The 57671-nt window shown below is 41.3% G+C and carries 41 protein-coding genes and 2 pseudogenes (1 of these 43 running past the window's edge); 19 read left to right on the top strand and 24 right to left on the bottom strand.

Annotated elements, in window-relative coordinates:
* Positions 1-85 precede the first annotated feature (85 nt).
* Both RMY64_RS15875 and RMY64_RS15880 read left to right on the top strand, forming a co-directional pair.
* A complete protein-coding gene (locus RMY64_RS15875) occupies positions 86-325 on the top strand; it encodes a hypothetical protein (RefSeq protein ID WP_322700574.1) in 240 nt (79 codons plus the stop codon).
* Positions 326-638: 313 nt separating this feature from the next.
* A complete protein-coding gene (locus tag RMY64_RS15880) occupies positions 639-1559 on the top strand; it encodes an STM4504/CBY_0614 family protein (RefSeq protein ID WP_322700575.1) in 921 nt (306 codons plus the stop codon).
* A gap of 14 nt (positions 1560-1573) precedes the next feature.
* Here RMY64_RS15880 and RMY64_RS15885 read toward each other — a convergent pair whose 3' ends face one another.
* A complete protein-coding gene (locus RMY64_RS15885; RefSeq protein WP_322700576.1) occupies positions 1574-2251 on the bottom strand; it encodes a Uma2 family endonuclease in 678 nt (225 codons plus the stop codon).
* Positions 2252-2429: 178 nt separating this feature from the next.
* On the opposite strand from RMY64_RS15885, the gene RMY64_RS15890 reads away from it, so the two are divergent.
* Positions 2430-4826, top strand: coding sequence for an NB-ARC domain-containing protein (locus RMY64_RS15890; protein WP_322700577.1), 2397 nt, complete (start codon positions 2430-2432; stop codon positions 4824-4826).
* Positions 4827-5030: 204 nt separating this feature from the next.
* Here the strand turns inward: RMY64_RS15890 and RMY64_RS15895 are convergent, their stop codons facing one another.
* On the bottom strand, positions 5031-5639 hold the full coding sequence (locus RMY64_RS15895) for an ankyrin repeat domain-containing protein (protein ID WP_322674080.1): 609 nt from the start codon (positions 5637-5639) through the stop codon (positions 5031-5033).
* Positions 5640-5648: 9 nt separating this feature from the next.
* Positions 5649-7547 (bottom strand): eCIS core domain-containing protein, encoded by a 1899-nt coding sequence (locus tag RMY64_RS15900; protein WP_322700578.1) that lies wholly within the window; start codon positions 7545-7547, stop codon positions 5649-5651.
* Between the two features lie 200 nt (positions 7548-7747).
* On the opposite strand from RMY64_RS15900, the gene RMY64_RS15905 reads away from it, so the two are divergent.
* On the top strand, positions 7748-8458 hold the full coding sequence (locus tag RMY64_RS15905) for a Uma2 family endonuclease (RefSeq protein ID WP_322674078.1): 711 nt from the start codon (positions 7748-7750) through the stop codon (positions 8456-8458).
* Positions 8459-8578: 120 nt separating this feature from the next.
* On the opposite strand, the gene RMY64_RS15910 is transcribed toward RMY64_RS15905, so the two are convergent.
* The 3 genes from RMY64_RS15910 to RMY64_RS15920 form a co-directional block, all read right to left on the bottom strand.
* Complete coding sequence (locus RMY64_RS15910) at positions 8579-10558, bottom strand: ATP-binding protein (RefSeq protein WP_322700579.1); 1980 nt, start codon at positions 10556-10558, stop codon at positions 8579-8581.
* Positions 10555-11829, bottom strand: coding sequence for a DUF4255 domain-containing protein (locus RMY64_RS15915; protein ID WP_322700580.1), 1275 nt, complete (start codon positions 11827-11829; stop codon positions 10555-10557). The genes RMY64_RS15910 and RMY64_RS15915 overlap by 4 nt, the downstream gene beginning before the upstream one ends.
* A gap of 269 nt (positions 11830-12098) precedes the next feature.
* Complete coding sequence (locus RMY64_RS15920; RefSeq protein ID WP_322700581.1) at positions 12099-12530, bottom strand: EamA family transporter; 432 nt, start codon at positions 12528-12530, stop codon at positions 12099-12101.
* A gap of 403 nt (positions 12531-12933) precedes the next feature.
* On the opposite strand from RMY64_RS15920, the gene RMY64_RS15925 reads away from it, so the two are divergent.
* A complete protein-coding gene (locus RMY64_RS15925; RefSeq protein WP_322700582.1) occupies positions 12934-14844 on the top strand; it encodes a serine/threonine protein kinase in 1911 nt (636 codons plus the stop codon).
* 461 nt (positions 14845-15305) lie between these two features.
* Here the strand turns inward: RMY64_RS15925 and RMY64_RS15930 are convergent, their stop codons facing one another.
* A complete protein-coding gene (locus RMY64_RS15930; protein WP_322700583.1) occupies positions 15306-16904 on the bottom strand; it encodes a peptide ligase PGM1-related protein in 1599 nt (532 codons plus the stop codon).
* A 561-nt stretch (positions 16905-17465) separates the two neighbouring features.
* On the opposite strand from RMY64_RS15930, the gene RMY64_RS15935 reads away from it, so the two are divergent.
* Both RMY64_RS15935 and RMY64_RS15940 read left to right on the top strand, forming a co-directional pair.
* Positions 17466-18347, top strand: a complete 882-nt coding sequence (locus tag RMY64_RS15935) for an SDR family oxidoreductase (RefSeq protein ID WP_322700584.1) — start codon at positions 17466-17468, stop codon at positions 18345-18347.
* Positions 18348-18547: 200 nt separating this feature from the next.
* Positions 18548-18805 (top strand): hypothetical protein, encoded by a 258-nt coding sequence (locus RMY64_RS15940; protein ID WP_094352695.1) that lies wholly within the window; start codon positions 18548-18550, stop codon positions 18803-18805.
* Positions 18806-18914: 109 nt separating this feature from the next.
* Here RMY64_RS15940 and mgtE read toward each other — a convergent pair whose 3' ends face one another.
* A complete protein-coding gene (gene mgtE, locus RMY64_RS15945; protein WP_322700585.1) occupies positions 18915-20315 on the bottom strand; it encodes a magnesium transporter in 1401 nt (466 codons plus the stop codon).
* A 1048-nt stretch (positions 20316-21363) separates the two neighbouring features.
* On the opposite strand from mgtE, the gene RMY64_RS15950 reads away from it, so the two are divergent.
* A complete protein-coding gene (locus RMY64_RS15950; RefSeq protein ID WP_322700586.1) occupies positions 21364-24399 on the top strand; it encodes a PA14 domain-containing protein in 3036 nt (1011 codons plus the stop codon).
* A 211-nt stretch (positions 24400-24610) separates the two neighbouring features.
* Here the strand turns inward: RMY64_RS15950 and RMY64_RS15955 are convergent, their stop codons facing one another.
* From RMY64_RS15955 to RMY64_RS15980, 6 genes are all read right to left on the bottom strand, one after another.
* On the bottom strand, positions 24611-26161 hold the full coding sequence (locus RMY64_RS15955; RefSeq protein ID WP_322700587.1) for a mercuric reductase: 1551 nt from the start codon (positions 26159-26161) through the stop codon (positions 24611-24613).
* A gap of 322 nt (positions 26162-26483) precedes the next feature.
* Positions 26484-26930 carry a YybH family protein gene (locus tag RMY64_RS15960; protein ID WP_322700588.1) on the bottom strand — a complete coding sequence of 149 codons (447 nt, stop codon included), beginning with the start codon at positions 26928-26930 and terminating at the stop codon, positions 26484-26486.
* Positions 26931-27024: 94 nt separating this feature from the next.
* Entirely contained in the window at positions 27025-27891 is an 867-nt protein-coding gene (locus RMY64_RS15965) for a TVP38/TMEM64 family protein (RefSeq protein ID WP_322700589.1), read from the bottom strand.
* On the bottom strand, positions 27860-28615 hold the full coding sequence (locus RMY64_RS15970; RefSeq protein WP_322700590.1) for a TVP38/TMEM64 family protein: 756 nt from the start codon (positions 28613-28615) through the stop codon (positions 27860-27862). The genes RMY64_RS15965 and RMY64_RS15970 overlap by 32 nt, the downstream gene beginning before the upstream one ends.
* Before the next feature lie 363 nt (positions 28616-28978).
* Positions 28979-29689, bottom strand: coding sequence for a TIGR04283 family arsenosugar biosynthesis glycosyltransferase (locus RMY64_RS15975; protein ID WP_322700591.1), 711 nt, complete (start codon positions 29687-29689; stop codon positions 28979-28981).
* Complete coding sequence (locus RMY64_RS15980; protein WP_322674064.1) at positions 29686-30081, bottom strand: CU044_2847 family protein; 396 nt, start codon at positions 30079-30081, stop codon at positions 29686-29688. The genes RMY64_RS15975 and RMY64_RS15980 overlap by 4 nt, the downstream gene beginning before the upstream one ends.
* Before the next feature lie 135 nt (positions 30082-30216).
* Here RMY64_RS15980 and RMY64_RS15985 point away from each other — a divergent pair, with 135 nt between their 5' ends.
* Positions 30217-33189, top strand: a complete 2973-nt coding sequence (locus tag RMY64_RS15985) for a pentapeptide repeat-containing protein (protein ID WP_322700592.1) — start codon at positions 30217-30219, stop codon at positions 33187-33189.
* 447 nt (positions 33190-33636) lie between these two features.
* Positions 33637-33975, top strand: a complete 339-nt coding sequence (locus RMY64_RS15990; protein ID WP_322674062.1) for a hypothetical protein — start codon at positions 33637-33639, stop codon at positions 33973-33975.
* A gap of 230 nt (positions 33976-34205) precedes the next feature.
* Here the strand turns inward: RMY64_RS15990 and RMY64_RS15995 are convergent, their stop codons facing one another.
* Complete coding sequence (locus RMY64_RS15995; RefSeq protein WP_322674061.1) at positions 34206-35195, bottom strand: DUF6745 domain-containing protein; 990 nt, start codon at positions 35193-35195, stop codon at positions 34206-34208.
* Positions 35196-35271: 76 nt separating this feature from the next.
* Here RMY64_RS15995 and RMY64_RS16000 point away from each other — a divergent pair.
* Positions 35272-35523, top strand: a pseudogene (locus tag RMY64_RS16000) (Uma2 family endonuclease); the annotation flags it as partial.
* 330 nt (positions 35524-35853) lie between these two features.
* Here the strand turns inward: RMY64_RS16000 and RMY64_RS16005 are convergent.
* The 4 genes from RMY64_RS16005 to RMY64_RS16020 form a co-directional block, all read right to left on the bottom strand.
* Positions 35854-37350: an aldehyde dehydrogenase family protein gene (locus RMY64_RS16005; protein ID WP_322700593.1), complete on the bottom strand. Its 1497-nt coding sequence runs from the start codon at positions 37348-37350 to the stop codon at positions 35854-35856.
* Positions 37351-37711: 361 nt separating this feature from the next.
* Positions 37712-38593, bottom strand: coding sequence for a pentapeptide repeat-containing protein (locus RMY64_RS16010; RefSeq protein ID WP_322700594.1), 882 nt, complete (start codon positions 38591-38593; stop codon positions 37712-37714).
* A gap of 405 nt (positions 38594-38998) precedes the next feature.
* Positions 38999-39721: a cyclase family protein gene (locus RMY64_RS16015; protein WP_322700595.1), complete on the bottom strand. Its 723-nt coding sequence runs from the start codon at positions 39719-39721 to the stop codon at positions 38999-39001.
* A 372-nt stretch (positions 39722-40093) separates the two neighbouring features.
* A complete protein-coding gene (locus RMY64_RS16020) occupies positions 40094-42865 on the bottom strand; it encodes a PAS domain S-box protein (protein WP_416212150.1) in 2772 nt (923 codons plus the stop codon).
* 438 nt (positions 42866-43303) lie between these two features.
* Here RMY64_RS16020 and RMY64_RS16025 point away from each other — a divergent pair.
* The 6 genes and pseudogenes from RMY64_RS16025 to RMY64_RS16050 all read left to right on the top strand — a co-directional run.
* Positions 43304-43505, top strand: a pseudogene (locus RMY64_RS16025) (IS4 family transposase); the annotation flags it as partial.
* Between the two features lie 460 nt (positions 43506-43965).
* A complete protein-coding gene (locus RMY64_RS16030) occupies positions 43966-44883 on the top strand; it encodes an exosortase-dependent surface protein XDP2 (protein ID WP_322674057.1) in 918 nt (305 codons plus the stop codon).
* 712 nt (positions 44884-45595) lie between these two features.
* Positions 45596-48142 carry a proteasome protein gene (locus tag RMY64_RS16035; protein ID WP_322700597.1) on the top strand — a complete coding sequence of 849 codons (2547 nt, stop codon included), beginning with the start codon at positions 45596-45598 and terminating at the stop codon, positions 48140-48142.
* A 31-nt stretch (positions 48143-48173) separates the two neighbouring features.
* Complete coding sequence (locus tag RMY64_RS16040) at positions 48174-48971, top strand: Rpn family recombination-promoting nuclease/putative transposase (protein ID WP_322700598.1); 798 nt, start codon at positions 48174-48176, stop codon at positions 48969-48971.
* A 321-nt stretch (positions 48972-49292) separates the two neighbouring features.
* A complete protein-coding gene (locus RMY64_RS16045) occupies positions 49293-52268 on the top strand; it encodes a molecular chaperone (protein ID WP_322674054.1) in 2976 nt (991 codons plus the stop codon).
* A gap of 139 nt (positions 52269-52407) precedes the next feature.
* A complete protein-coding gene (locus tag RMY64_RS16050; protein WP_322674053.1) occupies positions 52408-53499 on the top strand; it encodes a hypothetical protein in 1092 nt (363 codons plus the stop codon).
* Between the two features lie 102 nt (positions 53500-53601).
* On the opposite strand, the gene RMY64_RS16055 is transcribed toward RMY64_RS16050, so the two are convergent.
* Entirely contained in the window at positions 53602-53781 is a 180-nt protein-coding gene (locus tag RMY64_RS16055) for a high light inducible protein (protein ID WP_190893926.1), read from the bottom strand.
* A gap of 244 nt (positions 53782-54025) precedes the next feature.
* Here RMY64_RS16055 and RMY64_RS16060 point away from each other — a divergent pair, with 244 nt between their 5' ends.
* Both RMY64_RS16060 and RMY64_RS16065 read left to right on the top strand, forming a co-directional pair.
* Positions 54026-54307: a hypothetical protein gene (locus RMY64_RS16060; protein WP_322674052.1), complete on the top strand. Its 282-nt coding sequence runs from the start codon at positions 54026-54028 to the stop codon at positions 54305-54307.
* A 64-nt stretch (positions 54308-54371) separates the two neighbouring features.
* Positions 54372-55217 (top strand): DNA adenine methylase, encoded by an 846-nt coding sequence (locus tag RMY64_RS16065; RefSeq protein WP_322674051.1) that lies wholly within the window; start codon positions 54372-54374, stop codon positions 55215-55217.
* Here the strand turns inward: RMY64_RS16065 and RMY64_RS16070 are convergent.
* The 4 genes from RMY64_RS16070 to RMY64_RS16085 all read right to left on the bottom strand — a co-directional run.
* Positions 55178-56038: an NAD-dependent dehydratase gene (locus RMY64_RS16070; protein ID WP_322700599.1), complete on the bottom strand. Its 861-nt coding sequence runs from the start codon at positions 56036-56038 to the stop codon at positions 55178-55180. The genes RMY64_RS16065 and RMY64_RS16070 overlap by 40 nt on opposite strands.
* Entirely contained in the window at positions 56035-56202 is a 168-nt protein-coding gene (locus RMY64_RS16075; protein ID WP_322700600.1) for a hypothetical protein, read from the bottom strand. The genes RMY64_RS16070 and RMY64_RS16075 overlap by 4 nt, the downstream gene beginning before the upstream one ends.
* 48 nt (positions 56203-56250) lie before the next feature.
* A complete protein-coding gene (gene clpP, locus RMY64_RS16080) occupies positions 56251-56859 on the bottom strand; it encodes an ATP-dependent Clp endopeptidase proteolytic subunit ClpP (RefSeq protein ID WP_322700601.1) in 609 nt (202 codons plus the stop codon).
* 369 nt (positions 56860-57228) lie between these two features.
* On the bottom strand, positions 57229-57671 hold the 3' portion of the coding sequence (locus tag RMY64_RS16085; protein ID WP_322674048.1) for an SRPBCC domain-containing protein. 127 nt of this gene lie beyond the right edge of the window; the window shows 443 of its 570 coding nt (coding positions 128-570); the start codon falls outside the window, past its right edge; the stop codon is at positions 57229-57231.

A 57671-nucleotide genomic window follows, 5' to 3' on the forward strand; every position in this document is an offset into this window, starting at 1 on the left:
TCCTTGTTTTCCCTGAATTCACTTCTTGGCAACCTTGTCAATGCGTAAGTCCTAGGTAGATAAAAGTTGAGTAACAATATAAATCATGAACGCTTATAAAACATATATCACTATTGCAGATCCAAAGGAGTTAGTATTATCTGATTTACCATTTAAAGCAGGACAGAGAGTTGAGGTGATTATTTTGACAGAGGATAATCAAAAGGTTACTTTAGCAGAAGAATTAAAAAAATTATTCCAAGAAATACAAGCAATACACGCAAATAATTCCTTCACTGATGAAGAAATAGCGGCAGAAATTGAAGCTTATAGACGGGGAGAATGAAAGTTATTAAGGTTAGTTTGTGATGTGAGAGAATAACACACCGTACAAAACTTTGTCCAATAGCTTAAGCGATCGCGCTTCCTTTTGTCAGTCGGCTGAAGTCGGCAGTTTTATGTGATAGGGTTGCGAAAGTCGGGGAAAAAGTTGGTTTCTCAATGTATTTATTTTTACTTAAATAAATTTACTTGCTGCACTGTTCTATGGTGTAACTCTATCTATAAGGGATGTTTACACGTATCTAAATAAGTAGAATTCCACTACATGCAGTATAGTTAAAGCTAGTATATATGTATTGTGTATAGGTTTATCAAATATGAAGGTCTACGATATATACTCAAAACGTCAAAAAAGACTTATGGGAGAATTTCCTGATGTTTACCGATATGACTATATCTCTAAAGAGCTTCGCGTACAGATTATTCATATTATTAACGATGCTATAGGCGAACATAGGAATCTGCAAACCATAGAAAGCTTTCAGAAGATTCATGATATTTTATGCCGTGAACATGGCAAATTATCATTGAATGAAATGTCTATCAATAATTACATACAACAAGATGTATTTGATTTTATGTTGAAAAATAAAGTCATAGAAGAGATACTTGATATTGTAGAGTTAAGCTTTGAATTGATTGATAGAGAATACAGTGACGATAGTTTACGATGTATAACTAAATCAAAAATTACTCCTGATGAAGCAATTAAAGAATTGAACTATAGATTTAGAGAACACGGGGTAGGCTATCAGTATGAGTCAGGTGAAATTATTAGAGTGGACTCTCAAATAATCCATGCTGAAGCTGTAAAGCCAGTTTTAGAATTACTAAGTGATAAGCGATTTCAGGGAGCAAATGAAGAATTTTTGAAAGCACACGAACATTATAGACATGGGCGCTATAAAGAATGTCTTGTTGATTGTCTAAAAGCTTTCGAGAGTACTATGAAAACTATTTGTGATATTCAAGGCTGGATTTATCAACCTGGAGATACGGCGAAAAATCTTATTAATGTTTGCTTGCAGAACAATCTGATTCCTTCTTACTTGCAGACTCAATTTACCTCACTCAAATCAAATCTCGAAAGTGGAGTTCCTACTATGAGAAATAAAAATGCAGGTCATGGTCAAGGTTCTCAGCCACTTACTGTCCCACAACACTTTGCTGCTTACCAGCTTCATATTACGGCAAGTACAATTCTATTTTTGCTAGAAGCGGAGAAGGCGCGGCCTTAAAGCTAATGCTTGCATTATTCCGGCAAATCTCCAAATTGCTGACGATAACGCTCAAGTTGTTTTTGCGCTAATTCAAGCTGTTCTTCTGAAGTTTGATAACGATTTCCTTGTTGGTCATACCAATACAAAACCTGACGCTGGATATTACCAGATACGTATTGCCCTCTACCAATTCCTAAACCAATTTCTGGCATCCAAAAGGGTTCACCAATTTGCAATTGATAGCTACCATCTACTAAACGATAAACTTCAAAAGGTTGGTGACGGTCTCTTTGCCAATACTCTGGATTATAAATAATGTAGTACAGTACCCCTAACTTGGCATAAATGTCTAATTTTTTGTCGTATTCTCCACCCGGAGTTAAAGAGACAATTTCTAAAGCCAGGATAGGCACAATGTTGTTTTCTTCCCAGACAACATAGCTTTTACGAGATTTATCTGACTTGCGGCGTTCTACACCTAAGCTCAAAAATCCGTCTGGTACAATCGGCACAAGTGGACTAACCCCTGTGGTATGGTAAACGCCCATATCCACGCTGAAAAACCAGTCATTACGGTTTGCCCAAATATATTGCAGCAAGAAGAGAAGCAAGTTGGGAATAAAGTTCTGATCTTCGTTATCCACAGGGGTATCGTCTGAACAAGGAAGTTCAGCACTGCTAGGCAATTGACGGGGGTCTGATTTCACCATAAGTAATGATGGTGCTGAGATGACCTAATGACCTTTATTTTATTAGATGAGAAAGCTTTATTCTGAAAAGTCGGGAAAAAAGTCGGGTTTACAGAATCTTATCCAAAAACTCCAGCAACATAACTGTAAAGTAATTTATAGTTGTCCTTAAAATCTGAACTATCCTTGTCGTTACCCAATGGACGCTGAAGCAGCATTAGCATGGTTAGACGCCATAATTCCTCCTCAGACTGGGGAACGGTTGAGCGATTTGCAAAAAGTGATTCTTGTGCAAGTTTGGTTGGGTAGAAAATACTTGGATATCGCTCATGCTTACGGTTGTACGGAAGGACACGCTAAGGATGCTGGTTCTCAGTTATGGAAGCTGCTTTCTAAAGTACTGCGAGAAAAGATAACCAAAAGTAATTGTCGCGCTACTTTAGAGCGAGTTCTGAGAAAAACTACTGCTATATCATCAAGTCTGATCGATTACTCGCGATCGCCCCAACCTACCCCAAAATTAGAGGATACCAATTTTATTGGACGAACAGAAGCGATCGCTCACTTAAATACTTTGGTAAATCAAGGCTCGAAAGTGATTGTGATCCAAGGTGAAGGCGGTTTAGGCAAAACTACTCTAGCGCAGCAATATCTCCATCAGGGGTTTGATTTGGTTTTGGAACTACTGATGGCGAAGGAAACGCAAAACATCACCCCCGCCGAACGAGTTGTAGAGGAATGGCTTAAACAAGATTTTGACGAAGAACCTGGGGTAGAATTTGGGGTAACTTTGGCGCGACTCAAACGCCAACTCCACAATCGACGCATTGGGGTGTTAATTGATAATCTCGAACCTGCATTAGATCGACATGGTGCGTTGATTGCTTCTCACCGCAACTATGTAGAACTATTGCGAGTGTTGGCTGATGCCAGGGTGCAATCTGTTACCTTGATTACTAGTCGCGATCGCCTTTGTGAACCTGGGTTAAATGTCAATCATTATCGGCTTCCTGGTTTGGATGAAAGCGCATGGCAACAGTTTTTTAGCAACCGTGGGTTAACTATTAACTCGCCTACCTTGCAAATCATGCATCGCACTTATGGCGGTAATGCTAAAGCAATGGGAATTCTCTGCGGTTCGATTCAGGAAGATTTTGACGGTGACATGGTTCTTTATTGGCAAGAAAATCATGCCGATCCGTTAGCCGCAACCGACTTAAAAAATTTAGCCGTTAGTCAAATCAATCGTTTGCAAGCTCTCGATCCCCAAGCATATCGCCTCCTTTGCCGTTTAGGATGTTATCGTTACCAAGATATACCCAGCATTTCATCACAAGGATTGTTTTGTTTACTGTGGGATGTTCCAGCCGATCAACATCGCCAAATCATCGCCTCCTTGAGAAATCGGTCTTTGGTGGAGTGTGAAAAAGGCGAATATTGGTTACATCCGGTGATTCAAAAAGAAGCGATCGCACGTTTACGCCTCACCGATGAATGGCAAATTGCCAACCACAAAGCCGCAGAATTTTGGACAATTAGTGTTAAACAAATTGAAACCTTTAAAGATGCTTTGCAAGCTCTAGAAGCATATTATCACTACATAGAAATTCATGAATTTGAGTTGGCGGGTAAGGTCATTTTAAAAAGCCGAAATAATCAATGGCAGCAGTTTTTACCTCTTGGTAGCACATTGTATCGGATGGGTTTAATTCAACCGATACTTGCGGCAATTGAGCGAGTTGTTAACAATCTAGAAGATGACCAAAATCTCAGCGAACTTTATAATATATTAGGCGATTTATATTGGATAACAGGTAAAATTAGTCAAGCGATCGCTTGTCAAGAAAAGACTATTACACTCGCAACCCAAGCACTCAAATCACTTGTACCTCAGCCAGAGAATAAACATACAGTTTACTATCTGAGAATGCTAGAGGTAGATTCTTTATTAAGTATTGGTCTTTATCAAATAGATTTGTGGGAACTAGAGGCAGCCGCAAAGTTATTTCAAAAAGTAATTTATTTAGCTCAAAATACCGAGCATCATCGCTGGGCAGAGAAAGCTTCAGTCTGTTTAGCTTTGGTGTATTCTTATTTAGGTTTGCGCGATTCTTCATATCAATTAGCAGATGTAGCTTATCAAAATATTACGAAGGAAAAACTAGTAGAACAAACTGGGAGATTTGTCTATTTCATGCAAATTTTGGGTCAAACATACGTCAATTTAGGTGAATTTTCTCAGGCAAATCAGATATTCCAGCAAGCTTTGACTTTTGCTGAAAAAAGTCATTATATGCAGGTAAAAGCAAAAACACTCAATGGTTTAGCAGAAATCCATCGACAAAAAACAGATTTTGCATTAGCTCTTGTTAAGCATACAGAAGCAATCGAACTTTTGGATAAAATAGGCGCTAAATGCGATCTGGCTGAAGCTTATTTTCAATTGGGTTTAACTAATCAAAAGATGTTGAAGCCTGATGAAAGTCAAATAAATTTCGATCGAGCGATTCAGCTATTTACTGAAATCAAAGCACCAAAACAAGTTGAAAAAGTTTCCAACTTGCGGTTTCAAATTTTTGCCACAGTAATTGAGTGACATAGTACAACACCAATTTATTCATGGCGAGTGTAGGAATCCTCAAATTGAGTTTTGAGTCTTTGAGCTATAACTGCCAAAATAATTAATGTTATAGAAGTAGACACTACTGCTATTTTTTTTCCAAAATTTACAGCAGATTGCAAGTTAATAAAGTACAAAAATACCCTCCATTTCTAGTGGTTGGGCTTCGTGCGATCGCAGTCAGCGCATTAGCAGTGCCTCTGCTGCAACCCACACAGCATCGTCTTTTGCTTCGTTCCGTGGCGGCAACCGTCGATATGCAGTAAACTTATCAGCATCATAAACTTCTGGATCTGCTCCTGCTTGTAAGAGAAGTTCAATCATTTTTAAATCAAGCCGTTTTGCGGCTTGCCCAAGTGCTGTCATTCCACTGCTACCGCCAGCATCATTGAGCGTTTTGGTTGCTCCACAACGAAGTAACATTGCTGCTGTGTTGTAGTCCCCTTGTTCAACGCACCAGCGTAATGGTGAGTCACCCTCGCTACCAACAACGTTTGGATCTGCACCAGCAGCCAGCAACAAGCGAACAGCTTCTATTTGCCCACGGAAAAGTGCCATCAGCAGTGGTGTAGAATCATGGTCAGCATCCCAAGTATCAACAGATGCATCATGCCGAAGTAACAGAACTAAAGATTCGATCTCACCACCATCTTCAAGTTGCTCAATTGCTTCATGTAGGGGTGTCCATCGTGGAAATTCTGGGCGAAGACTGTTTGGATCGGCTCCGTGTGACAGTAATTCTGCGATGCAGTCTAAATTCTGATTTTCGATCGCTTGAAAGAGATCCATTAACATAATTCAAAGATTTGCCATTGGATGACCTGGTGCACAGTTGACCTTTTCAAGATTCAAGCAATGTTGAAGTCCACTTTTAAGTTGTTCAATAACATCCTTATGCGCTTGATCGGGTTGACCACCAAAACACTTATCTTGGATATTTTCTCTGAGACGCATACATTCCTGCACTGCCTGAATGCGTTGACGAATCTCTGAGCAGGGTCGCCGCGCTAGCTTCTTTGGACTTACTTTGCTGGGGCTACAACTTTCACCCCCAATCTTATCGCAAAAAGCGTGCATCTCTTGTTGCAATGTATCAAGTACCGAATCCTCACACGTCTGGTTTGGATAACGTCGAGGTATAGGCACTGGTACTGGCAAAGGTTGTGGAACTGGTTTAGCTTCCGGTTCTGGAGTTGCTGGGATATCAGTATCAGAAGAGATAGCAATACCAACGCCAATAATAACTACAGCAGCAACAGCAATACCTAATCCGATCGCCCAACCGGGAGGGCCTGTTGCTACTTCGACGGGTGCAGCTTCGGCATCTGCTACAAGTAACCCAGTTCCCAAAGCAATGAGTTCTTCTCCTCCTGCAAAGCGATTAATTTTCTCCTCTGGAGAACGTTGACTGACTGCAACTGATTTGCCAGAAGTTACTGCTTTTGCAACTTGGTCTGCTTCGATTTCTGTGGCATTCTGCTGTGAACTAATTGTTAGAGATTTGGTGGCAATACCGACTGGCGCACGCTGTATACTGGCAGTCGAACTTGACTCCAAAGACGACCCAGAAGCTGTTTGGACTTGATTTGATGCCTTTGTCTGGGCTGTTTGCATAGCAGATGGGGTAAACGCTGCAAGAACCCGCAGTTTCAAAGTTTCGTCATCACTGGAAGCAGCTGCTCGTAGTTGCTGTAAACCATGAGACAAAGTATCCAAATGCTGCTGACCTTCTTTTTGCAAAGGCTGATTGTCGGTAGACTCAGTACTTGCCTGCGACTCTATTTGTTTGTCCGAATGAGTATGCAGTTTTTCTAAACGGGCAATCAAATCTAAAAGTTTTGCGGTGCTGTTGGAGAATTGTGATGTATCACCATTGGAAGAAGTATCAGGTAAGATTTTCTCATCTTCTTTTCTTCTAACTTGCTCATCTTCTTCCTGGCAGGTAGTGCATTTTCTTTCTATAGCTCCTGATTGCTGCACTATATGGGTCAATTCATGGGCAGTCAACTCATTATTACCTGGATACTTCCCGGCTCCAAAGTAAACATCACTACCATGTGTAAACGCCTGTGCGCCCAACTCTTGGTTCATCTGGACTGCTTCATCACCAGTATGCACCCGCACCTGGCTAAAATCATAACCAAAGCGGGGTTCCATAAAGGAGCGCACGTCATCTGGTAAAGTAGTACCGCCTCCTTTACTACTATTCAACCGACTTTCAATATTATCCCCAGCCTGCAAGCTGCCATCGGTATAACGTTGTAGCGATCGCTTGGTTTGCAGTTCTTCTTGTTCCTGCTCACAGACCCCACATTTTCGCTGCAAGGAATCTTGGATAGGCTGTAGGTTAGGAACCATTCGCATCACTTGATTGGCCACCCAATCTGCTTGTTGTTCATACTGATCGTGCGGTTCTCCAACTGTGAGTTTTGCCTGGAGACGATGCAAGGATATGCGACTAATGTCGTGAGTCTGGGGCTTTTCTTTGATGACTTCTGGTTCCAATAATTGCTCTTGGGCAGATTGGACTTCTTGAAAGTCTGGTGCTACCTCAGTTACTGTTTGGGGCGGGAGAGTATTGATTTGTGAGCCAAAGCCGCGTATTGGATTCGCCAGTGTGGGAATACCTGGGGAGGCAAGTGATGGATTTGTAAAAGTTGATGCGGCTGATTTGTTGCGCCCAATTCGCTCGCTCATCTCACATCCTCAAGCAGATTTTTGAATCAAATTATACAATTTGTTTCGTGGCGATCGCTATCGACTTAAGTAGAAATTATTCTGTGCTAGCAGTGACTCTGTGTGAGTGAGATTTATAATTCTACAAAGCTGGGGCGATCGCTTTTGCAGGTGAATGAATTGGGTTAAGTTAGATTTATCTTGTCAAACGAGAAATAATTATGTCTTCTGCTCAAGATTTAGGAATAATTTTAGAAGACACACCAGAAGATGTTATATTTCCTCCTGGTGATTTATACAGTGATGAACCACCTTTGGAAACAGAACTTCACTTGCGGCAAATACTGCTGTTGATTCAGTGTTTGGAATGGTTGTGGCAAGAGCGTCAAGATTTCTACGCTTGCGGTAATATGACGATTTATTACAGTCCGCGTCAACGCAAGTCTGAGCAATTTAGAGGCCCCGATTTCTTTGTAGTTTTAAATACCCAACGCAAAACACGCAAAAGCTGGGTAGTTTGGGAAGAAGATGGCAAATACCCAAATGTGATTGTAGAGATTCTTTCTGACAAAACAGCTGCTACTGATAGAGGGTTGAAAAAGGAAATCTATCAGGATATTTGGCGGACTCCTGATTATTTTTGGTTTGACCCGGTAAGTTTAGAATTTAAAGGATTTCATTTACTAGATGGTCGTTATCAAGAACTGCAAGCAAATGAAGCTGGTTGGTTATGGAGTCAGCAATTGCAGTTATATTTGGGAGTTTATCAATCGAAGTTGCGCTTTTTCACTCCCGATGGACAACTAACCCCCACGCCAGAAGAAGTAGCACATCAAGAACAGCAACAGCGTCAGCAAGCCGAGCAGCAACTTGCTCAAATGGAGTCCATGCTTGCTCGCTATCGGGAAAGATTTGGTGAATTACCAGAGTAATATCATTTTAGATTTTGGATTTTAGATTTTAGATTTGGAATTGCTTTCGTGCGTCTGGCTTGGTGTGAATCCATCTGTCGCAATCATTTTTCAAATTGGTATAAGGTCAAAATTGCAAAATTACATCCAGCCGCCAACTTCCGCATCAGTCAAGGGTTTCTCTAACTTACTATATTCTGTTTGAGCCGCCCGCAATACGTGTTTCATCTGCACTGGTTCCCCAGCATCGGCAGCGAGGAAAGCGGCATTTAAAGCTATGTTACGGATATTACCCCCAGCAACATTGAGTCGTGCTAGTTGCAGAGCATCTAAATCTGCGGTTGGGGTTTCGGCTGGAAAGACACGCCGCCAAATTTCGGCTCTTTGTGTTGTATCAGGGAAGGGGAACTGCACCACAAAGCGAATCCGCCGCAGAAAGGCTGTATCAATTGCACTCTTCAAGTTAGTAGTCAATACTGCTAAACCTGGGTAGCTTTCCATCCGTTGCAATAGATAGCTAACTTCTATATTGGCATAGCGATCGCGCGCATCTTTAACTTCACTGCGTTTACCAAATAAAGCGTCGGCTTCATCAAATAACAAAATCACTCCACCTTGTTCTGCGGCATCAAATACCCGACGCAAATTCTTCTCTGTCTCGCCAATATATTTGCTGACTACCGATGATAGATCAATCCGATAGAGGTCGAGGCGTAATTTATGGGCCAGTACTTCTGCTCCCAAAGTTTTCCCAGTGCCGCTACTACCTGCAAATAAAGCGCTGATTCCCAATCCCCTAGCACTCTTGCCTCCAAAACCCCAATTGTTATATACAGTACTACGTTGCCGTACATGAGCCGCGATTTCGCGGAGAACTTGTTTCTGCGCCTCTGGCAATACTAAATCATCCCAATCACCAGATGGCTCAATCCGTTGGGCGAGTTCATCTAAGCGCGGACGTGCTTGCACGCGGCAGGCATCCCATAAAATGCTGGTGATATCGGTTTCTGGTGTTTGTGCTAATTGTCCTGCGGCTTCTGCACAAGCAGCGCGAATGGTTGCAGCACTGAGATTAAACTGATCCACTAAGGTTTTGACTTGCCCATTCATTTGCGATGCACTCGCCCCTAGTGCATCTTGCCAAACTGCACTTTGTTCTTTGCTAGTTGGTTGATGTACGTCAAAATTAACTATTAGGCGTTGTGATAAGCCGATGCGTTCTCGACTCGTAACTATTAAAAAGCCGTTTATGCGTTCGATGAAACGAGCGATCGCATTCAGCCGCACTATATCATTAGTATCCAGTTCGTTGCAGTCTATCAGTAAGGCACTCTTACTTAAAATCGTCTCGCGAGTCCACAGGCGAATGAGATTATCCAACTCGCCAGGTGCTAAAGGAATGACTTGTGCAGGCATTACCCACAAACTTAAACCCTGAAGCTGACAAACTGTGGCGGCAATGGCACGTTTACTGGCAGTTTCAGTACCAGATAACTGGACAATTGGCAAGCTATTAACCTTGTAAGCTTGCGACCAAACTGCTGCGATTCGCTCTGCTAAATCTTGGTGCGAGGGTACTAAATCGCTAACCTCTGGTAATGGCTCAATGATACCAGCTAGCCGTTCGTCAAGATATTGAATACCCGTGAGATAATGTAAAATCCGCTCGTCAATTCTTAAGGGACTGAGAGTTAGGGCATGACCATCACCAATTTGAATTAACCGCCAATAACGTAAGGGAGCATTTGGAGCGATCGCATCCCAGTGGACATCGGGTAAAGCTGCCAAAGCTAAACCCAAAGTTGGGTAAGCTCGTTGTGAATCGCCGTGAACTATGGCACACAATTTGGCAAAATCTCCATTTAATTCCATACCTGCACACAACAGCAACAAATTACGTTCAAAGGATGAGAGGCGAAACATTTTGCAGACTCTCTCCAATGCCGATGGTGCAGGCATAGCAGCAGCAGCTTCCTGTAACGCTTGCTGTAAATGCTCTTGGTGGTTCTCTTCATCTTTTGCCGTGTGATTTTCCAAAATACCACGCACTACAGCTAGAGCTGCTGATAGGTAGCGGTAGTTTGCCTCATCCCAATTGTGATTAATTGTCGTAGCATTCATAAAATTGTCACCTGTGGCGAATCATATTCCCCTAACTGATTTTTGTGAAGTGGACTTTCGGCGCCATCTACCTGCACGCGGACAATATAAGTTCCGGGTTTGATATTTTTGACCGGAATCGCGATCGCATCAGTGTCTTGGGTAGGTGGTGCAGCCAAAAAAGAGTAAGCTACCGGATTCTCACCTGATATCTCATTGAGTAGCAAAACTACTCGCTGTTCTTTACCTACTTTGGGCTGGAATTTAACGGTAATTTCTGCTGCGCGTAAATTCTCACCGCTATTTTCTACTTGAGTAACGAATGCTGTAATTGTTGGATGTAAAACAAAAGCCGCCACGTTTGATTCAACTAGATGATTCGTTTGCTCTGCATTGCCCATTGTTAAATGTACAACTTGGACACCCTGTATACTGGCGTATAAATCTGGCGGGACTAATAAGCTGATTTGCGTTTCTTTGACTTCTTGAGGTACTAGTAATGTTTCCGTATTACTAAAACGAACTCGTGTGATTTCACCGCGTAACCGTTTACCACGAATTACTAATTTTGTACCTGCAACAATCATTTGTTCGGTTTTTGTTGGAGCTATAACTTGCTCTATATTCGGTTGAGACAAGGGCATCATGTAGAAATCTTCTTCTTTGTCAGATTTACTACTTTCAATCAATACCATTGATGCTAAATAGGTAGCTGAAGGTCGATAGTGTGTTTGTAAAGCAGACCATAACTTAGAAGTTTCTTCCATGTTAAAAAACTCTGGAGTCAGTTTGATCTGCCCAATTTGTTCTGCTAAATTGGATACAGACACACTTGCTACAGCTTGCGAAAAAGCACTTGAGGTATTGGTTGTAGATGCATTTATCAAAGTATTTTCAATAATATCAGATGCGATCGCTGGTGTTTTGTGTAATAAATGCATTGCATAGCCGAGTAAAAGCTCTGCCTGAAAATCTTTAGCTCCGTAGGCTGTGAGTAAGTAGTGGAGATCGAGAGCTAGTGGTGGAATTGGAGAGCGTGGGTTTCCATTAATCCGTGAGTGCCTGCTGCGAAATTCTTGAGATACCCAATCGACATTGCGGTTCTGCGTCACTTGATAGAGAAAAAGGTTGATTTGGGCACGCTCGTCAGCTTCAACTGAAATTCGATCGGGCGGTAGGGCAGTTACAATCACATCACCAACACTAGCAGCGATCGGATCGCTGACTAAACCATTTTCCAGCAAGACTTTTAGTACTGCTGTCACTGCGGCTATAGATAGCACATTACTCATCCTGATTCCTCATGGCAATAGCACATATTAATCATGTACGCCAGAGTACATTAATAGAATAATCTATTTTGCAAAACTTTAAGTCCTGTTGTTGCCAAGACTATCAGCACGAACGCTTCAACTTAAACCTTTATGGGACAGTAGTTTTACTTTTTTCACTTCATCGATAATCTGTGATGTGAAAAAAGTATTTGTCAAAAAGCTAGGGTTTTGCCGGATAAAGAAAACCTAATTCTTAATTTGGGAGCGAGTAGAGCTTAATTAAGATTTTAAATGATTAAAACTAAAGTGCCGATGACTACTAACCCAGTTCCTAAAACGATCTTCCAGCTTAATGTTTCTCCCAAAAAAATGACTGAAAATAATAAAACTAATACCAAGCTTGATTTATCAATTGGTGCAACAAGGGAAGCTTTTCCTGCTTGTAAGGCTTGGAAGTAAAAAATCCATGATAACCCTGTAGATACTCCAGATAATAATAAGAAAATCATGGTTTTTTGGGGTATAGCTAAGATATTAACTACGTTTCCCTGAAAAAATACAATCCCCCAAGCAACTACCAAAATGACCACAGTTCGGATTGCTGTTGCTAAATTAGCATTCACATTTTCTATCCCAATTTTGGCAAAGATAGTTGTCAATGCTGCAAAGGCAGCTGACAATAATGCATATATCCACCATGTTGTGGTGTTGCTTTCCATCTTAGCCTCCTGATTTGCTAGTCAAAATTAGCAGTGTAATTTAATCAGAGTGTTAAATTCAATTACTTGTCTGTAAAGTTTGACTTGCTAAGTTCGTAGTTTGCGCTCTACGGTTTTACTCTTTTAGTCACTCAGTACTACTGAAGCAGACGATTCTCGGCAACTCGCGCTAACTTAATATCAGGAACAAATTTCAACTGCTATTAGGTCTAAAGTTTAAACATTTTATCAAATTTATCATATTACTTTAACTTACTAATATGTTAAGCTGAGTATAATTAGATAACTACTAGTAGTATATATTACTAATATTCATCTAAGTTATGAAGCAATCATATTTGTAATACTAGTATTATCTCTGAATAAAGTTAACACTTAAAGTAACTAGGATGGGTTGCCCCAGATGAAATCCCCACCTTCTTCAAATTCTTGGAATGGTCGCTTCGTCGGTGATAACCAGCGATACCGTTTAGACAGACGGTTGGGCGGGGGTGGCATGGGAGAAGTCTTCCTAGCAACAGACACCCGTGTTGGTCAGCAGGTAGCGTTGAAGTTGCTCAAAGATACGCTAGTGGCATCACTCGAAATGAGAAAGCGTTTTGAGCGGGAGGTGGCAGTTTGTGCTGCTTTGCAAAGCGACCACATTGTGAAGATTAGTGATTGTGGTGTAACCCCAGAAGGTTTTCCATTTTATGTCATGGAATATTTACGGGGACAAACGCTCAGGCAATTACTGCTGCGCGAAAAGCGGCTGTCTGTTGAGCGGACGGTGAAGATTATGGCGCAAGTTTGTAAGGGTTTACAGCTTGCTCATCAAGGAGTGACTCTCCAACGGGATGGCGGCAAAACCACTGAACATATTCAGGTAGTTCATCGCGACCTGAAACCAGATAATATATTTTTGATGCCCACAGATTTGGGAGAGTGGGTGAAGGTTTTGGATTTTGGTGTTGCCAAAATTCGTAGTGAATCTTCAGAAAATTCCAATATTACAAATATAACTAGTACATTTATCGGTACATTTCGTTACGCACCTCCCGAACAAATCCAAAGTGATCGCAACCTGGATGCTAGAGGTGATATTTACAGCTTAGGGATTATCCTTTATGAAATGCTGAGTGCAGCCGACCCCTTTGGAATCAGCATTAAGGGTAGTCATGTGAGTGAGGCTTCTTGGGTATTAGCTCATGCTTATGAGCCAGCAAAACCACTGCGCGAGCAACCAGGGTGTGAGCATTTACCCGAACAATTAGAAGCGGTGGTGATGAAATGTCTCCAAAAAAACCCAGCCAACCGATTTGCAACAGTAGAAGAACTAAATCAAGCTTTACAAGCTGCTGCCAAATTTGCCACCGAATCCAGCGTACCCGGAGAACTTACTGGGCGATCGCAACCTTCTTCAAATCTTGGCTCAAACCACGAAACGGTTCCCAGACAATCAAACGACGATACTGTTATTCGTCCTCCATCTGCTTACAAGCAAGGCTCAAATCACGAAACGGTTCCGAGACAATCAAACGACGATACTGTTATTCGTCCTCCATCTGGTTTCAATCAAGGTTCAAACCACGAAACAGTTCCCAGACAATCAAACGACGATACTGTTATTCGTCCTCCATCTGCTTACAAGCAAGGCTCAAATCACGAAACCGTTCCCAGACTATTTGACCCGATTAAACAAAACCAATCTGATCCAATCGTTCCTCCCATTCAGGCGGGACACAACCAAGGCTCAAATCACGAAACCGTTCCCAGACCATTTAACCCAGTTGAGCAAAATCAACAGAATCCTGTGAATAATCCGAACACCAGCAAACCTGATGTGACGTTATATCAACCACGACCAGGATCTAATCGAGGTGGTCAACAAGTACCAGCAGATAAGACGTTGTTTCAACCACGACCAGGATCTAATCAAGGTGGTCAACAAGTACCACCAGACAAAACGTTGTTTCAACCACGACCAGGATCTAATCAAAATAGACCGCCAGTTCCACCAGATAAGACGTTGTTTCAGCCGCGACCAGGATCGAATCAAAGTAGACCGCCAGTGCAACCAGATGTGACGTTGTATCAGCCACGACCTGCGTCTAATCAAAGCAGAACACAAACACGAACGGATGATACTATTTACCAACCAAGGCTAAGTGAGCAGCTAACTACGAGAATTACTCCCAATTTCTTGCGAATCGTAGGCGTGGTGTTGGCTATTGGGCTAACTTTAGCCGTAGTAACCTATATATATACCCAATTGCAATCTGGTAAACAGCCAAGCAACCAGCAAAATTTACCTAACAGCGATCGGCCCATTTAGAACTAATCGGCGGGGCACAACATATGCCCCTACCCGTGTACTTCATTTACCTGAAATACGCTGTATATATAACTGGCAGACATAATATCATTGGGGCACAAGGCTTGCTGTGCCACGATCGTGGTTACAAACGACATTCCTTAACTAAGCTGTTACGCAAAAATAAAAGCACATCAACTGGTGTTCGCGCAGCGTCTCCTTCAGGAGAGGTTGTCCTTTGTCAATTGTCCTTTGTCCTTAGTAAACACAAATGATATCATGTCCGCCAAATTACCCATAATAAAAGAACCCCACCCCCAACCCCTCCCGAAGAGCGGGGAGGGGAGACAAAGCACAGCTTTGGCGGGGTGGGGTTCTTCGGGTTTAATAAGCAATCAAGCGGACATGATATGACAAATGACTAATGACAAATGACTAATGACGGTCTACACGGAGTTTGTGCAATATGTAGGCGCGTTAGCTTATAATTCATCCCAAACTACAGGAAAGGAATAATCTGAAAATGCCGAGAAATCACGATTTTCGTTGCGGGTTTCTTCATCCAGAACTTTGACAACTTTGTTATAAATATCTCGTGCTTGTTGCGGTGAATCACCGATGCTGGTTAATCCCACCTTGCCAAACTGCGAAAGGCAGCCCATAAGATGAAACACTGTACCCGTCTCTGTACCGCTGTCAAAGTGCAGTCTGTGGTGAGCAATGATATCCATCAAATCATTGGGTAATAATCCCTGATAGCGCTCTTTTTGCAGATTATCAGTGGCAATGTAATATTTTGGACGACCTTGTTGACTATAAAATAAACCCGTGGAAAGGTCATAGCGGCCGTTCGTTAATAATTTCAGGGTCATGAATGGATGCGTTGTACCGCCTTTACGCAGGTTAATTTCGATCGCCTGAATATCCCAGTCTCCATTACCCTTGTCAACAGCGATAAAATCTACACCAAACCGCTCTAAAGTGCCTTTATCTGCTAGCTTTTTGCCAACTTGAAGCCCCAATTGCTGTAATTGCAATCGATATCTTTCATCAGCAGGAAAGCTGCAACCAAGATAAATCTGACCGTCTGGGCCTCCGAGAATTTGGTCGTGAGTTGACAGGATTTCCACTTCGCCTTGGGGAGTGATCCGTCCTTGAACGCTGGGCGATCGCTTAATTTCCCCTTCCACGAATGCTTCAGCAATTGTCCCTAACTCAGGCATTTTTCCCAAAAAACTATCCCAAGTTTCTTGTTTTGCTTGAAAGCGCATCGTTGATAAGCGATCGCTAATTGCTGCTATCCTTTCGGCATGAGTACCAGTGTTTGGTGCTAAATTCTCAATCGGTCTGAGATCCAACAATGCATTTCCCTCTCCAGAAATGCCCTCGTTAAGTTTTACTACTACCCGTTTTAATGTTGGTTGCCGTTCCCACAAATCAACAGTAGCTTCTGTCAAATCTGTATGGTTCCAAACTTTTTCGCTGCCATCTGGATGCGGTACTCCGCTTTCCTTGAAGATTTCCCGACTGCCACTTTTTGTTCCCCAAATTTGTAAATCTGGTGCAGCCGCATACAGTGGTACACCCAATTTTAAAGACAATTCGCCTTCCCAGTGCGAAGAGTTGTAGCAGATCATAAATGATTTGTCTAGCCTCAAAGATTTCTGAATCCGCTCTAGCAAGCGGGGGCGTTCTAAAATCTTTTGGCTCAGAGGCTTAAAAGAGGAATCGTAAGTAGAAAGTAACAGCAAGCGATTGCGAGCATGAGAAAAGGGAATTCCTGGCAACAATTGCAGATAATAATCAATGATACTCGGATGCAGCGGTACTGATGTTACATAAATCAGTCGAGTTCGGGGATTCCGCAACCGAATTAAGGAAAATAGTAATCTTTCTTCATAATGCTCGCAGCCTTCGATCTTTTGGAGTTCTCCCTGGTCAAGACTCAAGGAGGGAATAATTAAAATATCCGCTTCACTATTGTCAAATATTTCGCTCGTTTTCCAGCGTTCGCGCAGGGTTAATTGTAAGTGGCGAAACTTTTCAACCTGTTCTAACTCGGAAATATTTAATGTTGCCATAACCCATGCCCTCTAATGATCTCAATGTAGCGCACCAAGCACCCTTTTGGACGATGTATAGTTGCCGTGTCAAGATTCAGGTAGTTTTGTAAAAAATTTCCGGAAGTCCGCAAGGATCGATCGAGCTATAGCAACCCACAAATCGCCGACTTCTTTAATTCTTTTCCCTCTTAAGGTTGAGCTAATTGCAGCATACTTTACCTCTAGGGGGCGATAAAGTACAGCAATATAATAGTTAACTTGAAAGCAGGTGAAAAAGAGAAATTCTTCATCACATTAGAGTTGTGTACTTTTTTTCATGGTCAGGCGTGAGGATAAATAATGTAAGTAATGTAAATTGCGTAGAGTTGCTCGAATAAGTAAATTTGGCAAACATCCAGGATAGAAATGCCTAAAATTGCAAATTGCTAGTGAAAGTCAAAGCAAAAAATAAACCTTGGGTTGAATTTTCGATCCAAGGTTTAGTTATGAAATAGGGGATAGGAGAAAGATGGAGTGTAACTACTGCCCAATTACCCTTTTTCAATACCCATTCAATATTCAATTACCAAGGTAAAACAGATGGCTAAAGCAAAAGAACCAAAAGAGAAAAAAGAGCAAAAATTACAACCACCACAGCAACAAGAAACGCCAGGTGTTGAATCAGAAATGACACCAAAACCCAAAGCAGATGATGCTCAGTATCGGGGTAGTGGTAAGTTACAAGATAAGGTAGCATTGATTACGGGCGCAGATAGTGGGATTGGTCGTGCTGTTGCGATCGCATTTGCAAAAGAAGGTGCAGATGTAGCTATTCTTTACCTTAACGAACACGATGATGCCAAAGAAACAAAACATTTGGTAGAAAAACAAGGGCGTCGTGCAGTAACGATTGCAGGTGATATTGGCAATGAAACTTTTTGTCAGCAAGCCATACAACAAACAGTTGGTGAGTTTGGCAAACTCGATATTCTCGTCAACAACGCTGCTGAACAACATCCCAAAGAAAGCATTGAAGAAATCACTGAAGAACAACTAGAGCGAACTTTCCGCACTAATATATTCTCAATGTTTTTCATGACTAAAGCTGCACTCAAGCATTTACAAACGGGCAGTGCTATCATCAATACCACATCGGTAACAGCTTATAAAGGTAGTCCACAACTACTAGATTATTCTTCCACAAAAGGTGCGATCGTTGCTTTCACTCGCTCCTTATCAAAAAATTTGGTATCCAAAGGAATTCGCGTTAATGCTGTCGCGCCAGGGCCAATCTGGACACCTTTAATTCCCTCAACTTTCCCCGAAGAGAAAGTTGAAACTTTTGGCAAACAAGTACCAATGGAACGAGCCGGACAACCAGAAGAAGTTGCTCCTAGCTACGTATACTTAGCTTCTGATGATAGTTCTTATGTCTCTGGACAAGTGCTACATGTCAATGGTGGAGATGTTGTGAATGGGTAAGTGAAAAATTCAGTCATTAGTCATTAGTCATTGGTCATTGGTTATTGGTTATTCACTTTGAATAAAGGACTAATGACTAATGAGAAAAAAATAATTACTTCGAATTATACCCTGATGGTCTTCCATTGGAGGGATGAGTAAATGTGTGAATATTGATAGTCTATCTAGCAGAAAACATTTAATAAATAATAACTACGTCTATGGCATCTCCTACACCATTGAATGGCAGAGAACTAGTAGATTGTGCTAGAGCAAATGCCCAGCAAGGGATTGAGACTGCTGCTTATCAATGTGGCTATGGTCAAGACCTCAACAAATTTGCCAGAGAACTTAGACAAGCTTGTGAAGACATGAATTTACAAGTGAAGGAACTTAGCGGATTGATTACTGACCAGGACATGATACTGCAATTGGGTACTGGCGAAATTGTTGCTCCAGATACGGAATCAGAATTGTAAAAGTTAAGTTAGTCATTTGTCCTTTGTCATTTGTCTTTTGTCTGTTACTAATAACTAATGACCAATTACTAATGACTAATGACTAATGACTAATGACCAATGACTCTTTTCATAACTTTAAAATTACCCGCGCCAAATTGAAGTAAATCAAAACACCTACAACATCAACTGCTGTGGTGATGAACGGTGCTGACATTAATGCCGGATCTAAACGCAGATAGCGAAATAGAAATGGCAGTGCTGAACCGGAGATCGAAGCCAAAATAGAAATAGCTACCAAACTAGTGCCGACAGCGATCGCTACTTCTAATCGTCCTTGCAGAAAATAAGCCCAGACAGTAGCGATCGTACCTAACATTGCTCCCAATAAGGCGCCTGCGATCGCTTCCCGGCCGATTACCTGTAATGCACCACGCGATCGGATTTCATCGGTGTTCATCCCGCGAATCACCACTGTGGAAGATTGAGCGCCTACATTACCCCCAGTACCAGTCAACAAGGGAATAAAGGCCGTCAGTGTCACCACTTTTGCTAAAATATCTTCTTGCGACTTAATAATTGTGCCTGTAACGGTATTGGTTACAAGTAAGACCAATAACCAGACAACCCGTTTCCGAGCGATTTCCAGCAAATTCATTTGAAAATAATTGTCGCCCCCCGACTGCACACCACCACCTAAAGCATAGATATCCTCGGTGGTTTCTTGTTGCAGAATATCAATTACATCATCCACCGTCACAATACCTACTAGAAGCTGTTCTCGATCTACTACAGGTACAGCCAAAAAATCATATCTTTGGATTAATCTTGCAACTTCTTCTTGATCCGTATCAGTGTAGACAAACACCACATCGCGGGTCATAATTTCGCCAATCATTTGCTCAGGCTGAGACGTTACTAATTCCCGCAACGATACAATCCCCGTCAAGCGCCTTGCCGCATCCATGACATAAAGATAATAAATCATCTCACTGGCATTAGCTAAGTTGCGAATTCGCTCTAGAGCTTGAGATACTGTGAAATTTTCTTTCAGCGAGATCAACTCTAGTGTCATAATTCGCCCAGCTGTATCAGCTTCATAACCCAATAGTTGGGCTGTAGCTTGACGTTCAGCTGGACTCAGTTGTTCTAGCAAGCGATTGACGACTTTTGCCGGTAATTCATCAAATAACCTAGCTCGGTCATCCGGCGACATTTGATCGACAATATCGCAGACTTCCTGGCTTTTAAGTTCTTCAATTAACCGTTCTTGAACACTGTAGTCGAGATATTCATAAACTTCGATCGCCTCATCCTTAGAAAGCAAGCGAAAAGCCAAAGCGTGCATCGCTTCTGGTAAACCCTCAATCGCCTCGGCGATATCCGCAGGCTGCACGGGTACAAGAATTGATTTTGCTCCTTGCAAGTCTCCTGCTTCCAGGAGCATTTGCAGCTGAGTCCGCACTAAATCTCGCAATTCCCTGCGCGAGAGATTCTGGATGGTAGAGTTTAAATTGTTTGTCTCAGTCAAAGTCCACTTTCCTCAGCCAGTTTGAACAAGGTTGCTGCCCTTAGTCTAGGGGAAAGTGGGAATGTGCAACGTCAAACTTGTAATTTTTCTGACTTAGAGTAAATTGAAAACTTTTGTAAATAAACGAAAGAGTAGGGTTTTGGGGGGAAGGGAAAAGGTTAAAGGGAAAAAAACTTTATATATCGAGCCTTCCAATCCTTTTCTGCTTACCCTTTTGCCTTTAATACCAATTCTGTATGAAGATGCACATAATAAGACCCCCCTCTAGTCCCCCCTTGGCAAGGGGGGACTAGAGGGGGGTAAATATATGCAGCTTCACAAAGAAATGGTATAACCGAGCAGTATTGGATTGTGTTCTCTAGCTTAAATGCATGAATGGTGAGGCTTTTGCAAAAGTTTTTGTTCCACTGATTTTAGGTTATTACTAAATTTATGCTGGTTCTGGTAACAAAGAGATAAAGTAATAATCAAAATGAAGTATAAATAAATATTAATTTTTCAAATCTTTAAATATTAAAATTTTTCTTTATACAAATTTTATATAGTTAATAAATTTGTCGATAAGCACATTAGATTATCCGGTATTTTGGCATTTTTTATTTAAATATCATCAAAACTTTTATATTCCTTTAAAAAAGGATAGATCAATATGAATATTTAAACAAAGTTCCATACAGAAGATAGACATAACACCGCCATCTATTGTCAAATGTGTAAGCACTAAAAGAATACTTAAGTAATCTATGTAAAGTTATTGCATTTGACTAATTACGCATGTATTTGCTTTCTTAAGCACTGCTTGCCTTGCTGATATGCATTTGCACATCAATAAAATTTAGAATGTCTCAAGAATTCAGTAATTTTTTGAAAGAAAACAAAAACTAACAAAGACTAATATATTCTTCAATTAATTATTCATGATTAGTAATTACTGAATATATCTTTATAAGTTAATCAATTATTAGCTTACCAGTATATTTATATCAAGCTTCATGAGGCATTTTTTGTTGGAATATTTAATGTTAAATTAATCCTGAAACACTAAATTATGGCATCAAATCAAAACTTATCAACATCTGTAAGTCCAGTAATTACTACTAAATCATCTCTAGAAAGTATTGACCAAGGACAAACCAATATTTCTGCTCGGTCTAGCCTACTCTCTCAGGGAGATGGACTTAAGGCAGAGTATTACGACAACATGGACTTCACCAACCTGAAGGTAACTCGTACAGATCAGACGGTGAACTTTAACTGGCGCGCTGGTTCTCCCGATTCGTCGATTAATGCAGATACTTTCTCAGCGCGGTGGACAGGTCAGGTAGAAGCCAAGTACAGCGAAACTTACAAGTTCTACACCACTGCTGATGATGGTGTACGACTGTGGGTGAATGGTCAACAAATCATCAGTCAATTTGTCGATCAAGCTGCCACTGAATCTAGTGGCTCGATCGCATTGGTTGCAGGTCAGAAGTACGATATTAAACTTGAGTACTACGAAAATACAGGCAATGCCGTTTCTCAACTGCGTTGGTCAAGCGCCTCTCAGGCGAAGGAAATCATTCCTCAGTCCCAACTGTATAGTAATGTCGTCAGCACACCTAGTAGTGGCAATGGACTCAAAGGAGAGTACTACGACAACATCGACTTCACTAACCTGAAGGTAACTACTACAGATCCGACGGTGAACTTTAACTGGCGCGCTGATTCTCCCGCTCCGTCGATTAATGCAGATACTTTCTCAGCGCGGTGGACAGGTCAGGTAGAAGCCAAGTACAGCGAAACTTACAAGTTCTACACCACTGCTGATGATGGTGTACGACTGTGGGTGAATGGTCAACAAATCATCAGTCAATTTGTCGATCAAGCTGCCACTGAATCTAGTGGCTCGATCGCATTGGTTGCAGGTCAGAAGTACGATATTAAACTTGAGTACTACGAAAATACAGGCAATGCCGTTTCTCAACTGCGTTGGTCAAGCGCCTCTCAGGCGAAGGAAATCATTCCTCAGTCTCAACTTTATTCACCAGTTCTTCCGACCACTATCACCTTAGGCTCGTCTTCGATGACTGTGAACGAAGACAGTGGTAGTGTTACCGTCAAACTAATTAGAACTGGAGATTTAAGTAGTACATCTTCAATTAAATATGCAACTATAGCTAATACTGCTACAAAAGGAGTTGACTATGGCAGTGAAGGCGTTGAAAGTGCTGGAGTACTGACTTTTGCGCCGGGACAAAGTAGCACCCAGGTATCGATTCCGATCAATGATGATTCCTCGATAGAACCAGATGAAAGCTTTAATTTTGTCATCGATCAGGCAGAGGGGGCAACACTAGGAGTCCAAAGAACTCTCTCAATTACAATTCAAGACAACGATCGCTCCGGCCTCGATTTCAGCCAGCCAGTAGTTAATGAGGGTGACGGTACTGCTAAGGTGACAGTTACACGGGGCAATGCTTCGGCGGCTGCTAGCGTCAACTACATAACCCAAGATGGGACTGCTAAAGCTGGATCTGACTACCAGGCTGTATCTGGAAGCTTGAGTTTTGCAGTCGGACAAACCAGCAACACCATTGTTATCCCCATTCTGAATGACAACGTTGGCGAATCAAATGAAACATTTGCTTTGAAGTTCAGTAACCCAGTTGGAGTGCAGTTAACTAATCAACAGACAAGTATCACTATTATTGATAATGACTCTGGTAATTTTGCTTTAGATACAGTAGTTTCTGGTTTGAATCAACCCACAGCTTTTGAATGGGCACCTGATGGTAACAGTATGTTCATTGCCCAGAAAAATGGGGTAGTGCGAGTCATGAAAAACGGTACTTTATTATCAACCCCGTTTACTGATATTCGCGGACAGGTAAATGATACGCGCGATCGCGGTCTGTTAGGCATTGCCGTACATCCAGATTTTGGTAAAAGTCCAAACGGCAACAACTATGTTTACCTGTTGTATACCTACGATCCACCAGAAACTAATACAAGCAATTCTAAGAATAATCCCAATAGCACATTGGACGATCCCGATCAGAATGGGAATCGGACTGCACGCCTAAGTCGCTTCACAGCCGACCCCAATACTAATTACACTACTGCAATTGCTGGCAGCGAAGTTGTACTACTCGGCACAAATGGCACTTGGGCAAATATCAGCCACCCAGATGGAAATAGCACAAATGTTTCACTTGGCTATGCACCATCAGGAATTCTCAACAAAGATACTGGTAAGCCGTTTACCAGCTTGCAGGATTATCTGAATAATCTCGATAAAGTCCAAAATATCCAGAATTTTATCGCCAATGATAGTGAATCTCACTCAGTTGGTTCTGTGCGTTTTGGTACTGATGGTTCTCTATTTGTGAGCTTAGGAGATGGTACTTCCTACAATGGAGTAGATCCCCGAGCAATTCGCGTCCAGGATAAGAATAATTTATCCGGCAAGATTTTGCGGATTGACCCGATTACTGGTAAAGGCTTATCAAGCAATCCTTTCTACAACGGTGACGCTAATAGCAATATTTCCAAAGTTTATGACTACGGTCTGCGTAACCCCTTCCGTTTCACAATTGATAAAAAGACCAATACTCCCGTAATTGGTGATGTTGGCTTCGGTACTTACGAAGAGGTGAATATCGGAAAACCAGGAGCTAACTTTGGCTGGCCATTCTATGAAGGTGGCCTTGATGCAAATGGTAATGTCGTCAGTCTGAAACAACCAGTCTACGCTAATTTAGATGCAGCAAAAGCCTTCTATAATAGTGGCTCATCTGTTACAGAACCACTGTACACTTACAAGCATTCTGGTTCTAATTCGATCCTGGTGGGTGACTTTTACACAGGTAATACTTTCCCTGCAATCTATCAAGGTGCCTTATTCATTGGTGATTTCAGTCAAGGAACTATCGATGCTTTGATATTAGATAGTCAAGGTAAAGTTACCTCAGTTAAGCGGTTTGCTTCCCAAACAGACAGGCCTAATCTAGGACTGCCTACACAAATCACCACTGGTCCTGATGGTAATTTGTATTACGCAAACTTGACCGGAGGCGAGATCGATCGTTTCCGACCTGTGTAGAGATAAATACAGTTTAATGTGAGTTCGACAAGCCCTTTTTTGACCTCTCCCCCAACCCCTCTCCGACACGGAGAGGGGAGCGAAAACCCTAATTTCTCGTTGCTTTTCCCTTTCCCCGTGGGAGAGGTTCATCGAACTCACGTTGGTTTAGAGATGATATAAAAGTTATCAGTTATCAGCGAACAGTTATCTGACCGTTCGCTGATTTTGCTTAAGATAACTTTGTCACAAATCCCAACAATTTTTTGGTATTTGATGTCAGGAGCGTTCGACGATAAGCATCAGCTGCTTTTTTAATTGCTTCGGCTTGAGTGGGATAAGGATGAATTACACTGCTTAACTTGCTCAAGCCAATCTTATTCACCATTGCCGTAGTCACTTCTGATATCATCTCACCCGCGTGACTGGCGACAATAGTTGCACCGATAATTTCATCAGACCCCTTTTTATGGTGAATTTTGAGAAATCCTAACTCTTCACCATCTGCGATCGCTCGGTCTACACTATTAAAAGGAATCTCAATCGTTGTCACTTCAATACCCAATTTTTCCGCCTCGTGTTCGTACAATCCTACGTGAGCAATTTCTGGGTCAGTATAAGTTACCCAAGGCATCACTAAACTACTGAGTTTCGAGCGTCCTATGCCAAAGGGAGAAAACAGGGTATTTTTAATTACAATCCGCGCCGCAGCATCAGCAGCATGGGTAAACTTCCAGTTCATGCAGATATCGCCAGCTGCATAAACTTTGGGATTGGTCGTTTGCAGGTAATCATTTACCTTCACGCCTTGGTGCTTGTCATATTCTACACCCACAGCTTCTAAATTTAGATTTTCGACATTTGGCGATCGCCCCGCGCCGACTAAAATTTCATCGACTGTCACCGAATCTCGATGACCGTTAGAGGAAAAGTAAAGGCGTTTTCCTTCGGTGACAGTTACCACTTCTTCCAGTTTGGAATCGAGTACTACGCGAATTCCTTCGTTAATCAAAACCTTTTGGAGAATTTTAGCGGCTTCAGGGTCTTCTTTATTTAGGAGATGAGAACCGCTATGGAAAAGCACCACCTCACAACCCAAACGCCGGAAAGCTTGCGCTAATTCGCAACCAATGGGCCCGCCACCAATCACCGCCAAACGTTCCGGTCGTTGAATTAGAGAAAAAACCGTTTCATTGGTTAAATAACCCGCCTGTTCAATTCCTGGAATCGGCAGTTGTGCAGGTCTTGCGCCAGTTGCAATCACAGCTTTTTTAAACTTGAGGGTTTTATCGCCAACTTCCACGGTATTTTTACTTGCAAATCGACCGCTACCCAAAAAGACATCAACACCCAACTTTTGAAAACGCTCTGCCGAGTCGTTAGGGCTAATATCAGCCCTTATCTTCCGCATCCTAGCCATAACTTTGGGAAAATCAACATCAATATTATGTTGAGGAATATTAACTCCCAAGTCTTTAGCATCCCAGATTTCGCCAACGACGCGGGCAGAGCGAATAATAGTTTTAGATGGTACGCAACCAACATTTAAGCAATCTCCACCCATGAGATGCTTTTCAATTAACGCCACCTTTAAACCCAAATCTAGACCCGCAGCACCCGCCGCCACGACTAATCCCGCCGTACCAGCACCAATAACTACCAAGTCGTAAACATCGGCGGGTTGAGGATTAACCCAATTTGGCGGATGAACGTAAGACACCAACTTTTGGTTATACTCATCCGTTGGGCGAACAGTAACTCTCTCTAAATCTGAATTGGTCATTAGCAAAACCTTTTTTAAGAATTGAAAATAATACTAAATTCAACTGCCTTTTATAGGAATTCAAAATTAAAAATTAAGAATCCTGATAAATTTAGGCGGTTCAGTCTTTTATTTTTTATGCTTGTTTAATAATTGGACTTTGAACAAAATTAATTATTTGTCGGCGCATCCAATTCAGGCAGTAACCGCCGAACGATTGAATTGACGCAGTGCAAAACCGCAACCAAGCCCGATAAAAATTAACGGACAATGTGATAAAAAAGCCCCTGTTTCGCGCTTGAGTACAACGACTTGTTAGGCGTAGCTTATGATTCACGAAGTCCTACGGCTTGAGATTAAGCGACGCTTTGCCTGTCTCCGGGTCGAAAGGCACTGATTGATGCTCATGCACAATCATCCACTTGCCGTCAATCTCACGCAAGCAAACAGTCGCCCGCACCCACATTTCGACTTTCCCTCCGTCTGTCAGTGTTCCGCTCACACGATAGAGGTAATGGCAGAAAGCCACTGTTTCGCCCGTCGTGATGCTCAGGTCTAGAATCTCATAGCCGATTGAGCCTTGAAATGAAGAAACCCACTTCTGGACGCGTTCTCTAACCGTATCTACTCCGATATATTGCAGTGGATTGATGACATCGAAAGACAGAATATCCGGCGCGTGATTGGACAAAAGCGCGTTGATGTCCTTGTTGGGTAATGCTTTGACGCGCTCCTCGATTATCGTGCGAATTTGGACTTCATCATTTGGTTTACTATTTTCAGTTGTCATATCACTTTCCTTTGTTCAGTTGTTATCCCATTTTCCGCAATTTATTTTGTAATATACGAAGATTACCAAAGATAACGAGGGCATCTGTCCACCTTTATAATTTTTCTTCTAAAGCTTTGCGCGCAATCCGGGTGACATAAACTGTCACAGCTACTGTAGCAATCAAACCCAAGATGCGAATTGCCCATTGTAAAGTCGGGTTGGTAGGTTGAGCCTCAGTGCCAATCATGGCAAGATTACCTGCAAGGGAACCAATATAAACATACATAATGGTTCCAGGAATCATCCCTAGAGAGCCGATAAAGTAATCTTTAAGTGAAACTCCTGTGATGCCAAAGGCATAGTTTAATAAATTGAAAGGAAATATCGGGGATAGTCGCGTTAACAGGACAATTTTTAATCCTTCTCTACCTACCGCTTGGTCAATGGCGGCAAATTTTTTGTTATCTGCGATTTTACCAGCAACCCAACTCCTTGCTAAATAACGTCCGACGAGAAAAGCAGCAGTAGCGCCAAGGGTTGCACCGACAAACACGTAAAGAGAACCCCAAACTGCACCAAAAATTACACCAGCTCCCAAGGTGAGAATAGAACCTGGGAAAAAAGCAACAGTAGCGATAATATAAAGGACAATAAAAGCTATGGCTCCTACTGCGCCCAGGCTTTCAATCCACTGCAAGGCTTGGCGTAAAATTGCTTGGGGATTGAAAGAATTTAAAGTTACCGATTCTTGTGCTAAAGCTGGGTCTGTGTTTAATGAGAAACTACTTGCCAATATTAGTAATATTAATATACTGAAGCGAAAAAACTTCTGGAAGTTTCTGGTATTAATACTTTTAACACTTCGGCTCCTTTCGACTTCGCTCAAGGCAAGTCGCTCAGTGTTAAAGCCGAGCGGAGTCGTTCGCGTAGCGTCTCGCAGAGAGGCTTTAAATATCTGAATGATTGTTAGTTTTTTCATGGGTTGTGATTTCTTCTGCCACACTTTGAGCTAATGCTTTCTGAGCAACTTTTGTGATATATACAGTTACAGCAACGGTAGCAATCAACCCAACTACTCGCATTATCCATTGCCAGACTTGAGTTTCTGGAGTAATTGGTTGATTAGAGGTGTTAATCATGGCAAGATTACCAGCTAAAGAACCAATATAAACGTACATCACAGTACCGGGAATAATACCGAAGGAACCTAATATATAGTCTTTGAGAGAAACCTGTGTTATCCCAAAAGCATAATTTAATAAATTGAAGGGAAATATAGGTGAAAGACGAGTTAGCAAAACAATTTTCCATCCTTCTTTAGCAACTGCTAAATCAATCGCTTTAAATTTAGGATGTTTGTCCATTTGTCGAGAAACCCAATCTCGTGAGAGGTAGCGTCCAATGAGAAAAGCTAAGGTTGCTCCAATTGTCGCAGCAATTAGCACATATATCGATCCCCAAAATACACCAAACAGACAACCACCTTTGAGGGTTAAGAGGGAACCCGGTATAAATAGTAATGTTGCTAAGTTGTAAATGAGTATGTAGGCAATAGGCCCAAAAGCACCAAGGCTGTGAACCCAAATGATTAAAGTCTGTAAAAGTCCCTGAAAGTTGAACTGTTTAGCGGCAATTATTAGAGTGACAATGAGGCAACTTAGGAGTAGCAGTTTGAGTTTGGAATTTAATAAACGCTTGTTCATTTTTATAAGTTTCACCCTCTGAGGCTCGATGTTGACCTTTTGAGGCTCAATGTTGACCTTCTGAGGCTCAATGTTGACCTTCTGAGGCTCAATGTTGACCTTCTGAGGCTCGATGTTGACCTTCTGAGGCTCAATGTTGACCTTCTGAGGCTCAACGTTGACCTTTTGAGGCTCAACTTTAAAATTTACACCTCAAATCCAATAGACCTCTTGCAAAAGTCTCTAACACCCCACCCCCAACCCCTCCCCGCAAGCGGGGAGGGGAGACAAAGTGTAGCTTTGGCGGGGTGGGGTTCTTTCTTATTTTTGATTTATGCAAGAGGTCTAATGCCCCTAAGATATAGCACCTACATGAGAAACAGCTTAAAGCCTCTTAAATTTTTCTCGGCGATACCAGCTACAAATTCGCTCAGGTGAAACGCCGAGCAAATAAGCAGTAATTACTATTTGATTAAGTAGCGTAGTTTTTAATACTCCTTTTTGCAACCATCTACGCGCTGAGGTAACAACTGGTGTGGGAATAATTACAATGCGTCCAATACGTTTTAGACGACGCATGAGTTCAAAGTCTTCCATGATAGGCAATTCGGGAAAACTGCCTATTTTTTGAAATACTTCCTTGGTTAAAAAAATTGCTTGGTCGCCATAGGGCATTTGATAAAAATGCGATCGCACATTTACTCCCCACTCTACCCATCGTAAACTTAAAAGTGAGGCATCAATCCGCAATTTAAAAGCACCAGCTACAATCCCAAGTTGTTGTAGCGCTGTGCGAATCATCTCATCAAACCCAGTTGGCAAACGGGTATCTGCATGGAGAAATAACAGAATTTCACCGCTAGCCGCTAAAGCACCCGCGTTCATTTGCACAGCACGACCGGGAGATGATGAGATAACTTTGACATTTAAAGACTGAGCGATCGCTACAGTATCATCACTAGAGCCACCATCGACTACAATGACTTCTATATTTAAATTGGCTTGAGTAGTAGCAATGGCTTTTTTAATATTCCCCGCTTCATTAATAGCCGGAATAATAATCGAAATTTTGGCTGCGTCAATACTCTCACTCATGATTGCTGAGTTTTCTTTTCCGATTGGTCAGGAAATGAACACTCTACCGTTACCTTCAGATTGCTTTCAGCCGTGCCTTTAGTTACGTAAGGTATACCTGCTTCACCGCCAACTTTGATGCCAAATTCAAGAGTAACTTTATCAATATTAGCAACAGGGATTTTCTTAAAAGCATTGAGTGAATAAACAGTGTAAGCCCGAATTGTACCTTCAATTGCTTGGAAATTTTGCACTATCTGTTTTTGTGCAGCATCAGCATCCCATCCCTTATCAATTAGCGCTTCTTCTCCCTCCGGGGATTCGGTAATCACTGGCGGAGCATCTATATTATCTGTAGCCTCAATGTAAATAATCGTGCCATCTTCTAATTGAATAGGTGTGAGTTGAGTCATGGGATAAATCTCGCCTAAAAGAATTGCGTGTAGGGTAGTCCAGCAGTGCTTATCTACAAAATTTTACGGAAAATGCGGTAAATTTCTTGTAGAAGCTGGAAATAATTCGGCACAACTATCATAGGGCTTTGCAGGATGAGTCGAGACGCTTTGGTGGTGGGAATTAATACGTATGACCGCTTAAAATGTCTCAACGCACCAGCTGCCGATGCTGAAGCGATCGCTCAAATCTTACAACAATATGGGGAATTTCGGGTAACGCGGCTCCCAGCAGTCAAAGATAAGGAAAATGAGACGATTCGCATTGGTAAGCAAACTAAAGTTAGTTTAACTCAGTTAGAAAAAGCGATCGTCCAATTGTTTAAGCCAGATGGTAAGCCGCCAGACACAGCGCTGCTGTATTTTTCTGGTCATGGATTGCGGAAAAATCTAGGAATTCAGGAAGGCTTTTTAGCGACAAGTGAAGTCAACCCCGATGCGGGTAATTGGGGATTATCTCTACAATGGCTGCGGCGACTGCTGCAAGAAAGTGAAGTTAGACAACAAATTGTGATTTTGGATTGCTGCTATAGCGGAGAGGTGCTAAATTTTGCAGAGGCAGATCCAGGCGATCGCGGTAAAGGTAGAGACAGGTGTTTTATTGCGGCTTCTCGTGATTTTGAAGTAGCTTTTGAAGAGATTAACAGTCAACACAGCGTTCTCACTGCTGCACTGCTTCAAGGTTTGGAACCAAAACAAGACCGTTGGGTGAGTAACTACACTTTAGTAGACTTGCTCAATCAACAATATCATCCCTTTCCCCAACGTCCCATTTTTGCTAACTCTGGTGAAGCAATTAATCTCACCCGCAAATGGAATTTCTTTGTTGTTAATTTCACGGTACAGATATCAGCTATTTGTCCTTACAAAGGGTTGTCATATTTTGATTGCACAGAAGCAGATGCCAACTTATTTTATGGCAGAACAGCGTTAACAGATGAATTATTAGAAAAAGTGCGATCGGGTAATTTCCTCGCTGTGTTGGGAGCATCAGGAAGTGGTAAATCTAGTGTTGTCAGAGCAGGTTTACTTTATCAATTAAAGTTAGGACGTAGGTTATCAGGTAGTGATACTTGGCAGTTGAAAATATTTCGACCAGGGATTAACCCCTTACAAAATTTAGCATTGGCATTTGTAGAATCAGAATTATCAGATATTGAACGCGCCTCACAGTTAGCAAAAGTAGAAGAATTAATTGCTAGAGGTGCAGTTGGTTTAGGACAGTTGATTACTGCTGCACAAACTCAGCGCGTAGTGTTAGTGGTAGACCAGTTTGAGGAAGCTTTTACTCAATGTCAAGACATTACAAAACGACAGCAGTTTTTTGAATGTGTGTTAGGTGCTTTGCAACGAGATGATAATAAACTCTGCCTAATAATTACAATGCGGGCTGATTTCTTGGGCAAATGTCTGGAACAAGAGTATGGCGGACTAGCTAAGAAAATTCAAGAGCATTTAGTAACAGTAACACCGATGAATCGGGAAGAATTAGAAACAGCAATTATCAAACCTGCTCAACAGGTGAACTTAGCAGTAGAACCGGAATTAATTTCTCAAATGATTGCAGATGTAGAAGATTCACCGGGGAGTTTACCATTATTACAGTACACGCTCACAGAACTATGGCAGCAAAGAACTAAAGAACGGTTAACCCTGACTACCTATAGCAAACTAGGTGGAGTCAGAAGAACTCTGCAAACACGCGCTACAGAAGTTTATGAGTCATTATCACTTGAAGAACAGCAAGCAACAAAGCGGGTTTTTTTAGAATTGACGCAGTTAGGAGAAGGAACAGAAGATACGCGTAGACAGGTTTTGCAACACGATTTAGTGACTTTACAGCATCCAGAAGTTTTGATTAATAAGGTAATTCAACGGTTAGCTGATGAGAAGCTAGTTGTCACCAGTACCCTATCTAATCAAATTGCTGTGGTAGATGTGGCACATGAAGCACTGATTCGCCATTGGTTGCTATTACGCAAATGGATTGAGGAAAGTCGAGACATACTGCGACAAAAGCGGAAAATTGAAGCGGCAGCTATTGAATGGCGAGATAGGGGAAAGGTGAAAGATTATCTACTTCAAGGGAAACGTTTGACAGAGGCGAAGGGTTTTCAGAAAGAACAAATTGAGAGCTTGAGATTATCTGAACAGGCTGAAAAGTTTATTCAAGCAAGTGATACAGAAAGACGTAATAATCGCTTTAAGTCTATTGGTTTTTTCTTAATTATTCCCCTGAGTGTGTCAGTAGTTTTAAGCATTGCAGTTGAAAGAAAGATTACGATCAGTGAATCTTGGCAGATAGTTGATGCTGCTAAGGGAAAAAAGTTCAGTGACGCAAGAATTCAAGCACTCGAAAAGCTGGTAAAAGCTGGTGAAAGTCTAGCTAACAAAGATTTCAGTGATACCATTCTTCGCTATGCCAACTTCAACAATGCCAACTTCAACAATGCCAACCTCAACAATGCCAACCTCACCTATGCCAACCTTATCAATGCAAACCTTAGCTATGCCAACCTTATCGATGCCAACCTTAGCAATGCCAACCTTATCAATGCCAACCTCAGTTATACCAACCTTATCAATGCCAACCTCAATAGTGCCAACCTCAGCTATGCCAACCGCAGAGCTTTCTACTTTAATACCAACCTCGAAAGTGCCAAGCTCATCAATGCCAATCTTAGTAATGCCGACTTCACGAATGTCAAGCTCAAAGATGCCAATCTTAGCTTTGCCGATCTTAACCGCACTTACCTTAGTAGTGCCGACCTCACAAATACTAACCTCACAAATACTAACCTCACAAATGCCTACCTCAGATATGCCGACCTCACGAATGCCGACCTCACGAATGCTAACCTCACAAATGCCGACCTCACAAATACCGACCTCTGGGGGGCTAACCTTAACGGTGTCAGAAACCTAACTCCTGAGCAAGTTAAGTCTGCTATACATTGGGAGTATGCAAAATACGATGGCGATTTTCGTGCCAAGCTTGGTTTACCATTAAAACCAGCTAGGGACTTGCCGGAATATAAACTACCAGTCATTCGACGCACCCTGAAGTAACTTCCGTGAACCCTGAAATAACTTCCAAGAATCGTGAAGTTAGTTCTGGGAACTCATACCAATTCTCTATAAACTTGCACTAAATAATTTAATCTCTCTTCTTAGCGTTCTTGGCGGTTCGTTTTAAAAATAAAGTCCATCTTCACAGAGAATTGGTATCAGCATCTAATCTGAAAAAATGGTATCAAAGAGCGATGCCTGCGGTATTTGCTAGCCAACGTAACGCTCAGAGATTGCTTTACTGGCAATGAGTTTTTATAATTAAGCGATCGCACAGCTAATCTGAAAAAATGGCATCAAAGAGCGATCGCTTGACTCAGAGATTGCTTTGCTGGCAATGAGTTTTTATAATTAAGCGATCGCACCAAACAAAGACCAATCCTGCATCTAGTTTGGAAAAATGGTGTTCAAGAGCGATCGCTTGACTCAGAGATTACTTTGCTGACAATGAGTTTTATAATTAGGCGATCGCACCAAACAAAAACCAACCCTGAAGTCACTCCCATCAACCCTGAAGTCACTCCCATCAACCCTGTAGTCACTCCCGTCAACTCTGTAATGACTTTCGTCAACCCTGTAGTCACTCCCGTCAACCCTGTAGTCACTCCCGTCAACTCTGTAGTGACTTTTGTCAACCCTGAAGTCACTCCCGTCAACTCTGTAGTGACTTTCGTCAACCCTGAAGTCACTCCCGTCAACCCTGTAGTCACTTCCGAGAACTCTGCATCTACTCTGAAAAGATGGCATCAAACAGCGATGCCTGCGGCGAGCTACGCCAACGCTTGACTCTGAAATTTGACAGTCGCTACTAGCGCGGCTGAAAGCACCCAAGAATTAGTAATAACTTGCGAAACCAAATTGAAAATAATGATAATTGCTTAAGTATTGCCAGTGTTTGGGAAATGGTAATCAAACACAGTATTGGCATCAGCTTTAATTTAAATTTTTCTGAGTTTGTTGAACAACTTTGTCGAACAAGAAATAATTATGAAATAGCTTATTCTCACTCATGATTCCTAAGTTTTGCGTTGATTAACCCAGCGTGCCGCCTCAATAGCAGATGTGAACCGCATAGACACTCCAAAAACTCGCACTTCTCCCGTACGCGGATTTGTTACTTTAAGGAACTGCTTAGGCCGGACATTAATTCCTTCAACGACACGTAACAACTTGTATTCTTCCCAAGAGTCAATTTCAACTGCGTTCATTTTCTCAAATAACTTTACCCAAGCGATATCATCGAGTTTACGCTTGCGTTGTAGGGTTATTTTACCGTGATGTGCATTCAGGCTATACCCATCTGTAAAGGCTACGGCAGGTGTATTTTCACCGTGGAGATGATTGTTGCTATCAATATTAATTGTGGTGCAATGGTTGGAAATAATCGCGATATTTTGAAAGAAGAAAGTCCAGCCGCAATTTTTAACAAAATCTTCTAAAATGAATAGTTGGTTTTCAAATTGCTGGTAGTTGAAACTCTGAATACAAAAGTCAAAATAACTGCATCCTGCAATTAAAGTTTCCGGTTTGCGACAAGAAGAGAATATATTTTTAATCAACTGGCTATTGCGTTTATCAAAATGTTCCTCCAAAACATCTCCCCATTGTATTTCTAACTGTTCTTGGAGTAATTTGGCATATTCATTTACTGGATGATTGTCAAACAAAGAATGTAAATTTGTTTGTAAATCAACGGGTAATCGCACGAGCAAATATGATTGCAACTTACTGTAGATTTTACTCCAGTGGGAACTATCTATAGCATCACCCAGAATTGTCTGAGAATCAACTTTGAGCAAATTCCAGATGTACTCGAACCCAGCGTTAGGGCTATCAACGATAATTATTTCAGGTTCAGTGAGTTCGAGTGCAGTATATATTGCTCGAACTGCATCCGTAGCCTGTTGTTGGTTGATGGGTTCGGTAGATAGTCCAATGTGTTGCCATTTTTCTCGACATCGGGATATGAATGCACGTTGTTCTGGTGTCAGGTAGTCGGCGGACATAGCAGGTATGCGAAATAGTAGCTATCTTGTATTAAAGCAGATTATTTGATTTGGTTAATGAATCGAAAAGTGCTGTATGTATAATTACAATCCCTTAGACTGCCTACCTTCATCGGCGGAATTACGAGATTCTGATGATACCCCTGTAGATAACGAACTACAAATATTAATTCCTAATTTATTGTTAGCCATCTTAGCCTCGATTTGGCAAACCCGTGATGACTGGTTTTTCGGTATCAACATGGGAATTTACTATACACCATTACAACCTGCTATAGTCCCCGATGGGTTTTTGAGTTTAGGTGTTGAACGTTTTGTTGGAGAAAACTTATTGATCCCCCCTAGCCCCCCTTAAAAAGGGGGGAAAACTTCTTAAAGTCCCCCAATTCATCGGGGGATTTAGGGGGATCTAAAACTTTTTGCTACCAACAACAGGACTTTTCAAACATCCTCTTAGCTCGACTTTATCCATTTTTACGAAACCCAAAACCTGACACTGAAACCTTTGTGGGACGGTAGTTTTACTTTTTAGATTTAACCGATAATCAGTGACATGGAAAAAGTTTTTGCCAAAAAGCTAGGGTTTTTGCCGTATCAAGATAAGCAAGTTCTTAATTTTGGATAAAGTCGAGCTTAGCCCAAGTGTATTTGTAGATAATTAACTGCGATTATCTATTTGAGCGCGTTGCAAACTTCCAGAGAAGTCAACATAAACACTTTTCCATTCTGTGAAAACATCCAATGCAGTAGTTCCCGCTTCGCGGTGTCCGTTACCGGTTTGTTTCACACCACCAAAGGGTAAGTGTACCTCTGCGCCAATAGTCGGGCCGTTAATATAAGTGATACCTGCTTCAATGTCGCGCATGGCAGTAAAAGCCCGATTGATATCGCGGGTGTAAACTGAAGAAGAAAGACCATAATTGCTATCGTTGAGAATTGCGATCGCATCCTCAAAGCAGCTAACCTCAATTAATGCCACCACTGGCCCAAATATCTCTTCACGAGCGACGCGCATATCAGGAGTTACATCATCCAAAATAGTTGGTTGAAAGAAGTAACCGTTTTTCAATGAGCCTTCACGAGCGATTTCCCCACCAATTAAAATCTTTGCTCCTTCTTCACGAGCGATATCCAAATACTTGCTCACCTGTTTGAGTTGCTTTTCATTGATTATCGGCCCAATATCTGTATCAGAGTCATTGCCAGCACCCAAGCGTAACTTACTGGTACGCTCATAGAGCATCGCAGTAAATTTTTCTTTGATATCACGATGCAAAATCAAGCGACTGGTAGCCGTACAGCGTTGCCCAGTTGTCCCAAATGCTCCCCACACTGCCCCATCAAGAGCAAGTTCTAAATCTGCATCTTCCATTACCACTTGAGCGTTTTTACCACCCATTTCCAAACAAACACGCTTGTGAGTGCGTCCACAAGTCGCGCCGACAAAAGCACCCGTTTCTGAGGAACCAGTAAACGATACCAAATCTACATTGGGATGCTCAACTAAAGCTTTCCCCGCCTCCTCTCCCACACCATGAACCAAGTTAATTACTCCTGGTGGTAAACCTGCTTGTTGAAAAATTTCAATCAATTTAGTTGCACAGGCGGAAGTATCTTCAGCAGGTTTGAGAATAACTGTATTGCCACACACCAAGGCTGGCATAGCTTTCCAGCAAGGAATTGCCACCGGGAAATTCCAGGGAGTAATTAAGGCACAGACTCCGATGGGCATCCGCACAGTCATGGCAAATTTATTGGACATTTCCGAGGGTGTGGTTTGCCCAAATAGTCGCCGCCCTTCGCCAGCACTGTAAAAGGCGCAGTCAATACCTTCTTGGACATCTCCCCTAGCTTCCGTCAAGGGTTTACCCATTTCCCGACTGATTAACTGGGCAAGTTCTTCTTTATGCTGGAGTAATATTTCTCCAACACGAAAGATGTATTCTGCCCTCGCTGGGGCTGGGACTGTGCGCCAACTACGGTAGGCTTTACGGGCGGCGGCTACTGCTTTATCTACATCCTGAACTTGAGAACGGGGAAATGTGGCAACGACTTCGGTTTTGTCGGCAGGGTTGCGACTTTCTAGGGTTGCTTCCCCTACAGCACTCAACCATTGGCCATCTATATAATTGCGGCAAGATAGCGGAGTTGTCATCTTGAAAATCTCCGGCTGATGATCCACTGAAACTTGTGTATTAAGTTTGCTTGCTTTCTAGGTTATCGTCAAGTCAGAATTCATGAGTCAGGTTTTTATCTTACACAAAGGCAAGGCAGCGCGGCTTTACAGATTGAGAGGACTTTTCAAACGTCCTCTTCTCAATAGCAAAACGTTCTAGATTCCCTAAATCCTCCACACCACTTGCTTTAAGTCGGCAGAGATGCCCAACGCAGTGGCTCCCATAAAAAAAGGGGGATCGATAAGTGCCTAAAATCACAGCTAACCACTTTTCAAATAACCTCTGTTAGCATCCGCTGCATTGCATTCATTCAGCTAGCTGCATTTTTAACCTAAACTGTTAACATCCATTATTTCGATTACTTCCGTCTGGCATGATAGTTTTACAAAAGATTGCACCATCAAAACAACACCTGTGGTCATCATCTTTCATATATGCTCCTTCAAAACTTGCATCACTTAAATTAACGGCAATGAGGGAATTTTCAGCTAAACCTGCCTCCTTAAAAACAGCACCACTCAGGTCGGCAAAATCAAAAAAAGATGTTTGAATTCTTGAACTTTCAAAATTGCAGTTTCTCAAGTCAGCATAACGCAATTCAGATTCTGTAAGCCACAAATGCAGAATACTACCGCTCAATCTGATTCCTGTCAAATCTAAACCCCCAGACTCAAACGTGAAAATTCTTTCTCCTGAATCATAGCGTTTTTGTAATGACTCGACAGCCTCGCTAGGGTGATAGTTATAACTCTCAATATCTCCATTAGGTAATATGGCTTCATGAAAAATTACGTCAGTGTAATTCCAATCCCAATTAGCATTTGTGAAAATTGTTTGGCGACAGAACGAACCTGCTAAGTTACATTCCTCTATTGTCGCTGACGTAAAATTTGTCCTAATTAGACTAGAGTCACAAAGAAACGTTTTGGTTAAATCAGCATTGGTTAAATTACTTTCGTTAAAGTTAGTTGCCTCTATTTGTGAGTTACTTAAATTAGCATTAGTTAAATTGGCAGAACCTAAGTAGCAAAACCTCAGATTAGCACCGCTTATGTTTGCATCGCTTAAATTGGTTCCCATCAAACAAGTGGATTCAAGCCAAGCTTGATTGAGATTGATGTCACTCAAATCAAGGTGATTTAGCTGAAGACCTTTCAAAACGACTTTAGAAAAATCTCGTTCTCCTGATTCATAACGTCTGAGAAACTCTTCAGCATTCATTACATACACACCTCAAAATGCGATAAAAATCACTGCTTCTTACAGAACTATTCGTACTAATTTAGCTGAAAATATATTCTAAAGCAATCTCTTAAAGCGATTACCGCGCAAGGAGTTACCCAGTATCGGCGGCTGAAAGCCTTATCTTCAACAAGAATCTCATTCTAAGTTAGCATCTATAGGACTCCGATTTGATTTCTGAAAATATACTGAGACTGAAAAGCCCGTTTTATCTAGGGTTTTATCTGAAATCTTGTTCAGAAATCAGATATGAGTCCTATACAATGCAATTCTTTTAGCCTGGGCAGCATTTTCTGAAGGAGTTACACCATTGCATTGCCCTGTATATCATTATTATTAAGTATCAATTCTGAATTCCGACTCCTGAGTTCTGAATTCTTTGCCTTAAGGCACGAAGGCTAACACGCCCACAGGCGAACCAGAACCACCACGTAATCTTAGAGGTGCGATCGCTAGAGTAGTACCTTTAGGTGGCAGTTGATCCAAATTTGTGAGATTTTCCAACACAATGCGCGGTTTTTCCAATACCAAGCGGTTAATCGCAAAACTGTTATCCTGTCCGGGGTCTACACCATGAGTATCAATTCCTACCCCAACTATTTGCCGTTCATCAAGTAAAAATTGAGTTGCATCGCTGCCAAATCCGGGAAAGTGGGGAATCCCTTGAGCATCATGATTGAGGAATGCACTTTTATCCAACCACTTTTTTTGCCAACCAGTATTCAATATAACTACGCAGCCAGCAGAAATTTCACCATATTCTGCTTCCCAAGCCAAAACATCAGCAACAGTCAGGGCATAATCAGGATTAACTGCTGTAGCTTGGCAAACGTTTATAACTACCGCAGGTACAACCAAAGACTGGGCTGGATATTGGTCAATTCCCACAGCAGAACTATGAAAACTATTAGGGGCGTTGATATGGGTAGCGCTATGTTCCCCCAAGGAGAAACGCCGCAAGTAATAACCATCATTATTTAGTTCAGCCACAGTCTCAAATTCTACTGTGGGATCTCCAGACCATTGGGGAATATCTATGTCAATTACATGACTTAGGTGGATAACGCGTGTGTAGGTGATACTATTTTGACTTTGGGGTTGTATCATCCCAGCCTTCTATTTTATTTGTACTCAGATATTTTTTGTTCGGTGCGTAGGTACAGTTCATTATGTACATTGTCTGGATTGCCTATGCCTACGCAAAGATAGTACTACCATTACAACGTTTTTCAAACCTAATTCCCTATATTAGAAGAAATAATCCCCTCAATTCCTGTAAATTTTAGGTTATTGAGGGGGTTAAAATGTTGCAGCAAAAAGTGAGTTGATCTTAGTTAACAACTATTAGGTTAAGTTTTGATTAAGTTTAGATTAAAATTACTTCTCCAAAAATTAAATATGCGTTATCTAGAACCGTTCTAGAGACGTAACACTGTTACGTCTCTAGATTTTTTCACTTTTATCTCTATTGCGTGATATCTAGGTTGAGGGTTCTTGTTTTAGTGGAATCATTACAACAAATTCGGCACCTTCTCCTGGTGCTGAAATACAATGGATCTTTCCACCGTGTTTTTGCACTACAATTTGGTAGCTAATTGATAATCCCATACCTGTACCTTTACCCACAGGTTTCGTCGTGAAGAAGGGGTCAAATAAGCGTTTGCGTACTTCTTCACTCATCCCTGGGCCATTGTCAGCAACTCTAATAATTACATAGTCTTCTTGAATGAGGCTGCGAATGTGAATTTGTAAAGAAGTCATTTGTCCTTGGTCATGTGTCCTTTGTTCAGTGTTGTTTACTAATGACATAAGCGCAACTCTTGGAGACGCTACGCGAACGCCTTTTTGCAGGGTATGACTATTGACATAGGCGCTTCGGCTTCCCGCAGAGTATGACTCTTCTAAAGCATCGATCGCATTGGTCAACACATTCATAAACACCTGATTCATCTGTCCGGCGTGACAGACTACTGGTGGTAGATTGCCGTAGTCTCGAATTACTTGGATTTCGGGATGTCCTGGTTTGGCTTTGAGGCGATTTTGCAATAGCAGCAAAGTGCTATCCATCCCTTCATGAATATCCACTGCTTTTGTACCGTCTTCATCAAGGCGAGAAAAATTACGTAAAGATAGGACAATCTGCCGAATGCGTTCAGATCCCATCTTCATCGACTCCAGAATTTTGGGTAAATCTTGCTTGAGAAATTCCAAATCAATGGTATTGATTTGTCGATCGATCTCTGGTGTTGGTGGGTAGTAGTTTTGTTGATAAAGTTCTACTAAGTGCAGCAAATCCTTAGTATATTCACTGGCGTGGCTAATATTGCCGTAGATGAAATTGACGGGATTATTGATTTCGTGGGCAATACCTGCAACTAATTGTCCTAAACTGGACATTTTTTCAGTTTGAATCAGTTGCGCTTGGGTTTGTTGAAGTTCTAGCAGTGCTGCTTCTAGTTGCTGGGCTTTGTCTTGGGCAGTTTGGGCGGTAATGCGACTTTGGGTGTAAAGTTTAGCTTGGTCAATGGCGATCGCTAGTTGAACTGTAACTGCTTGTAGTAATTCTACTTCGTTGTTCTGCCAAGGACGAAAGCCACTACAATAACCACAGCTAAATGCACCAATTTCGCCAGATTGAGTGTGTACAGGCAGCGCCATAAAGGCAGTGAAACCAAAATCCTGCAAAAATTGCTGTGCTATGGAATCACCCACAGTCTCAGTATCATCAATGCGGATGATTTCTCCGTTCAAGGTTTTGGCTGCGATTAGTTTGATTTCGGCATGAGTTGCTTCTTGTTGGTTAAGTAAACACGGTAAAAAAGAACTTTTCGCCTCATGTACTCTTTCCCAGTAGGGTACATCAGCGTCTTGCCGATACCAAAAGAAGGCGCAGCGATCGATCTGGAATAAGTTGCGAATCTCCTGTACTGCGGTTTCTACAATGTAATTGAGATCCAAAGAAGCTCGAATTTGGCTAGAAAGACGATTGAGCAATGTTTCTCGCTGGGCGCTTTCTCTGAGTGCAATTTCTGCTTCTTTACGATCGGTGGTGTCATAGCAAATACCAACGAAGTACAGAATATTGCCATTAGCGTCTTTAATAGCAGATGAGTTGCTTGTATGCCATCGCCAACTACCATTTTTGTGTTGGACTCGATATTCAATTGCTTTTTGTTTTTCGCTTGCTGTCAAAATTCTTTGAAAATAATCGACACAAATATGCACATCGTCAGGATGTATAAAGGGAACAAAAGATTTGCCTTCAACCTCTGCAATCTCATGCCCAAAAATCTCAGTCCAGTTAGGAGAAACGTAGGAAAATATCCCTTCAAGTGTCAACGCAAAAATAACGTTGTTGGCATTTTCTACAATGCTGCGGAACTTGGCATCACTTTCTATTAAAGCTGCTTGGTTGTTGTCGCTGGTGTCGCGGACAAGAACTATAATTTGCTGGTCTGGTAATGGTAATAACCTAGCTGCAAAATTATTGTTTTTTCCTGGTTGCGGTAAGGTATATTCAAAACTGACTTCATATTGAGTTTCAAGTACTTGATTTATTGCTTGATGGAAGCGATCGCTTACAGCAGTCGGTAAGCATTCTCGCAAACTCTTGCCCTGACAATCTTCTGGTAAAATATACAGACTCTCCATCAACCCTTGCTTATAATCCAGAATATTTCCAGCAGCATCAAGACGAAAGTAGGAATCAGGAAGTACTTGCAAAATCGCGGCAAATTCTGATGTTTTTTGGCGTAACTCTGCTTCAATTGCTTGGCGTTTGCTAATTTCTGCTTGCAGTTGCTCCAATGCTTTTGCTAATTCTGTTGCCCGTTCTCTATCTGTAATTTTACGTAAGCGGCAAGAGGAATTTGTTAATAGCGAGCAGCTTTCTGTTAAGGAAGATTGACCGATCCCTATCGGCACTTCTGTTAGATCGATACAATAACCGATGTAACCGACAAAGCTACCATCTGCCGCAAATCGTGGCGCGGCTGTATCTAAAATCCAGCGATATTCACCATCAGCTCGACGCAGGCGATATTGCCTCTGGAAGGAATCATACGTCGCAAATGCTCTCAGGTATATATCTTCACATCGCTGTCTATCTTCTGGATGGACGCTGCCAGTCCAAATATTGCCTATTTCCTCTTCTCGCGCAGATGCAGCTTTTGTTAGATGTATTCCAGTAAATTTCAGCCAATTAGAATTGAAGTAACAGTAAAGTGCATTACATCTAGACATCCAAATCATCAGAGGAGCAATATCCGCCTGCTGGTAGAATACTTTTTCATCCTCTTCAACTATGATTTGTTTAACGTAGCTCTGCACCTTTTTAGAAAACACTTTTGCCTGCCTGCTCTGCCTAAATTATTAAGGTAATATGCTGAAAATACAATTTCTTAATATATGGATATAATCTTGTTTATGCCAACCTGCTAACGATCTTAATACTTTATTTATTTTTATATATGCAGCAATTCCTCTTTTAGTGTAAATAAATTGAAAAAATGCTGAAGTTATCATTAAGATTAACTTCAGCGTTTTGCGTGAAATTTAAACTATATATATCACAGAGCTTGTTTGACTTTGTTTATTTTTAAAATCACTGAGAAATTCATCTTAGCTATGTAATTGCATTGCTGAAAAACCTGATTTAGCTTCACTAAAAATATATGATTCTCTGTGAGGCGTTTACGCTTCCAAATCGAGTTTGATTTTCGAGATGCCAAGCAGTTCTGGGGATTAGAAAACTTTATGAACCTCAGTCAAACTGCGGTGACTAATGCTGCTAAAACACGCATTTTTTATGGTCAGCTTATCCCATCATCAACTCTTAGATTTTCGTCAACACAATCCCGACTCCGGCATTATCGTAAATTCCAGGGTTTAAGACCCCAACCATTACACATAGTATCAGTTGAGTTGGGGTTTAAATCCCCGACTCCAACTGTCTTTAATTTTGAAGTAATGAGTAATAAGTAATAGGTATTACTCATTACTCATTTAAGGTATTGTATCTAATAACAGCATTTTGGCTGAAAGGATCGCCCACACAAAATTTATAAAAACTTTTTTTACCAATTGACACAAACAAAAAGCTATGGGATAGTTCTACTAAACTACGGTAAATCGACCAAGATTTAGTAGTAAAGAATCATAAATCTGATTAAAGACTTTCAAAAACTGAAGGGTTAATTGTCCGAAGTGTAAAAAAGTCTGATAATTCGCTCTTTGCAGAAGCGGGGGTGAGGTTGCACACATTTGAGACTGTGCGACTAATTTGTTCTGTCTAGTAACCTATCTGATTCACTCAGGTAAGTTTTTTGGTGTCTACCAAGGTGAAAATACAAATGACAAATATCTTTGCAAAGACAATAGCGATCGCAACAAGTGCTGCTTCTATATCAGTGGCTTCCCTAATACTAACAGTACCTGCTCATGCTCAGGCAGCACCATTCACCCAATTTTCGTTTAAAACTAATGTCACAGCTACTCCGACTAACGACCCTACATCTAGTTTACTCAACGATCCCACAAGGGATATCCGGTTGGATTCAGTAGAATTTAGTGGAAGAACGATTAGTAGCTTTGAAGTTGTCACTAAAGCAAAGATTCTCCGAAATGATACATACACTCTCCCAAATGGAAATGTATTCGGTGTACTGAATTCAGGAAGAGGCCCTAATACTCCTGATGACGCCCTGCTTCCAGAAGGCCCCTCAAAACCAAACCCAACTGCTCAAGACATTGTTGACAGTTTGGGAAACTTAAATCTAAATAGCATTCTGGTGACGCGAGAAAATGCAGATACAGACAGCATTGAAGTCTCCTTCGCCAATCCCGTGAATACCTTCCTCTTTTGGGAGCGTGGTGGAACAGCAGGTGGTTCAGTTGCAGGCGATAGCGATTTATTGGTGGAAGCTTTGGGTGAAAATAATGAAGTTATAGCGACTTACAAAATTTTGAGGCAAAACTACACCAAAGCCGACTATAACATCAGTACTCAAGTCTTCCCCATCCTTAACAATGGGCCTTTCAATATTGGCTCCATAGGCATTAGTTTAGATGGAATCACTACTCAAACACTGCGATTAACTAGCTCTAACAATAATGGGCTTATTCCTGGTATTCCTAACGACAATGGCCCAGATTTCAAAGTTATAGCAGCAACGGTTAAAGTTGTTCCCGAATCCTCTACTATTATGGGCGCACTGTTAGTGGGTGGTTTAGGGATCATCTTCAAGCGTAAAAGAACAGTTATGGGCTGATATAACAAGCAGTTTTTAAACTGTTAGCCAAAATAACATAACTCCAAAGACCTCTATCACTTAGTACAACTAAGGAGAGGTCTTCTTATTTGGTAGAAATCTATACCTGTTAGTCTCCCAATGAGTGTCTGCTAAACATTAGTTTTGGATCTGAGCAAGAGTCAGAATAACCACTTGATTGAATCCCCAGATGATTTTATTTTTGCCAAATTGGGATGCTTTCAAGTCTTGGCGACTAAAAATCGCGGCTACAGGAAACTTTACCCACCTCCATTGGTTTAAAAATTTTTGCTTAGGCGGATTTGGCTTGTGTAGTAGTGAATTATATTCTAATACCCTTGGGTTAGCACCAAAAACCTTGCATATAAAGGACTTACGTAAAAATTGTCTAAAACTCTTATTCCTTAAATCATGTGTATAAAAGGGTTGAATACCCACATATTTACTAAGCGGTCTTCAATTATTTAGTGGTATAAAAGCTAACTTCTCTCATTCGTAAACCTTGATTTTGAAGAACGTATTCTTTTTTATTTTTCCTAACAAAATCCAATGTTTCAAAATTGTCTTGACTATGCAAAATACTTCATCCCAAAATCACAAATTAAATGAGAGAAATGCTAAATGTGATATCAACTGGTTGTAACAATGCCTGGTAATCGCATTTTATATGTTATAAAGCTCACAGAAATTAATGTTAGGCGGAAACTACTTTATGGAACCAGATAAACTGGGCCGTTTTAAGGAGTACGGCGAATTCATCCTCCGAAAGATAGATTCTGTGCCCCAGTACCCTTCTAAACAAGAAGATTGGGTTCCAGCTAGTCTTGATGACTGTCTTCTGCGTTTGCGATCGGCTGCCCAGAAAACTGTAGACCTGGCAACTTCGCCTGTCAAAATTGGGGTGATGGGAGAATTTAGTAGTGGAAAAACCTTACTTTTAGGCAGTCTAATTGGATATGCAGATGCTTTACCAGTCAGTGAAAACCCTACTACAGGTAATGTTACCGCCATACATATTATTCCGCAAGACGATTTTGCAACGACGCAATTAAGTAACTTTACGGTAGAGTATCTTTCCCATGAGGGAGTACACGAGTGTCTCCGCTTCATGCTAGGGGAAGCCAATAAACGAACCACAGCAGCAGGGCTTCCTCCGATACCAGTATCGAAACTCAACTCTGGCACAGATATTATTAGCTGGTGTGAAGAAGCGTGGAATAGTAGTAACAATTTGGAGCTACGTTATTTACTCCGGGAGTTGGTATTATTCCTGCGGGCTTATCAAGCCTATGGGGAAGTTATGTGTGGTGGGCACTACCAAATTGATGCTATCACCGCCCGCGAGGGGCTACAGCTAGTTGAGCAGCCAATGGCAATCCAAACTCTGAAATTTGAGGATCTACCCCCAGCGCACATCAGATTACCGAGTCCACCCCAGAGGCTACCAACAAAGTTATTGCAAAACAGTTTCCCACTGATCCGCCGCGTCGATATCGATGTGAAAATCTCACGGGAAATTTGGGATTTTACAGATGCAGGTAAATTTATTCTCATCGACTTTCCGGGATTGGGGGCTGCTAATTCTGGGGCTAGAGATACCTTTTTGTCATTGCGGGAATTGGCAGAAGTACAGACAATTTTGGTATTGCTAAATGGTAAATCTCCTGGGAGCGATCGCGCCAATAAAATCTTCACGATGATGCAGCAGCAGCGACCGGGACAAGACCTGAAAGATTTAATTCTTGTCGGTGTGGGTCGCTTCGATCAACTCCCTCTAGACAGCGAGGGTGGTGAAAGAGAACTCGATCATCTGATTGAAGATAGTCATTTAGAAGAGGAAACGGTTCTCCAAAAACTCAAAGTTCTGCAAACTACCATTGACGGTGCAGCAGCATTTACAACCCAAAAAGACCGCATCGTTTTACTGTCGCCACTGTTGGGACTGGCTGAATTAGCAAAACGTTCTAGTAAAGTCAAAGCTGGTTCACCAGAATTTTTAGCTAACCTAGACTATCCTGATTACCTAGACAGGTCTAAACGGCTACAAGAGAAGTGGGAGCTATTAAGTAAAAATCTGATAGAATCTAACACCCGTAGCTATTTGGGCAGACAGTTGGGTTACTTTAGTCAAGATGGCGGACTTAGTAAGCTGCGGGAATTGATTCAAACTCACGTAGCTACTCATGGTTTGAAGCAACTGTATGAAGATACCAAAAGAGCTGCTGATGTGGTGAGTCAGCAACAAGATCACTTAAAAGACATCATAGATGAAATTCACGAGCAAGGTATCCCCACAGGCGATAGTCCGGCTTTTATCGAATTGCGCTTTGTGGTCGAAAGCTTAGATAAAATCTACAGAAATTTCCAAAAAGATATCGGCAAAGAACCACTTAAAGACCGACGCGGTGTTGTTGTCAGCGATGTAGTAAAAGACGAACTCACCTTTAGAATCCTCAATTGGAACCAGTGGACTTTACTCTTCAACAAAGCCAATAATGGAGCGATCGCTCTGGCAGAATCTAAAGGTGCAGCTGGGAAATTATTCGATCGGGGAAACCGCGTAAATACTTCTCTTCCAACTAAAAGCGATGATTTTTATCCAGTATTTGAGAAAACCGTTAAAGAAGTAGAAGATTTTGCCCGCGATCGCATCCAGCAAGCAGTGGTAGATTTGTTAAATCAATTATCAAATTCTATCGCCCCAGAACGCGAACAATTGCAGGCATTTTTCCATCCAGAAATGGAACAAGAAATCGAAGAAAAATTTGGTTTTGAAGATGCCGATCTCTTTTACAAATTATTACTAGGATGCGACCCTAACGAATGGAAAGAAGCAATTATCTCGGAAATTACTAGTAAAGATAAAACTGTTGCACCTGAAATTATTTTTCCTTTAGCACGTCAAGACGATAAACACAACGTTGGTCAAATCTTTGATTGGGCACCAGAGAAAAGCCAAGGCTTACCCAGATCGAGCAATCACCAACTTTTAGTACTGCGACTGCGAGATGAAATTACAGCTAGCGCCAGCCTCCATCTTGTGCAGTATGTTAGCGAAGTTAATCAGCAAATTAATTCCGAACTAGAAGGTATTTTGGATCAGATTATTCCGAGTCTGCAAAACCTTTCCAAAAAAGAAAGTTTGCTAAGATATTTGGCGGCTGGGGAATTGCCATCTGAGATCCAAATTCCTACTTGGTTGCAGATTATTTCCGAAATTGCGGCTGTTTCTTACTCAGATGATTTAGATTTGAGATGACGCGATCGCGTTGAGATATGAGGATGTATTTATGAGACGTGATGCGATTTTTTATACAATTTTCAAGCGTGCCCCAGAATTGTTTTTCGAGTTAGTAGAACAACCACCGCCTGAAGCTGCTAGCTATCGCTTTGAATCAGTTGAAGTTAAAGAACCAACATTTCGGATTGATGGGGTATTTTTACCTCCACCAGATGCAGCATCTCAGATAATCTTTTTTGCTGAGGTACAATTCCAAAAGGATGAGTTACTGTACCATCGCTTTTTCTCAGAATCCATGCTGTATATGTATCGTAACCCGTCGCTTTACGATGACTGGTATGGGGTAATTATTTTACAGTCTCGCAGCTTGGAACCGGAAAACACCACTATTCATAGATCGTTACTGAACAGTTCTCAAGTACAACGAATTTATTTAGATGAGTTAGGTAGTCCTGATGAGTACAAAGTAGGTATCAGTTTGATGCAGTTGACTATTGCCTCAGAGACTCAAATGGTTCGGGAAGCGAAACGTTTAATTGAGCGGGTGCAACAAGAGCAGATAACTGTTTTGGCTAAGAAGGAGATAATAGATGTAATCACAACAATTGCAGTTTATAAATTCGCAAACTTAAGTCGTGAAGAGGTAGAGGCTATGTTAGGAGTTAAGTTAGAAGAAACTAGGGTTTATCAAGAAGCTAAACAAGAGGGACGAGAAGAACTAAAACTTGAACTTGTACCTCGGTTCTTAGCTCGTGGTATGTCGATGGAAGAGGTTGCCCAGTTACTTGATTTAACTATCGAACAAGTAAGACTTGCAACTGAGCAAGAGTCTTCAACATCAACTTAGTAACTACCGTAATTTTCATAGCAATGCCTAGTTTAAGCTACGCCTACATCCTTTCATATAAAAGCGTAGGCGTAGATATCGTGCCAAATAAAAAAGCCAGTGCTAAAGACCAAAATTAAAAGTTTTTACCATAAAAATTCTCTAAGGTGATTTACAAGAATAAATATACCGATGCCGTTGGTTTCGACTTCTCTGCGAGAAGTCGAAACTCGCCAACACAGGTATTTTCTTCGTCGGAAATCACCTAAATTTGTAATTTTATGATAGAACATTACAGTTTTTAGCCAGCTATAAAATAAACAACAGAAAGTGAATATTATAATGAACCCTTTCCAATTGAATAACTATAGCGATCGCGAACCAAGCGAGAAACAACAAAAAAGATTTCCGGGATGGTTTGCTTTAGATTTTGGTACGTCGAATTCGACAGTCACACTCTTCGATCCAATTGAAGTACCGATCGCAGAAATTTTACCCAAAGAGCAAGAAATGCGGTTGCGCGATCGCTTATCGCAATGGCTTAGTTCTCCGGCCTCAGTGGCTTTACCGGATGTCAGCACTGATGATTGGGCAAAGTTTATCATAGAAATTAGCAAAAATTTGGAGATAGAACCCAGCCGATTGAGTGAAGTATTTGAAAGTGATAATAAAGAGCGATTTTTGGAAGCAATTCGCCAAATTGAGCTTTCTTTAGGAAACAGCGAGAGATTCCGTCGTGCTGTCAGCAAAAAACTTTACCAAATCTATCATGAGGTGTTCCGCGTCCCTACCCTAGAGTCGCAAAATCTGATCCCAGTTGTGCTGGATATCGATCGCCGCGATACGGAAATTCCCAGCGAGTCGGAAATTTCGCACTTAGAAGACTTAAAACTACGGATGGGAAGGGAAGCTAGAGATAACCGAAAAAAAGCGATCGCTCAAGGTACAAGCGGTTCTTTAAAGGAAATTATCAGCAGGTTTCACCATTCACCCAAACGCTATTTTGGCCAGGAGCGATCGTTTTCAGTTATTTTGGATGGCGAAGAAGAAACAATTACCGCTAACCAGTTAATCCAATCTGCTTGGGCACATTTAATCGAGTTAACTGAAGACTACCGCCAACACGCACGACGCAGATTTTCGGAAGGAGATTTTTTAACAGCAGTTGTCACTTACCCAACAGTCGCCCCACCAGTTGTTCGTAAGGAAGTTAGAGAATTAGTTGAGCAGTTAGGGATCGACGATGTGCAAACTGCTTATGATGAAGCCGTTTCTGTGGCGATATTCTTTTTATGGCGAGAATTTGGTGGTAATCTCAACATTGGCATCGAGTCATTCAAAACCCGTTGTCGCCAAGCAGGAAACAAATGGTCACAAAATGTTCTCGTCTTGGATATTGGCGGCGGAACTACAGATTTAGCTTTAATTGAACTGACTCTAGAAGATAAAACCCCAGCTTTTGCTGATTATGAAGACCGGGGTTTAGGAGGACGTTACTATAAACTTACCCCCAAATTATTAGGTTCATCTGGTCATTTACAGCTAGGTGGTGAGTTAATTACATTGCGAATTTTTAGATTATTAAAAGTTGCGATCGCCGATTATTTATTGACAGCAGTCACAATAGGCGATATTGAAAACGAAAAGCTAGAAGATTTAATTAACTCGGAGTTAAACGAGCGCTTTTTAGAACAAGGCAAATTCAAAACTGGCAGTCTTTTAAAATGTCTAGATAAAGAGAATCCAGAAGGCGATATTGCTTACAAAGATGCTCTAGATACAGCCGAGAAAGTATTACCGACTCGTTGGCAACAAGCACCTCAACGTCTGCAATCCTTTTATATTCTCTGGGATTATGCAGAAGCAGCCAAACTTAAACTTGGGCAAAAGCCACCAATAGAGAATTCTCTATTAACCTTTACACTTTCTGAGCAGCAAATTTCCGAATTGCTTAACCAAAGCGCCATTAAATTGCAAGTAAAAGATCCAAATAACATCTGCGTCACCTTAGATAATCAACAATTTGAACGAGCCGCCGCTTCGGGAATTAAAGAAGCGATCGGAATTGCCAAAGGATTAATGGAAAGTCGTTTGCGTCCCGACGATCTCACCAAAGATTCTTGGAATTCCCAAAAAGTTGATTGGTTAATTTTGTCTGGTAAAACTTGTAATTTAGACATAGTGCAGCGCCAAATCTACCAAGAATTTAGTAAATCTCCATATTTTGTCTGGAATCCAGAACGGATTACTTTTGTGTTGGAATTTACTAAGCTAGCCACCTCCGCCGGTGCTTGCTATGCCGAAAAGCTACGAAGATTGAGATTCGATCCAGAAGAGTCTAAAAGCTTGCTGCGTAAGGGGGCCAACCAGCTAGAAATTGATGTCAAAAATCTATTTTATTATTTGCCTTGCAATTTCAAACGCAAAACCCAAAGCAACGATTTACTAACTATATTCAAAGCCGGACAAGAACTCTATCAACTCGCACCTTGGGAAACTGTTGCTAAAGTTCGTACTCATTGGCAAGGCATACAATTAACTAACATTATCTACCGTCAAGATTACGAAGAGGGAGATTTACGACTATGGGGAAGCTTTGACGGCAAAAACCTCATGAATCAACTGGAAATGCCAGAAGTAGAATTTCTGAAAAAAATCAAAGTCCAGTTTGAGATTGACCAAACCCTCGAATTTAACGTATTGCTTTGTCAAGGAAATCCCCATTATTTGATTGATATTTCTGGTATTGATTTAGAATCGGTAGTTTCAGAAACTTCAGCGCTATTTGCTGATGGTAAATTGAACTGGAATATCGCTGTGGAAGGCTTCAATAAAAATTTAAATGATGGTGATATTGCCGTTAACGTGATTGAGTCAGCAACTGTCGATCAACCAGATGCCTATCATCTTGTATTTGAAGTCGGAAATGATGGTAGTAAAACGTTTCACAAATTTCATTATTTGCGCGATGGGGTGACGCAACCAGGAATTGGGTTAATTAGTAATCCCTTACCTCCATTCCCACAAACTGGCCAGCACACCTTCTATGTTTATCAAACAGATGCCGAAACCAACAGCAAAAAATGGATAAGAATTGGCGCACTCAGCAAACCAGATGTAACCACAGATTATCCTTGCCAATATCGTGTAACTCTCGACGATCGAGGTATTCTAAGAATGCACGCCGGTGAAGTCCCTTACTGGACATCACAAAATCAAGAATGCCTCAAAGAAGAAGGATGTGTTTACCGTGCTGAATTAGAATTGCAACCTAATGAAGTTGATAAAGAACGCGATCCCTTTTGCGGCATACATTAAACCTCTGCGTTCCTCTGCGTTAACCTTTGGGTTCCTCTGCGTTAAAAAAAATTAAGATTTTTAAACGCAAAGGGGCGCGGAGTAAACGCAAAGGGGCGCAGAGGTTTGCCAAGTTTTATTCGCTTTGGAGGTGAGATTCATGCAGCACTTGCGTCAATTATTAGAGATAGAAAACTCGGAGTTAGCCCAATTACTGCGGTTTAGTTTGTATGGACTAGAGGCTAGTTTAAATCAGGCTCGCGCCGAATTTCCACTAGATCCAGGATCTAAAATATGTGATGAGGTGCTGCAAGAACTTCATAGTCTGTTACAACCTGCACCGCCACAGCAAAATACTGGTTGGGAAGATGCGCCAGATGAGTTAAAACTAAGTCATCTCCGAGAAGCTTTCGATTCTGACTCAGAACTTAGTTATTATTTGGGTAATTCCCAACTGCAAAGCCAAACAGACTCTGATTTGTGGAATGAGATTCAACGCAAACTGCTGCGAGTCCCAGAGGATTTAGCTGCAACTTGGCGACAGCGCACCTTGGATTTAGCTCAAGAAGTTGGTGCGATCGCAGATAATTCTAATCTTTTTCAACTTCCCTTTATCCGCGACGAAATTATCTACCCCGGACTTACTGGTACTGTTCAAGCTCAGGGATTGAGCTTGTATCAACAAGCACTTTCAAATTCTAAAATTCCCCAAGGTAATGCATCCGATTTACCAGCAGCATTTCTATTTTTATATATGAATTTTATCGAAATAGACCCAGATTTACATCATGCTTTAAAGAGCGTTTTTAGCTTCGATGTCATTTCCTTACACTCCAAACCAGAACAGCGCGATCAATATATTGATGCTTTAAGCGATCGCTTCCAACGCACTCAAAAAGCAGAGAAAAATACCGATCCCCTATCAATTCTTCGTGCTTGGATTGATATGGACGAAGCGATACATTCCCTAGTATTTGTACCACCGGCTGAACGCTATTCTTGGTGGGGAAAGCTACAACATGAATCACGGCGCATTTTGAAGAAAGTCGCTGATGAAGCTATTAATGCAGGTAATGAAGTGCGAATTCGCCAATTATCGGGACTTTATGCAGATATCTGTGCTTCATCCAAGGATGACTTACAACTAGACTGTGGCGGTATTCCTGGCGAAGTCTTAACTTGTCTTCGAGTTTATGCGCGAATCAATCAAGAAGAATCCCCCGGTCGTGTAATATTTCGCTCATCACGGTAGTTGCTGGCGAGTTTTCTAATTCTTGAGATTACGAGGCAAGGTAGACAATTTTACTAATCCCCGCCTTGCCTCATAATCTAATGAAGCTAAAAACCTTTAAATCTAAAGGATACCCCAGAAGTGTAAAATCCCTTGACCAGAAAACACTTCAAGCGCAACAGCAGATATAAAACCGATCATTGCAAAACGACCGTTCCAGTTTTCGCTCTGAGGAGTGAAGCCCCAGCGCAAAGCATTAGGATCTTCTGAAACCGAAGGCGTAGTCTTCTTAACGTCTGCCATAAAAAATACTCCGAGCTTTTATGTTGTAACAGTTATCACTGTCTGTAAAGTAATGTAACAGACTTTTACGAAAATGCAACATTTAATTAGCTCAAAAATTAAATTTATTTAGCTAGCTTATATTAAGCATACGTAATTTTTTGTCAATATCCCGACGCTCGTTAGAATTAAAAGGTTATGCGTTGTCAATAAACTAAGCTAGTATCACATCCATAATTACATATACTAGCTGAGGTGTAGTGCGGTGAGTCAGGTTTTAAGCTTGGAATTAAGTGATGAAGTCTACGCAGCATTGCAACAGCAAGCCGAGATTGCAGGCGTATCTCTTGCAGAATTGGTAGCTACTTCCATAGAACAGCAGTATGGTTCTCCAAGACGTGAAAAGTCGCAAACTGAAACAGAAAAAGAAGCCGCTCGTCAACGTTTCCGAAGTCATGCTGGAAGCATTAAACTTGGTTACGCTACAGGAGCAGACAGTGAAAGTATTGATGCGTCAGCGTGGTGTCACCAAGGCGTTAACCACTAATCGTCATTTTGAGCAAGAGGGCTTTCGACGTTTGTTATTACCCCAAGTGTGACGATTTCTAATTATGCTCAAAAGCTCTCTCCGATATCCTGGTGGTAAATCAAAAGCAATAAATCAAATAGTTGAATATTTGCCAGAAAGCTTTTCGGAATTTCGAGAACCTTTTGTGGGTGGTGGTTCTGTATTCATTTATTTAAGACAAAAGTTTCCCGATCTCAAAATTTGGATTAACGATTTAAACCGTGAACTCTTCTTATTCTGGAAATTAGCCCAATCTGATATCGCTCAGTTAGTTAAAGAAATTCGCCATATTAAAGTAAAGTCTACAGATGGCAAATTATTGTTTTCAGAATTGACTAGTGTAGATGTCAATAAATTATCTGATTTAGAAAGAGCCGTTCGTTTTTTCGTCCTCAATAGAATTACTTTTTCTGGAACCGTAGAATCAGGTGGTTTTTCTGAACAAGCTTTCTATAAAAGATTTACTGATTCTTCAATAGAACGGCTAGAAAAGTTAGAAAATATTCTCTCAGAAAATGTCCAAATTACTAATTTGGATTACAGCCATCTATTAAAATCAGGAGGAGAAGATGTATTTTTATTTTTAGATCCACCATATTTTAGCGCTACAAAATCAAAGCTATACGGTAAAGATGGTGACTTACACACCTCTTTTGAACATCAGAGGTTTGCTGAACTTTTGCAACAATGTCATCATCGCTGGCTAATTACCTACGACAACTCAACGCAAATTTTAGAAAATTTTCAATGGGCTAATATTTCAGAGTGGGAATTACAGTACGGCATGAATAACTATAAACAAAGTGGTGCAGCTAAAGGAAAAGAGCTATTTATTACTAACTATGAAGTTCAAGGGAATTTAGACAAAATCACATCTTCTATTGCATAGTCCAGCAACCACGGGACTGCAAACTTCTGCGGTTCTTGAGGTGAATGAGTTCGTTCCCAATCAATGGTTTGCCGCAATGCTTCATCTAACGGCACAATTTCCTTATATCCCAACTCTTGACGGATACGAGTTGAGTCTACAAACCAATCTTGCTGTGTATTGACAGGCAATTTCCACTCTGATGCTAACTGGCTTTTGGGTACGATAACAACTTTACCCTGCCATCCTGCTATTTTCCCGATTTTGGTGATGCGTTGAGCTTCGGTAAGTGCTTCTACATCAGCGATATGATAAATGCGACCTGTTGCGCGTTCGTTTGTTGCTGTTAGTGCGATCGCATACGCTACATTCTCTACATAGCCGTAAGAGCCACGCCATCGAGCGATACTGTCTTCCAAAACAATCGCAGGACGGTTATCATCCATTCGCCGAAGATAGGAATACAGGCGATGTCGAAAATCTCTGGAACCATATACCATTGGCAAGCGTATAATCGTTCCGGGTAAGTTGGATGACATCACCACCCGCTCCACCAAAATCTTTTCATAATCAATTGGCACAGCGATCGGTCTAGAGGGCATTTCCCGGTATGGATAAAGTTGTTGGCGCAGGGGCGAACCTTCGGTAAGTGGTACAGGCACAACATCAGATTCCTTACCCCAAAGCACATCGTATGCACGATACACATCTATACTGCTAATCGCAACAACACGCTGGGCAATACCTTCAAATGTGTTCATCAGAGTTAGTGCATCTTGTTCGTTATAGGCAATCATATCTACCACAACTTCAGGCGAAAGTTGCCTAAACTTGCTTTTCATCTCCAAAAGATGGGAGCGATCGCCCAAAATTTCATGCACATCAGGTGGTAAGTTAGTTGTAGTTTTTCCCGATGAAATACGCTCACTTCATGACCCATTGTAATCAGTTGACGGACTAGAGGAGGGCCAATAAAATTTGTGCCACCAATGATAAGTATTTTCATTTTGGTTTCCATCCATTACTGTTTGTCGAGATTAGAATTGTTTGCAGATTAAATAGATGCAGATGTTTTCAAGATGATACTGTCAATTAAACCGTAAGTTTTTGCTTCTTCAGGACTCATGAAAAAGTCTCGTTCAGAGTCCAGTTGAATCTGCTCTGGCGATTTACCTGTATTAGCAGCGAGTATTTTGTTCATCAATTGACGGAAATACAAAATTTCTTTGGCTGCAATTTCAATATCAGATACTTTTCCCTGAACACCTCCTAATGGTTGATGAATCATAATTCGAGCATTTGGTAGAGCATATCTTTTACCCTTACTTCCAGCAGCAAGCAAGAACGATCCCATTGAAGCAGCAATGCCAATGCATACAGTACATACTTCTGAACGAATTTGATTCATGGCATCGTAAATAGCCATTCCTGCTGTCACCGAACCTCCAGGACTATTAATATACAATGTGATATCTTGCTCTGGATTTTCAGCATCAAGAAATAGAATTTGTGCAACGATAAGGTTAGCTGTCTCGTCTGTAACTTCATTTCGCAAAAATATAATTCGTTCTGCAAGTAAGCGTGAATAAATATCTAATGCTTGCTCTCCTCTTTCTGATTGTTGAATAATCATTGGAATGCTGATTTGAGTCTGATAACTCATATTTGATATCTCCAAAAAAGATAAAATATTAATTTAGGACTTCTGCACAAGAGATTCCCCAACCCCCTTAAAAAAGGGGCTTTTAGGATTTCCCCCTTTTTAAGGGGGTTAGAGGGGATTTAGGTTTGGTGATTTTCAGTGCGCTTTTGATACTGTTTCAGCTAATGGCAATAATTTCGTACCTAGAACAGGCTGAAACTCAAACCATGTTTCAGCTTCTGTGTCAACAAAAGTCTGTTTATTCATATTTGATTTTCCAAAATATCAATTTAATGTGGCTTGGCTAATACTCGTCTAACCACAAATGATAATGTTGCCAAGCTTTAAATTTAAATGTAATTCTTGGCGTGCAATATGTGAATTTACGCTTTAACTACTGCAATCTTTGACCAAGATTTGCGGTAGCTTTTCATGCAAACTATAGTTCCATCCACCATTGAGAAAATAACTAAGAACGATACTATCTAATGCCTCATATCTACCAACGGGTATTGATGAGAATACAGAGCTGCGATTATTTGGTATTACTGTCTGCATCCCTGCCTTGGACTCATGCATAAATTTGCCTTGCCACGGTTGGGAAAGTTCCATTGGTTCATTGAGCTTGATGGCTTTTTGAATCAAACCTTTATGTTCGAGTAAAAGTTTTGTACCCCCAACTACAGGCTGGATTGTCCAGGTAACAACTGAAGGCTGGCACATCATACTGTCTTGCCAAGTGAACGCTAGCCGTCTTGGCTCATCAAGTTCAATTACCTGACAGTCTATGTCTCCCTCCAACCCCGGCAGTGTCGAATGCACAAATCGGAATT

This window comes from Nostoc sp. DedQUE08 (genome assembly GCF_034530895.1).
Classification (GTDB): domain Bacteria; phylum Cyanobacteriota; class Cyanobacteriia; order Cyanobacteriales; family Nostocaceae; genus Nostoc.

Coding starts and splice junctions, on each gene's coding strand:
- RMY64_RS15875 (WP_322700574.1), top strand. CDS start 86: ATGAACGCTTATAAAACATATATCACTATTGCAGATCCAAAGGAGTTA.
- RMY64_RS15880 (WP_322700575.1), top strand. CDS start 639: ATGAAGGTCTACGATATATACTCAAAACGTCAAAAAAGACTTATGGGA.
- RMY64_RS15885 (WP_322700576.1), bottom strand. CDS start 2,251: ATGGTGAAATCAGACCCCCGTCAATTGCCTAGCAGTGCTGAACTTCCT.
- RMY64_RS15890 (WP_322700577.1), top strand. CDS start 2,430: ATGGACGCTGAAGCAGCATTAGCATGGTTAGACGCCATAATTCCTCCT.
- RMY64_RS15895 (WP_322674080.1), bottom strand. CDS start 5,639: ATGGATCTCTTTCAAGCGATCGAAAATCAGAATTTAGACTGCATCGCA.
- RMY64_RS15900 (WP_322700578.1), bottom strand. CDS start 7,547: ATGAGCGAGCGAATTGGGCGCAACAAATCAGCCGCATCAACTTTTACA.
- RMY64_RS15905 (WP_322674078.1), top strand. CDS start 7,748: ATGTCTTCTGCTCAAGATTTAGGAATAATTTTAGAAGACACACCAGAA.
- RMY64_RS15910 (WP_322700579.1), bottom strand. CDS start 10,558: ATGAATGCTACGACAATTAATCACAATTGGGATGAGGCAAACTACCGC.
- RMY64_RS15915 (WP_322700580.1), bottom strand. CDS start 11,829: ATGAGTAATGTGCTATCTATAGCCGCAGTGACAGCAGTACTAAAAGTC.
- RMY64_RS15920 (WP_322700581.1), bottom strand. CDS start 12,530: ATGGAAAGCAACACCACAACATGGTGGATATATGCATTATTGTCAGCT.
- RMY64_RS15925 (WP_322700582.1), top strand. CDS start 12,934: ATGAAATCCCCACCTTCTTCAAATTCTTGGAATGGTCGCTTCGTCGGT.
- RMY64_RS15930 (WP_322700583.1), bottom strand. CDS start 16,904: ATGGCAACATTAAATATTTCCGAGTTAGAACAGGTTGAAAAGTTTCGC.
- RMY64_RS15935 (WP_322700584.1), top strand. CDS start 17,466: ATGGCTAAAGCAAAAGAACCAAAAGAGAAAAAAGAGCAAAAATTACAA.
- RMY64_RS15940 (WP_094352695.1), top strand. CDS start 18,548: ATGGCATCTCCTACACCATTGAATGGCAGAGAACTAGTAGATTGTGCT.
- RMY64_RS15950 (WP_322700586.1), top strand. CDS start 21,364: ATGGCATCAAATCAAAACTTATCAACATCTGTAAGTCCAGTAATTACT.
- RMY64_RS15955 (WP_322700587.1), bottom strand. CDS start 26,161: ATGACCAATTCAGATTTAGAGAGAGTTACTGTTCGCCCAACGGATGAG.
- RMY64_RS15960 (WP_322700588.1), bottom strand. CDS start 26,930: ATGACAACTGAAAATAGTAAACCAAATGATGAAGTCCAAATTCGCACG.
- RMY64_RS15965 (WP_322700589.1), bottom strand. CDS start 27,891: ATGAAAAAACTAACAATCATTCAGATATTTAAAGCCTCTCTGCGAGAC.
- RMY64_RS15970 (WP_322700590.1), bottom strand. CDS start 28,615: ATGAACAAGCGTTTATTAAATTCCAAACTCAAACTGCTACTCCTAAGT.
- RMY64_RS15975 (WP_322700591.1), bottom strand. CDS start 29,689: ATGAGTGAGAGTATTGACGCAGCCAAAATTTCGATTATTATTCCGGCT.
- RMY64_RS15980 (WP_322674064.1), bottom strand. CDS start 30,081: ATGACTCAACTCACACCTATTCAATTAGAAGATGGCACGATTATTTAC.
- RMY64_RS15985 (WP_322700592.1), top strand. CDS start 30,217: ATGAGTCGAGACGCTTTGGTGGTGGGAATTAATACGTATGACCGCTTA.
- RMY64_RS15990 (WP_322674062.1), top strand. CDS start 33,637: ATGAGTTTTATAATTAGGCGATCGCACCAAACAAAAACCAACCCTGAA.
- RMY64_RS15995 (WP_322674061.1), bottom strand. CDS start 35,195: ATGTCCGCCGACTACCTGACACCAGAACAACGTGCATTCATATCCCGA.
- RMY64_RS16005 (WP_322700593.1), bottom strand. CDS start 37,350: ATGACAACTCCGCTATCTTGCCGCAATTATATAGATGGCCAATGGTTG.
- RMY64_RS16010 (WP_322700594.1), bottom strand. CDS start 38,593: ATGAATGCTGAAGAGTTTCTCAGACGTTATGAATCAGGAGAACGAGAT.
- RMY64_RS16015 (WP_322700595.1), bottom strand. CDS start 39,721: ATGATACAACCCCAAAGTCAAAATAGTATCACCTACACACGCGTTATC.
- RMY64_RS16020 (WP_416212150.1), bottom strand. CDS start 42,865: ATGATTTGGATGTCTAGATGTAATGCACTTTACTGTTACTTCAATTCT.
- RMY64_RS16030 (WP_322674057.1), top strand. CDS start 43,966: ATGACAAATATCTTTGCAAAGACAATAGCGATCGCAACAAGTGCTGCT.
- RMY64_RS16035 (WP_322700597.1), top strand. CDS start 45,596: ATGGAACCAGATAAACTGGGCCGTTTTAAGGAGTACGGCGAATTCATC.
- RMY64_RS16040 (WP_322700598.1), top strand. CDS start 48,174: ATGAGACGTGATGCGATTTTTTATACAATTTTCAAGCGTGCCCCAGAA.
- RMY64_RS16045 (WP_322674054.1), top strand. CDS start 49,293: ATGAACCCTTTCCAATTGAATAACTATAGCGATCGCGAACCAAGCGAG.
- RMY64_RS16050 (WP_322674053.1), top strand. CDS start 52,408: ATGCAGCACTTGCGTCAATTATTAGAGATAGAAAACTCGGAGTTAGCC.
- RMY64_RS16055 (WP_190893926.1), bottom strand. CDS start 53,781: ATGGCAGACGTTAAGAAGACTACGCCTTCGGTTTCAGAAGATCCTAAT.
- RMY64_RS16065 (WP_322674051.1), top strand. CDS start 54,372: ATGCTCAAAAGCTCTCTCCGATATCCTGGTGGTAAATCAAAAGCAATA.
- RMY64_RS16070 (WP_322700599.1), bottom strand. CDS start 56,038: ATGAAAAGCAAGTTTAGGCAACTTTCGCCTGAAGTTGTGGTAGATATG.
- RMY64_RS16075 (WP_322700600.1), bottom strand. CDS start 56,202: ATGAAAATACTTATCATTGGTGGCACAAATTTTATTGGCCCTCCTCTA.
- clpP (WP_322700601.1), bottom strand. CDS start 56,859: ATGAGTTATCAGACTCAAATCAGCATTCCAATGATTATTCAACAATCA.